The sequence below is a fragment of the Bacillus sp. FSL W7-1354 genome, from assembly GCF_038002405.1.
GTDB lineage: Bacteria > Bacillota > Bacilli > Bacillales > Bacillaceae > Bacillus > Bacillus paralicheniformis.
In genome coordinates, this window is sequence record NZ_JBBOCL010000001.1 from 2,971,827 (window position 1) to 3,029,497 (window position 57,671).

Sequence of the window (57,671 nt, forward strand, 5' to 3'; positions counted from 1 at the left end):
GCCGCCTGCGGTTTTAGATGGAACGCGGTTGTCCGCCACCAATACGAAAAAGCATTGCAGCTGGCTAAAAAACAAAGGAAGCAAAGAATGCGCGCCCTTGGAAACGGCCAGCCGGCGAAAAAACGCTTATTATACAAGCCGCCTGTCGAAACAGAGGCTGAACCGCCTGCAGAAAGCGTCATTGAGCAGCAGAAAGCAACCGCCGATTCAAGCGAACAGCAGCCGATCGCCAGCGAGCATCTGCCTTATGTTGATGAGAGCTTTAAAGAAGAGTTAGCTAGTTTATCGCACCTTCTATCGCCAAACCAGCCGCAGGCAGGCCATTCAGCCGATTCATCGAAAGACATGACGATCGATGATGTGATCCGCTTCCTGCAAAACTACACAGGAAACGAAGCACAGACTGCCGCTTTAAAAATGGAAAATGACCGCTTAAAACAGGAAAATGAAGAGCTGACGAAAAAAGTTGAAAAGCTTGAAGCTGAAGTCAAAAAGCTGGAAAATGACCAGTCGACCATCCAGGAAGACTACGAAACGCTCGTAAAAATTATGAACCGTGCAAGAAAACTAGTTTTATTCGAAGAAGACGAACACGCTGCGCCCGCCTTTAAAATGGACCGGAACGGCAATTTAGAAAAAATGGCTGAATAGCGCTTTCAGAGGGTGCGGCAAAGAGACAGAACTGAAAACGCATAAAAATTTGCCGATACGCTGATACCCCTTTCTTGAAAAAAGGGGGTATTTTTTACCTCTGCGGCTTGCTTTCATATGACAAAAATTTCATAATAGGGATAGCAATTTATAAGGCGGGGTATTCGATGAAGTTTGTTTTATATGCGGTTCAGTTAGGCACGGCAGCCCTTTTGTTTTTGTTTTCTGCATTGGCAAGCTGGTATCAAGGCAGCGAGCTTTTAAAGGTGCCGTGGGAGTGGAAATATACAGCCAAGTTTACAAAACTGCTCTATGGAGAGGACTCCATAAAATACGCACACGATATTTCCCAGCTTGATTTTTTCGTCTACGCGGCCAAACATACGCCGGCAACCGTAATTTTAATGGCTGTCAGTTTGGCGTATATCATCGCTTTGGCGGCTTATCTTCTCATCAAAACATATGTAAAACGAAAAAGCGCTTTGAGCGCAGCATAAAAAAACCGCTTCGGAAGCGGTGAAGTGTGACAAAATCCTGAAACGTTCAACCGTTTTAGGATTTTGCCGTCTATGAAGCATTTTCTCAATCCGCTAGAGGCAGCCGCGGTTTTTCGCCGCTTTAAGCATGCCTGGCAACGAATATAACGGGAGCGCAGAGGCTCTTCTTCTATCCAAAAACTTTTTCATTCCGCTCAATCATACGGACGAGGTTTTTTTCATAGGCTTCTTCTTCTGCGGGCGTGAGGGGGCCTTGATAAATCTCCCCGCCCAGCTCTTTCAGCTGTGTCAGAAGCAAGAGCATCAAGTCCTGCACCGAGATGTCTTCATTGAGAAGCTCAGAGAGCGAAGCCATCGTTTCCGGGCGAATATCGGGATAAACGGCTTTTGTTTTCCCGCGCATGTCTTTCAATGCGGTGTCGTAGAAACGTTTGATCAGCTCAGCGCGACCGCTTCCGCTTTGATCAGCGCATAAATAAATTTGAACAGCCACTCCGCCTCTCAGCCGCCTCTGGGAAATTCCCGCAAACTTCCTTCCCCCGATGCTCAAATCAAAGCTCCCCGGACAGTAAGAGCCTTTGATTTCATAGGCTTCGATTGCTGCGTCATAGGATGACAGCATTCGCTTAACGAGCTCAAACATCGCTTCATAGCCCCGGTCGATATCAATTCCGTTTTTCTTATCCTGAAAAATCAGCGAAACGTTTAAAACCCCGCTGTCCAAAACGACGGCCAGTCCGCCGGAATTGCGAACGATGACTTGATAGCCCGCTTCTTCAAGCAATGAAATCCCGTCTTGTAAATAAGGAAGCCTTGTATCCTGAATTCCGAGCACGATCGTGTCATGGTGCACCCAGGAACGCGCCGTCGCCGGAGACAAACCCTTTCCGACAGAAGCGCACAGCGTATCATCTATCGCAAATGATTGTTTTGCATCAAAATATGGGCCGAGGCTGGATTGGTCAATAATTCTCCATTTCGGCTGGATGAGTAGATCAATCGGTTGCTTTGCCATATATATTGTAAACCCTTTCGTTATGCATTTCAGCCAACATCCATTATACCATTTACGAAAACATGATGTGGGATTTTTTCTTATCTCCGGCGCATCTCCTTCATTCATGTGACGCTTAAAGACGGTTCTCCGAATTCGAGCGGCAGCCCGACGTAATTTTCGGCAAGACTTTGAGCGGCCGCTGTTGAGGTTGTGACATGGTCAAGCTCAGCCAATTGAATTTGGTAGTCAAATGGCGTGTAGCCGTGATGACGGTGCAGCAGGGATGTCATATACCAGGAAAAGCGCTCCGCTTTCCAGACGCGGCGGAGGCAAGCCTCAGAATAGCGGTCCAGCCGTTCGGTTTTGCCAGCTTCGTAATAGTCTTCGAGCGCCCACGCAAGCCGTTGGACATCCGCCATCGCAAGATTCAGGCCTTTCGCACCGGTCGGCGGTACAATATGCGCGGCATCCCCCGCTAAATACAGTCTGCCGTATTGCATCGGATCGCATATAAAGCTTCTCATCGAGACAATGTTCTTTTGAATCACAGGGCCTTCAGTCAGCTTCCATCCGTCATCGGCCGACAGCCTTAAATGAAGCTTCTCCCATATCCTTTCGTCCGGCCAGTTCCCGATTGAATCTGAAGGGCTGACTTGCAGGTAAAGCCGCTGGATTTCCGGAGTCCTCGTGCTGACGAGGGCAAACCCGTCCTCATGATGGGCATACACAAGTTCAGACGAGGACGGAGGGGCTTCAGCCAATATGCCGAGCCATCCGTATGGGTACACCTTTTCGTACTCTTTGCGGATCTCCCTCGGAATGCTTTGTCTGCTCGGCCCATGAAATCCGTCGCACCCCGCAATGAAATCGCAGGTCAGTTCTTCTGTATCGCCGTTTTCAGTCTGATAAGTGATGACGGGCGCTTCTGTATCAATATTTGACAGGCGGACGCCAGACACATTGAAAACGATGCGCCCTCCCGATTGCAGACGGACGTCGATTAAATCTTTGATCACTTCATGCTGGGGATAGATGGCAATGTACTTTCCTCCCGTCAGCTTGTGCATATCAATTCTGTGCCGCTTGCCGCCAAAGCGGATCTCAATCCCTTGATGAAACATGGCTGTTTTCATCATCCGTTCACCGGCGCCTGTTTCATTTAGCAAATCTACCGTCATCTGTTCAAGAACGCCTGCACGGATGGTTTCTTCAATCTCCTTTCGCGAGCGGGATTCGATCACGACCGCTTCGATTCCCCGGCGTTGGAGCAGGTTTGCGAGCATAAGCCCGGCAGGCCCCGCTCCGATAATTCCCACTTGTGTCCGCAAAATGGTTTCCTCCCTTTATCCATGTTTTGATGTGGCTTCTAACGTAAACTCGGCGCTTTCCGATTGAGAGACAAAATCAAATGAAGCATGCTTCTCTTGGACGAGCATGATGCCAAGCGCAGCAAAAACACTCGGGATCGCAAACACCATGAAAGCCTGCTTCGGCTCCATCCCGGCAGCAAGAATCAATGCAAACAGCGAAGGGGCAATGATCGCTCCGAGTCTGCCGACCCCGAGCGCCCAGCCGATTCCGGTCGCTCTGATTTCTTTCGGATAATATTCTGAAATATAAGGATTAGCGATATTTTGCGCTCCGACAGTGCATGCTCCGCCTAAAGCAATCAGCAAGTACAGAAGAACGGCGTTCATCGTCATTCCAAACGCTGCAAAACAAAAGGCCCCGATGACATACATCGCCGCAAGCACTTTTTTATGGCCGGCCTTATCTGCCAAATATCCGCCGAGTACCGCTCCTGCGGCTTGTCCGCTGCACAGCGCCAGATTAAATGACAAGCTTGACGACAGCCCGTAACCTGACTCCTGCATCATTTTCGGAAGCCATGTATTTAAGCCGTAGACCATGAGAAGGCAGCTGAAAACGGAAAGCCAGAATGCGAATGTGCTCGCTGCACGTTTTTGTTCGAACAGTTTTTTAACTGGAAAGCCCTTCTTTTCTTTCGCAATCACCGAAATTTGATAATTGTCGTCTTCCCTGTACCGTCCCGCCGGATGCACCTGATTGAGAATCTCAGCCAACGCTTTCGTATTCTTCTTCAAAACGTAAAATGACAGAGATTCGGGGAACCGGCTGAAAAAGAACGGGAGCACAAAGAGCGGCACGGCTCCGATCAGATACAGCACTCTCCAGCTTGTCCCGGGCACGGCGAACATGCCGACGAGAGACGCCAGCACACCGCCTGCGGAATAGCCGCAATACATGGCGGCTACGATCACCGCTCTGTTTTTTTTCGGCGAATATTCGGTCATCAGCGAAATCGCATTTGGCATCAACCCGCCCATTCCAAGAGCAGCAAGAAACCGCATGATCGTAAACAAAAGCGGAGAATCGATCAGCCCGGCCAATGCCGTAAACAGGCTGAACAGAAAAATACAGAAGCCTAACACCTTTTTGCGGCCGTATTGATCTGCGAGCGGTGAAAAAATAAGTGCGCCGAGCATCATACCGATCAATGTATAGCTGCCGATCGCTCCGGCTTGAATGGCGGTCAGGCTCCATTCCTCCATCAGCCACGGCAAGCTGACGCCGTACATCGCAATATCATAACCGTCAAAGGCGATGGCGAAAAAACACCATAGGAAAACAGTCAGATGCACTTTGTTGAATTTGCTGGCCGCCATGATTTCTGCTGGATGAACTGAACGATTTTTCATGTTTCCCTCCACGATTCTAATCGTATTATGAGAACAGCTTAACGTACGGTGTCTTTTTCATTGAAAGCGTGCGTGCGAGCTTTTTGCCCCGCAGGTTCGAATGCCATGACGACATTGGAGCTCCCGGAAGACTGGCCGTATCCGTAAAACGTGCTTTTACATCCGTCTTCAAGCACGCCCAAAAGCATTGCAATGTGACGGCCGCCAGCTTCAAGTCCGGCATTTTTAGCATATTGAGGCAGCATCTGCTGAGCAGATATAAGATCGTTGTCTGTTAAATAGGTTAAAAATTGAGCATCGAGGGCCTGTTCGGCCAAAGTCGGCATGCATTCGGGCCCTCTCACCAAATGGTGGCTGAGTGCCCCGCTGCTGATGAACACGATTTTCTTTCTGCTTTCCTTCAGTACTCTTCCGGCAATCCGGCCCCACAAATACGTTTCTTCCAGGTTCGCCGCCAATGTAACCGATAAATCGATGACCGGAATATCCCCTTTTGGAACGAGATAGCGCAGCGGAACAACTGTCCCGTAGTCCCAGCAGTAGGTGGGATCGTTGATAGGAATGACGGAAAGCCCCTCTTTTGCGCCGGCTTCGGCCAACTGCAGCGCCAATTCCGTGTCCCCGGGGTAAGAATACGGAACATCGGAAATTAAATTCGGGCACTCCAAAGCTGTTAAAACGCCTTGATGATCGGGAGCCGCATCGATCAGATGATCGAAGCTTGACGTCCAGTGACAGGAAATCAAGACAACGGCATCAGGCTGAATTCTTTCGATGATCCCGGAGAGCCGCTTCATCCCTTTGACCAGCTCTTTTTGAAAGTCAGGGGTTTTATCTTCAAAGCACATCCTCGGTGTATGCGGAACAAGCGCCGCCAATTCGATTGACATGTAGATTCCTCCCGTCGCCTTCTTTAAGGTCTTAATTTTGAAACCGGTGTTCCGCCTATGCCCCAGTGGCTTTTAGGAATTTCGGTGACAAGAACACGGACGTTTTCCCTCGGAGCATCAAGGGTGGCGCTCAACGTTTCCGTCACTTTTTGAATGACTTCCTCGACCTTTTCAGGCGGCCGGCCTTCTAATAATTGAATATGAACGATCGGCATATGATCACCTCAGGTTATGATTGGACTGAAAATGATACATCTCCCAGTCCTTCTACTTGTGCTGAAACGCGGTCGCCCGGCTGCAGCATGACAGCTCCCGTTACACCGCCCGTTAAAATGATGCTACCGGCCGCAAGCTTTTGTTTCTTCCTGGAGAGCATATTGGCGAGCATGGCCGCCGAATTTGCGGGATGTCCGACAACTGCTGCACCAGTGCCCTGCTCTTTGACCTTGCCGTTTATCACTAAAGAGACTTTTGCTTCATCAAGCTTGAAATGGTCCGGCATCTTCACTTTTTCACCTAACACCACCCTTGAAGATGACGCATTGTCCGCAATGACATCAGGCAGGGTAAATGAGAAGTTTTCATAACGGCTGTCAATCACTTCAAGAACGGGAATCAATTCAGCAACGGCTTCAAGGACCTTCTCCTTTGTAACACCCGGCCCTTCAATATCCTTTCCAAGCACAAAAGCAATCTCGGCTTCAACCTTCGGGTGAATCAGCTCGTTCATCCGGATGCTTCCGCCGTTTGGTACGATCATATCTTCAAAAATATAACCGTAGATCGGCTCCTCGACGTTCATCTGCTCCATTTTCGCCCGGCTTGTCAGGCCCATTTTCGGACCGATAATGCCGTTGCCATCCCATAATTTCAGTTGAATCAGTTCTTCTTGAATCGCATACGCCTCTTCGACGGTCAGCTCCGGGTAGTCCTTTGTGATTCTTTCAACCTCGCGCTTCTCTGTTTCAGCAAGATACAAGAGGCGCGCCGTATCCTTCAATGCTGTGGCATTCATCCGTTTTCCTCCTTTTACATCTTGATGCAAATATTGGTTAATTCGCTGAAGAATTCGAGGCTGTGAATGCCTCCTTCTCGTCCGAGCCCGCTCTGTTTCATGCCGCCAAACGGTGTCCGAAGATCGCGGAGAAACCAGCTGTTGACCCATACCATGCCCGATTCGATTTGCCCGGCTACGCGGTGCGCCCGGCGGAGGTCGTTCGTCCATACGGTCGCGCTTAATCCGTAATGTGTATCATTAGCCTGTGCAATAACTTCCTCCTCTTCGTCGAACGGAATCACCGTCACGACCGGCCCGAAGATTTCTTCTTTGATGAGCCTGGAATTGCGGGAAAGTCCGGTGATAATCGTCGGTTCAAGAAAGCAGCCGGATTCCTGTCCTTCAGGGCGTTTTCCTCCGGTTAAAATAACGCCGCCTTCCCGTTTGGCCAATTCGATGTAGTTCATCACACGCTCGGTGTGTTCAGAAGAAATTAAGGCGCCGATATTCGTATCCGGATCAAAAGGATCGCCGACTTTGAGCTCTTTCGTTTTCTCAACGAACTTGTTCAGAAATTCGTCATACGCTTCCCGCTCGACATAGATGCGGGAGCCGCTCATACATACTTCGCCCTGGTTGACGAAACTCGATTTCAATGAGATGCTGACGGCTTCCTCCATGTCGGCATCGGCAAAAATAATATTCGGGTTCTTTCCTCCCAATTCAAAGGAAAGTTTCTTTAATGTTTTCGAAGCAGCTTCCATAATGATTTTGCCGGTTGTCGTTTCTCCCGTGAAAGATATCGCATCAACATCGGGATGCTCAGAAAGCGCAGCGCCGGCGGAATCAGGCCCAAACCCGTGGACGATGTTGACGACTCCGTCAGGCATTCCTGCATCATGGCAGATTTCCCCGAGGAGCGTGGCTGTCAGCGGCGTCAGTTCAGCCGGTTTGATGACGGCTGTATTTCCCGCCGCCAGACAAGGCGCCAATTTCCACGTCAGCAAAAGCAGCGGCAAGTTCCACGGATTGATCAGCCCGACGACGCCGACCGGACGGCGGATCGCATAATTGATTGCAATATCGTCAGTTTGATAAGCTTCTGTTCCGGCTCCTCTCATAAAATCCGCAAAAAAATGAAAGTTGAAAGCAGCCCGCGGAATATCTAAATTACTTGAGAGCGAAAGCGGCTTCCCCGTATCCAATGTCTCGAGCCTTGCCAGTTCGTCTTTACGCTCAAGTATGATGTCGCCGACCTTTCTGATGATCCGAATCCTTTCGTCAGCGGTCATGTTTTTCCAGCGTCCGTTTAAAGCACGCCTTGCGGCCGCGACTGCAAGATCGACCTCTTTTTTGCCTCCTTCCGCAACGCTCCCGATGATTTCCTGTGTAGCCGGATTGATGTTGTCAAACGTACTGCCGTTCTCTGAAGGAAAGTACCTGCCGTTTATGTAGTGCTGACAGTCAAAAGGTTTTACGAGTTTTGCCGATGGGGTCTGAACATTCATATTCTACAAACATCCTCCTTTTCAAATCCTTTCCATTAAGTTAAATGATTTTAAACGACAAGAAAACAGCAATGTTCCTCTATGCGGAACAACTCAGACATTTTTTCCGAAAATTTGATATTTTCCGCTTTTTTATTTTTAAAATCATGTTATATTATGGAATAAAAGGCAACGAAAACAAGGGAGAGAGTTGAGGAACCTATGACTGTTGAGACAAAGGACCACCAGCTGCTCGGTTCAGTAAAAAATGCACTTCGTCTGCTTCAATCGTTTACATTAGAGACACCGGAAAAGAAACTAACCGAACTCGCCTCATCGCTCGGCCTCGGAAAAAGCACAGTATCGCGCCTTTTGACTACATTGGAAAGCGAAGGGTTTGTCATGAAGGACCCGGAATCCAGAAGATACAAGCTCGGCTTATCGGTTCTGAAGTTAAACACCATTGTCAACTCCACTCTTGAAATCAACCGCGAATCCCAGCCGGTCCTCAAACGGCTGACAGAAGAGACCGGCGAAACGTCGCATATTGCGATGCGACGCGAGCTCAGCGTCGTTTATCTCAATCGGACGGAATGCCCCCGCCCTGTCGAACTTCTCTCATATATCGGGCGGCAAAACCCGATGCATTGCACAAGCTCGGGCAAGGTGCTTCTCGCCTTTGACGAAGACGGCATATTGGATGAGTATGTGAAGGAAGGCTTGAAAAGCTGTACAAAACAAACGATTACAGACGAGGACAAATTGAGGGAGGCGCTGAAAACCGTTAAAGAAAACGGGTTTGACGTCAGTTGCGGGGAATTCATTGATGGTGTCACATCCATCTCAGCTCCCGTCAGAAACCACGCGGGACGAGTGTTGTACGCCGTCAGTGTCGTAGGTCCGGCAGAACGCATAAAGGCCCGGCAGGCGAAAATCGTATACCAAGTGAAAAAAGCGGCCCGGGATATTTCCGAAAGAATCGGGTACTGGAAACGAATATAAAAATTGGGGGAATCGGCTTTGTATGATCTTCACACGCACTTTATACCGCACGATGTGCTGCTTTGGCTGGACGACAATGAAAAGAAGGTCCACGCCGTCCGCGAAAAAAAGGATGGCCGCCAAGCGGATTTTTTGACGGTCAATCACAAATGGGGCTTTGAATTAAAAGAGCTGTTCTACCAGGAAGCTTTATATTTGGAAGCCCAGCAGGAAGCCGGCATCTCACACTCATTGGTATCGCCGGTTCCCCAGCTTTTCCTTTACGATCTCGCCGAAGAAATCACAGACGAATTGTCCTTTGTATACAACAAAGCGCTTGCCGGATGGGTTAAAAAACACGACGGCCGCCTTTCAGGCCTCGGCACCGTCCCGCTGAACAGCCCTTTAAAGGCGAGCGAGCGCCTGAATGAAGCGATGAACAACGGCCTTAAAGGAGCGATTATCGGCCCCGGCGCTTCGCAAATGCTTCTCTCAGACGAAGCATTTACACCGTTTTGGGAAACGGCTGACAGAAGAAAAGCGATTATCTTTATCCATCCGCTCCTTTCTGAAGATCCGCGGCTTCGCCGCAGGATGCTGCCAAATTTGATCGGCGTTCCGTGGGAAACGACAATTTGCGCCGCTGATCTTTTGTTAAGCGGGTTTACAGACCGTTTTCGCAATGTGAAAATTCTGCTGGCGCACGGCGGCGGCTTTTTGCCCTATCAGATCGGAAGACTGGACAAAGGATATGACAAATGGGCCGGCGTTTCTTCATCGCTTTCGGCGCCGCCGCGCGAATATTTGCGGAAGTTTTGGTTTGACAGCGTGCTGTGGGAGAAAGAAAGCGCGGCATATTTAAAGAAGCTCATCGGAGAAGACCGCCTTGTTCCGGGTTCCGATTTTCCTTTTGACCTTTGTCAGTGGCCGCCTCTCGATCCCGGTCGGAAAGGGGCGGAATCTCTGCTGAATGTAGCGATTGAAGCATAAAAAAAGGCGAACCTCTTCAGGTTCACCTTTTTCAAAAACAAATTACAGCGCTTGAACTGCCGTAATCAGCGCAAGATTATAAACGTCTTCAGCGTTGCATCCTCTGGAGAGGTCGTTTACAGGCATGTTCAGCCCTTGCAGAATCGGACCGACCGCTTCGAAGTTGCCGAGGCGCTGAGCGATTTTATAGCCGATGTTCCCCGCTTCAAGGCTTGGGAAAACAAATACGTTTGCATCACCTTTAATGACGGAGTCCGGCGCTTTTTTCTCGGCGACAGACGGAACGAATGCCGCATCAAATTGGAATTCGCCGTCCAGTGTAAGCTCAGGCGCTTTTTCTTTGGCGATCGCAACCGCATTGGCTACCTTTTCAGTTTCGTCCGATTTTGCAGAGCCTTTTGTTGAAAAGCTGAGCATGGCGACACGAGGGTCAATGTTGAACATTTTCGCTGTGTTCGCACTTTCGATTGCAATTTCCGCAAGGTCCTGACTGTCAGGCGCAATATTGATCGCACAGTCTGCAAATACATACTGCTCATCGCCGCGCGCCATGATAAACACGCCGGAAGTTTTCTTCACGCCTTCTTTTGTTTTAATAATTTGCAGCGCAGGGCGAACCGTATCCGCTGTTGAATGAGCCGCACCGCTGACAAGACCGTCGGCAAGCCCTTTATAAACAAGCATCGTTCCAAAATAGTTCTCATCTAAAAGGATTTGGCGGGCCTGTTCTTCCGTCGCTTTTCCTTTGCGGCGTTCAACGAAAGCCTGAACAAGGTCTTCCATTCCTTCGTATGTATGAGGATCGTATATGTCAACGCCATCCAGCGTCAAATTCAACCCGTTCGCTTTATCTTTGATTTCCTGCTCGTTTCCCACAAGGATCGGCTTTAATACGTTGTTTCCGGCCAAATCGTTGACAGCTTTGAGAATGCGCTCGTCCATACCTTCCGGAAATACGATTTTAACTCCTTTTCCTGCTACTTTTTCCTGCACTGTTGTAAATAGATCTGCCACTATATACCCTCCTTGAAAGTGTCACAAATACTTCATTTCTCTATTAAGCATACTCTTTTGTGATATAAATTCAATCCTTCTGTATTTTATTATAATGCTTTCACTTTTTAAACGCTTTTTTTAAATTAATTTAAGTGCGGCAGGGTTTAAACACTTCTATTAGTATATAACAGCCTTTCCCAGTTATACGACAGATCGTCACCTTTTGTTCAAATCTTCTAAACGGATAAAACGCGGCAAACTATGATATGATGAAGGCAAGTACATACAAATTGGGAGTGATTGCAAAATGAGCGAACAGCAAAAAACGAACGAAGCCGCCCAAACGCTTGACGGCTGGTATGCCCTTCACGATTTCCGGACAATGGACTGGTCCGCATGGAAAATGCTTTCAAGCGATGAGCGCCAGATCATTATCAGCGAATTTACAGGTCTTCTCGAAAAATGGGGAGCTGCTCAAAAAGAAGGAAACGGAAGCCACACGCTATACAGCATCGTCGGCCAAAAAGCGGACTTCATGCTGATGATTTTGCGTCCTACGATGGAGGAATTAAATCAAATTGAACTTGAGTTCAATAAATCCAAACTCGCTGAATACACGATACCTGCTTATTCATACGTATCCGTTGTCGAGCTGAGCAACTATATGGGAAGCGGCGAGGGAGACCCTTACGAAAATCCGCAAGTGCGTGCGCGCCTGTACCCTGAGCTCCCGAACGCCAAATATGTCTGCTTCTATCCGATGGATAAAAGAAGATCGGGCGATGACAACTGGTACATGCTGTCTATGGAAGAGAGAAGAAGCTTGATGCGCAGCCACGGGATGATCGGCCGCGGCTATGCGGGCAAAGTGAAACAGATTATTACCGGCTCAATCGGATTTGACGATTATGAGTGGGGTGTCACGCTCTTTTCAGATGATGTGCTCCAGTTCAAAAAGCTCGTCTATGAAATGCGCTTCGATGAAGTAAGCGCCCGGTACGGTGAATTCGGTTCATTCTTTGTCGGCAACCGCCTCGCAAATGAACAGCTGCCTGCATTTTTGCATGTGTAATGATAAAAAGCTCCAAAGACCTCGGTCTTTGGAGCTTTTTTGCCTATTACTTGCAGTTACACGGCTGTGTAGGCGGAGTCGCCCTTTTTTGCACCTCGATTGAAGATTCGGCATAGAAAGTCGATCCGAGCCCCAGCACTCTGTTCTCCGCCCGGAATGTATACTTTCCTGCGGCAGGCAGCGTTTTGTTTGCCAGCACAAGCTTAAACTCCGCAATACCCAACAGATCAATTGTAAGCGGCAGCCTTACCGTTTTTCCGTTATTCAAAATTTGCCCTGTAGTCAACGCTCTTCCGTTCACGGTATCTTTCGTTGTTGCGGAAAATCCCGACGGCAATGTAAATTCAACCGTTCCCAGCGCCAGGATTGAATTCGGACGATACGTCAGCTCAATATCCGAGAACGACCACTCCTGTTTGCTGGCACCTGTTATAGTCGCATACAAGGAAGCGTTCGCAGCCGGGCGGTAGACAGATTCAGTTTTGGTTGTTTGAGCGCTAGCCTGGAACGAAGGCAGAAAAATCGAAACCATCATCACGAGACTAACCGCCAAGATTGACAATTTAGAACGATACATTCTTTTCAACACAGCAATTCCCCCTAGTCATCATTTTTTTCATCATTCGTCATGACGAAAGCGTACAAGAAAGGCAACATCAAGCAACGCCTTCTTCCCAAAGCGCCGGCACTTTGGTGATTTCTATTAAAAACTACCATTTTTTCAACAGGTAGTAAATGTTTTCCATGTCATATTTTTAAAAGAAATGCAAAATAATAGAATTTAACCAGGCGTTGCTCCTCTTGATTTTCTTCGCTGTTCTTTAGTAAAGGACAAAAGACCCGTCCGCATTCCTTCTCTTCATTCTCCTGATTTTTGTTGACAAACGGTGTATCTGGCTGTACATTATTGACATTATTGAAACATGACCATCTGCGTTTAAATTTGAAATCACCTTGCTTTTTCTCCATTCATGTTTTGACTGAATGGATGAAGAAAGGAACGAAAAAATGCCTAAATTGGTTTCTTCAAATCTTGTAAAAGGTAAGATCATCAATATTAGTCCGCCGCAGACGCTGGCGCTCAGTTTCTTGATTATCATTGCCATCGGCGCCTGTTTATTGAAGCTGCCCGGCGCATCCACTACTTACATCTCATGGGTGGATGCTTTATTCACGGCCACCTCTGCAACTACGGTAACTGGGCTTGTTGTTGTCGATACAGGGGCAGATTTTACGGTTTTCGGACAAACAGTTATTATGTGCCTGATTCAAATCGGCGGACTCGGCTTAATGACGTTTGCCGTTCTCGTCATCATGATGATCGGCAAAAAAATCGGCCTGCAGCAGCGGATTCTCGTTCAAGAAGCATTTAACCAGACTTCTTTAGGCGGACTTGTCCGCCTGGTCAAGCATTTGTTTATTTTCACCATTGTCATAGAATTTGTGGCATTTTTGATCCTTTCGATCAGATGGGTTCCTGAATACGGTTTGCAAAAAGGCTTGTTTCATAGTTTGTTTAACACGATTTCAGCCTTTAACAATGCGGGGTTCTCCCTGTGGCCGGACAACTTGTCTCAATATGTGGGCGACCCGATTGTCAACATTGTCATCACAGGCCTTTTCATTACAGGGGGTATCGGCTTTACCGTTCTGCTGGATTTATGGACAAAGCGAAACTTCCGGACATTATCGCTGCATTCCAAGCTCATGATCGTTGGAACATTGATCATCAATACGACAGCCGCCTTGCTGATTTTTATTTTGGAATACTCGAATCCAGGTACGCTCGGCGGACTGCCTTTAGCCGACAAAATGTGGGGCGCTTACTTCCAGGGTGTGACACCGAGAACTGCCGGATTCAATACGCTTGATATCGCCCAGATGACAACGCCGTCCCTCCTGTTAACCATCGTTTTGATGTTTATCGGAGCCGGAAGCGCGTCAACAGGAAGTGGAATTAAACTGACAACGTTTATCGTGATGATCTTGGCGACGATCACCTTTTTAAGGGGAAAAAGCGAAACGGTTGTGTTCAAAAGGGCGATTAAAATGAAAACCATTTTAAGAGCTTTGGCCATCATTGTGATCAGTTTTTTATTCGTGCTTTTCGCATTATTTATATTGACGATCACAGAGAATGCTCCATTTTTGGAAATCGTCTTTGAAGTATTTTCCGCTTTTGGAACGGTCGGCCTGTCGATGGGACTGACACCTGATTTAACGACCGCAGGCAAAGCGGTTATCATGATGATGATGTTTATCGGCCGCGTCGGGCCTCTCACTATGGCGTTTACGCTGGCCAAGCCGAAGAAGGCGCCGATCCGCCATCCTGAAGATGAAGTGATCACAGGTTAATATGCAAAAAGACCGCTCTTTTCACGAGCGGTCTTTTTGTTTTTCTCTTTCCAACATGATGTGTCGTCATATTCCATCCCGCCCGTTCATACTGTAAAAGGGATGGGAAATATTGATCTATCATCTTGAGTCTTTTACAGCCGGATCGTCTTCATAGCAGCACTTTATCATTCCTCATGTATGGACGGTAGGCATGACTTTGACACAATGAAATGAGGAGGAACGAGATGAAATTTAAAAAAAATCAGATTCAGCCGCTTCAGGAGCTTGAAATGCCGGATTTCCGGCAGCAAATGGGGCCCAACCCTTATCCGCAGATGGGGCAGATGGGGCAAATGTACCAGCAGCATGGACAGCAGCCTTTCACCCAAACGGGGGGGCAGCAATCGTATCAGCAGCCCGGCCCACAGCTGTTCCAGCCGCAGCCGGCAGGAGTCCAGGTCCCTCCGATGCCTTCAGCACAGCAGACTTCACCGAGTATCCCCGGCATGCTGCCGCTTGAGCAATCCTACATTGAAAATATTTTGCGGCTCAATCGCGGAAAAGTGGCAACCGTATATATGACATTTGAAAACAATCCGGAATGGAATGCGAAAGTCTTTCGGGGAGAAATTGAAGCAGCCGGCCGCGACCACATTATTTTAAGCGACAGAAAAACAGGCACACGCTATTTGCTGCTGATGGTGTATCTTGACTATATTACGTTTGATGAGCCGATCACTTATGATTATCCGTATTCAATGGCCTCATATACCCCAAGATAAAGGTTCGGTTTCATTAAAACCGAACCCTTTTTTTATAGATATTAAGCAAAGTTTCTCACATCATTATTACGTTTGAATTTGTAAATAACGATGAGGAAAAAGACAGCAGCGAAAGCAAACAGGATCATGATATTCAAATACAGACCTTGAAGCTGCTGTCCCTCCTGCAATTTTGCCAGCGTATCCAGCACCCACCGCTGCGGAAGAAAGTCCGCGATACGCTGTGCGAAAGACGGCATGATTTCAATCGGCCAAAAACATCCGGACAGCATGATCGTCGGCATAAATATTAAATTTCGCAATACCCCGGATGACTTAGAGCTATTTGCAAAGACGACGGTGATCAGCGCCAGGCCGACCGCGCTTAGCGCAAAAATCAACAGCACCGCTGCCATCTCCCAAAATGAGATGCCAGTCTCCATCCGGAACACATATTTCACCATTATCAATGTTAAAAAGATTTGGCATGCGATGACAGACATACTGACGGCCACATTGGACATAACGTACTGTCTTGCCGTTATCGGTGTGGTCAAAAGCCTGAAATACGTTCTGTTCTCTTTTTCCTTCACTAACAGTTCGGTCAAGCTTCCCGCTGAAAAAAGCATCGCCATCAGAAGAAAACCGACCGTCCGCTCCGTCATGTTTCTATTTTTCGCCGTGTCTTCAACCGTATATGTTTTGACACCCGTTTCAGAACTCCGGTAATTTTTATACATTTCCTCAAAACGCTTTTCATTCCCCTGCGCCGATTTGCCGATTGCGGCGATATTATCAATGTAATGATAAACATACGATTTCACAAACCCGGTGATTTCAGCGCCTTTGACAGATGCAATGGCGATATGAGCCGGTTCTCCGCTCTGCACGCTTTGAGAAAAGCCTTGTTCAAACGTAATGACGCAATCAAGCTCCCCTGACGCAATTTGACTTTTCCCTTCTGCTTCACTGACCGCGCTGATGTTGACATTCTCGATCCCCTTCAAAAAATCCTTAGTATCTTCGGCGATTCGTCCGCCGTCATGATTGATAATTCCGACGCGCAAATCTGTCTTGTCCATGCTTCCCTCTGTTAAAAGCGATACGAATATGCCTAGCAAGGGCAGACATACGAACAGAAAGATATTGATTTTCTTTTTGAAGGTGACATTCAGTGTGTTTTTGACAAGCCATAGCATTTCTTTCATCTTACAGCCCCTCCCTTCTCTGCAATGAGACAACGGCAATCAGCAGAAATAACAGGGATAAACCGATGTTCAGCAAGATTACGGGCAGCCCCGCCGCTAGATCGTCCGCAAATATAATGTTCATAATAGCTTCGTTCGTCCATGTGAGCGGAGACAGGTCTTTGATCAAAGCTAAAACACCTTCCGCACCCTCGACAGGAAAATAAGCGCCTCCGAAAAATGCAACCAGCGGAATCAACACGTTAATGATCGCCACTGCCGCTTCCCCCGTTCTCGTCAAATAACTGACGCCAAGGCCGAGGCATACGGCAAACAATACGATGCTGAACAGCACGGCCGCCACAAGGGCGAGATGATCTCCCCAGTACGCTTTAAATACGTATTTGCTGAATATGACGACGGCAAAAATACATAATCCGTTTGTCACAAGATTGCCAATCAGCTTGCCGGCAAAAATCTCGCCTTTATGAACCGGCGCCGCGATCAGCCGGTCGGCTGTTTTTCCAAGCCGCTCTCCCCTTATTAAATAACTGGCGCTTAGTGCACTGTAAAGCGCGATCAGAGTGGTCATGGTAACCGCGTAATAATCCATGGAGTTGGGCTTTCTGTCTGAGCTGAGAGACGTCTCCTTGATATAATGGTCACCAGGTGTGTCCCCGAGCACGGCACCCGCTTGCTCAGGAGCGGCTTTGATGATCTCTTGTGCGGCATTGTACCGGTTTGCAAACGCGGTCAGCATTCCTTGAATAATGCTGTTTTTCATACTGTTTTTATCCATTTGGTAAAGCTTGATGCCGCTGTTTTCGATCTCAAGGTAAGCATCGTAGTTCCCTTGTTTGATTTCTTGTTTTCCATCCGTATCAGACAATATTTTTTTAAAATGAACGCCGGATGTTTTCGCTTCTTTTGCGAATGTTTTAAAACCTTCCGAAAACGCTCCGTCAGCCTTGTCTTTATACAGAACATGAACCTCGCCGACCGCTGCTGTTTGCTGATCGAAAGCGTTCGTCAGCGCGGTGCCTAAAATCATAATCAGTACAATCGGAAATGCCAGCATAAAAAGGAATGTCCGCTTGTCCCGAAAAGCCGATACAATTTCTTTTTTCGCAATGATGAGTGTATTCAAACCATGGCCCCCTTTCTAATCGCGCAACTGTCTTCCGGTCAAGGTCAGGAACACGGTTTCCAAATTAGGCGCTTTTTCTTCCAATGAACGAATCTCGGCCCCGTTTTTCATCAGCTTCTCAATAATCTGGTTTAAATTATTGACACCTGCATCCGAGTTGATTTTGATCGTATTGTCTTCAAGAGCAGCCGCCTCCACGCCGCTGATCGTTTTCAGTTCGCCGATATCGACATTTTCCGCCGATTTAAGAACGACCTGAATATCTTTCGTGTTGGTAATGATCGATTTCAGCTGCTCCTTCGTTCCTTCGGCGATAATTTTTCCATGATCCACGATGGCGATCCGCGTACAGATCTCTTCAACTTCTTCCATATAATGGCTGGTGTAAATAATCGTGCAGCCCATCGCATTTAACTTTTTGACGGATTCCAAAATATAATTTCTCGAATGCGGATCAATTCCCACCGTTGGTTCATCCATGATGATCAACTTTGGCCTGTGGGCGATCGCGCAGGCGATATTGAGCCTTCTTTTCATTCCGCCTGAAAAATTTTTCGGGAAGCTTTTATGCTTATCGCTTAAACCGACGAACTGCAATGCTTCTTCCACCCGATTGCGCAATTGGGCCCCGCGGAGACCATAGAGTCCGGCGAAAAACTTCACATTTTCATATGCCGTTAAATCCTCGTAAATGGCCAGATCCTGCGGGACAATGCCGATATTCATCTTGGCGAATTTGCGGTGTTTCGCAATGTTTTTTCCGAGAATCAAAATCTCGCCTTCATTGCTTCTCAGCAAACTCGAGATCATGTGAATGGTCGTGCTCTTTCCGGCCCCGTTTGCGCCGAGCAATCCAAATATTTCGCCCTCTTCGATCGAGAGTGATATATTGTCGACGGCAACGAAGTCGCCAAATTTTTTTGTTAGATGATGGATTTCCAATACATTCATGTTCTCACCTCATTTTGATTTCATTATAAAAAAAAGATGAATGGTGCGGCAGTGCAGCATTTCATCTTTTTCACATGAGAAAATTCATATTCAATTTATGAAATCATTCATGCTTGGGCAGCAAGGTGGTGACAGAGAAGCCGTTCGAACCGTCAACAATCACCTTTCCGTTAACAGAAGCGGCCCGTTCCTCCATCCCGATGATCCCCATCCCTTTCTTGATTTTCTGTCGCCCTTTTCCATTGTCTTTCACTTCGGCTTTAATGAGTGTATTCAGCACATGAATATAGATGGATACATGTATCGCTTCTGCATATTTCACCGAGTTTGTCAGTGCTTCGGTGATATTTTCAAACATAATCTTCCACTGAATTTGAGAAATAACATCCAAATCGCCTTTATGCAAAAATGAAATATTCATATGATACCGCGCCGAACATTCATCGATAAACAGCTTCAATCTATGGATACCCATCTGTTCTGAGGGCGGCTTGACGCTTTTTAACGTCAATCTGATATTTTCGATCCCGTCCTTGGAGATGTTAATCGCGTTTTGCAGGAGCTCGGAAGCTTTTTCCTTGTCTATGTCAAGGACGCGCTTCGCCGCTTCGAGCTGAATCAGCGCTCCTGTCATGGAATGGCCGATTTTATCGTGTATTTCCTGGGAAAGCCGGTTCCGCTCCTCAAGCTTATACGTATATTCGGATTGTCTGATGAACTCTTTGTTTTCCCGCAGCATGTTTGTTACCTTCTCCAGGTCTCTTCTCGTTTGATCGATATGATGTTCAAGCTTTTCAATCCGCGCTGCATCTTGGCTTGCCGCCCAGTACAGCAAAAATTGAAAAGCGGCTGTCAACGCGTAGACCGCTGAGATGCTTTCATTGATAAACAAAACCGGAACGATTGAAGCGGCAAGTACCATCCACTTCGGCAGCCCGAAATCAGCTGCTCCTTCATACAGGCTAAAAGGAAGAAATAAAATAAATAGGGGGTGCACCTCGGCATAAGAAAAAATTGAAATGATGACAGACATAATAATAAAAAGCTTTTTTATTTTTCCTTCAGATAAAATTGAAATCCCGAGGTTGATACAGGCGTAAACAAGAATGCTGAACACAAGCCACGGCAGATTGTCAATTTCCGAAGAAACGCATTGATAGATGATAAATCCCAGCAAAATCAGTTTGCCGGTCATAATCCGCAATTCCATGGTGATCCCCCAGATTAAAAGTTAACTTTTCCAGTTAAATAATAAATTGCGATTTGCGTCCGGTGTTCAAGCCCTGTTTTCCCCAAAATCGAGGAAATATAATTGGCAATCGTACCTTCAGAAATAAACAGTTCTTTCGATATTTCTTTATTGGACAGCCCTCTGGCAATCAGGGCCATAATTCCGAGCTCGCGTTCGGTAAACAGGCTTTCGTCTATTTTTGATTCCGCTTCTTTATGCTCCGCCAAATTGGATTTAATCTTGTCGAGGATGATATCCTGCATGACAGTATGGCCGTTGTACACGCTTTTAATTGCGTCTCTAATTCGCTCAGGATCGGCATTTTTCAGCAAATATCCTTTTGCTCCGTTCCGTATGGCAGCGACGATGTATTCGTCATCATCAAACGTTGTTAAAATAAAAGGCTTGGCGCCCGTTTCTGAAATGAGCCGCGCAGCTTCCACTCCATCCATGTTGGGCATGCGGACATCAAGCAGTGCAATATCCACAGCTTGGCCGCGGCAAAATTCGACCGCTTGCAAGCCATCCTCCACCGTCGCCAGCACTTCAAATTCATCATAAGTGCTCAGTATGATTTTCATACCCTCTCTTATGAATGAATTGTCATCCGCAATGATCACTTTAATTTTCATCTTTGAACGGAGACCGGTCCTCCGCCATGCACATCCCTTCTGTCAAAATGCAAAAGCCGGGTCTTTCGCCCTGTTCATAACATTAAATTACCATGAATCAGCCCCTGTTAAAATAAAAAAAAGCCAATCCTTTCAGGAGATTGGCTTTTTAGTAAGCTACAAGTATTTAACAGCTGATACAACAACCATGATCCATGCGGCAATAAACGCCACGCCGCCCAGCGGAGTAATCGCACCGAGGACGCTGATTTGCGTAAGGCTGAGGACATATAAACTTCCTGAAAATAAAACGATTCCGGCAAACATCAGCCAACCTGCCGCAGTTACGCTTCCCGCATCTGTAAGCTTTGACGCGATGAGCGCGACGGCAATTAAACCGAGCGCATGATACATATGATACTGGACGCCGGTCTGCCAGATTTGCAAATATTTCTCGGGAATTTTCCCCTCAAGACCATGAGCTCCGAACGCCCCTAAAGCAACCGCAAGCATCGCATTGACAGCACCTAAAATTAAAAATAATTTCACGATCAAATCGCCCGCCTTTCTTTTATCATCATAGCGCACACGCCTTTAATTTCAACGTTTACACATCTCATGACACGATATTGTCAAATTTCTTTTTCCGTAGCTGCATCTGTTCCGCAGCAATCGCTACAATTGTTCCAAGGACAAGCCCATTGCTTAAAATGGAAACAAAAACAGGATGCATTCCTTCCAAAGCACTTTCAGGTACAAACATGACCCCCACGCCGGCAAGGAGCGCAATCCCGGTAACAAAACGGATGCGGCCTGCCTCGTCCTTTTCATAAGAATCGAATTCGGCAAATGCCAGGCCGACCATCGTTGAAAACACGACGAAGTTCACCGCAAAGCCGACCGGAGACGGCAGGCTGGCAAAAGTATTCATGACCAGCGGGAAAAAGCTGATGACGATCACGATCAAACTCCCGAGCAAAAACGGTTTTTTCGAAGACATTCTCGTCGTTTGAATAAACCCGGCCGCCCCGGATATCGGCACCGTGCCTACAGCTCCGAGCAATCCGCTCAGCAAATGGCTGACGGAGGCGATAAATCCGGCAGGACGTGCCCGCCTCCTCTCCTCCAGCTTCTCAAACTGTCTGACCGCTCCTTCAACCACCCGTATGCTGGCGAGCATATTGACGATTAACAATACTGTAATAAATAGCGAAGTAACGACTAATCCGCTGTCAAACAGCGGCATTCCGAACGGAAAAATATCCGGAAGGCGGAACAGCTGGTTCGCATGCTCAGGCGCCTTCGCCACGCCGAATACGGCAAATAAGACCCAGCCGCCGAAAAGCGCAATTAAAATTGAATATTGCTTGAGAACCGGAATGTTTGACCGGCTCATCAGAAACGTAGCCAGCATGACCACAACCGCCAGCAAAAACACGGGTATATCGACCTCGTTTTTCCGGTAGCCGATCCCCATGACACCTTTAACGATCGGATCGCTAAGCTGGATGACCAGCAGCAGTAAATAAATGCCCGTCACAACAGGAGTAAACATCACAGCCAGCTTATCAATAACTTTAAATAAACTAAAAATAAAGAAGAAAACCGCGCTTAGCAGCATCGCTCCCTGCAGCCCCTGAAGCGTTTCAATATGAGTCGCAAATACGGTCCCTGTAAGACCGGAATAAATCGTGTACACGCCCCACCAGAGGCCGGCCGGACTCTCATTAATCGGCAGGCGGTGTCCCAATAAACATTGGATAAAAGCCGTTGTGCCGAGCACGAAAAAAGTGCTTTGAACCAGCCCAGCGGTCTCTGCCTGGTTCAGCCCGAATGACTGCCCGATTGCAATGGGCACCACGATTGCGGCCGCAATAATAAATGCCGTCCATTGTAAAGCCCCAAAAAGCAGTTTCAAGTTGATCAACCTCTCTTTTTTAAAACAGCCGACGGCGCCTAGAAATCAAAAATAGAATCTCCGTTGCCGTCATCTTCGTGCTTTTGTTTCTCTTGTTTTTTGTACTGTTCAGCACCGGCGCTCCCCATCATTTTTTCTAGCATCAGCTGGTCGCTCGATGGTTTATTGGCCGTTTGAACATAGGGTGAAGACTGGACGGACGGCCGCTGCTGCGGTTCAACAATGACGTCGCAAAGGGAGCGGATAACCGCGATGTGCATTTTCAATTCATTTTCCTGGCTGCATTCCTTTGCTTTTTTCAATTCGTCCTCCATCTTCTGCAGCAAACTTGATATATGTATGTTCATCAAATCGATCCTCCAAACCGTTTTCAGTTTCCATTTCATTTTACCAAATTAACTTCTCCCGTGCCGAATGCACTTTGCAAATATCCATTGCGAAAAATTGCCTCTCCTGCTGTGAAATATCACCTTTTGCACTTTTAAAAAAGATATCTGCAGGCAAACGCAGGTGGAAAACGCCGATTTTCTTACGGCTAAAAGTTGACAGCTGAAAAGGCTGTCACACATAATGAAAAAAAACTTCACTCGAATTTCTAAAAGCGAAAGGAATCAGGGAATGGCAGAACGTACACCCTCCATCGAAACGACCGTTACCGAGCAAAAGCGATATTTTTTAAGCGGGGCAACACTCGCTGTTGAAAATCGTCTGGAACAGCTTAACATTCTTAAGAATGCTGTAAAAAAATATGAACGGGACATACTTGAAGCCCTTCAGAAAGACCTTAATAAATCAGAGCACGAAGCCTATATGACGGAAATCGGCATTGTACTGGAAGAAATCCGCTTCATCAGCAGACGATTAAAAAAATGGGCCAAGCCGAAAAAGGCGAAAACGGCCGTCTCGCACATCGGCTCAAAAAGCATCGTCATTGCGGAGCCTTATGGCACGGTCCTGATCATTGCGCCATGGAACTATCCGTTTCAGCTTGCCGTTTCGCCTCTGATCGGCGCACTTGCTGCGGGGAATACGGCCGTCATCAAACCGTCAGAGCTTGCTCCCGCCGTATCCAGCGTCATATCCAAGATGATTAAGGAAATCTTTCCGCCCGAATATGTGTCCGTTATTGAGGGCGGGGTGGAGACGAATCAAGTGCTTTTGCGGCAAAAATTTGACTATATCTTTTTTACAGGCAGTGTTCCCGTGGGCAAAGTCGTCATGGAAGCCGCAGCAAAACAGCTCATTCCAGTCACACTTGAGCTTGGCGGAAAAAGCCCCTGCATCGTGCACAAGGATGCTGACCTTAAGCTTGCAGCTCAAAGGATTGTTTTCGGAAAGCTGACAAACGCAGGACAGACGTGCATTGCGCCTGATTATCTGCTCGTACACAAAGATGTGAAAAGCGGGCTGTTGCACGCTCTGAAGCAATCGATCCAAACATTTTACGGAAAAGCGCCGGAAAGCCATCCGGCGTACGGAAAAATCATAAGCGAACGTCATTTCGAACGGTTACTCCGCTTTTTACACAACGAGAATATCGTAACAGGCGGAACGTATCAAAAAGACGCACTTAAAATTGCTCCGGCCATTATCGATGAACCCGACTGGGAATCGCCGATCATGCAGGAAGAGATTTTCGGGCCGCTCCTTCCTGTCATCGGCTATGAAACAATCGAAGACGTTATCCAAATGGTTCAAAGCCGCCCTAAACCGCTCGCGCTCTATTTGTTTACGAATGAAAAACCGGTACAGAAGCACATCCTCAGCCGGATTTCATTTGGCGGGGGATGCATCAATGACACGCTGATGCACACAGCCACACCTTACCTCCCCTTCGGCGGCGTAGGCGAAAGCGGAATCGGAAGTTACCATGGGTATCACAGCTTTAAGACGTTTTCCCACGAGAAAAGCGTTTTAAAACAGACAAACCTGTTTGACATTTCATTCCGTTACCCTTCATCAAAAAACGGGCTGCGAATCATCAAAAAACTTCTCAGGTAGATAGGAGCCAGACAAACGAAGAACCGCTTATTTTAGCGGTTCTCGCGATTTTAAAGATTCGGAAGGGACCAATCAATCGGCTCATCACCGATTTGTTCCAAATACTGATTGGCTCTTGAAAACGGTCTGCTCCCGAAAAACCCGTTTCTAGCCGAGAATGGGCTCGGATGCGGCGACTGGATAATGAAATGCTTGGATGTATCGATTCGCTCTTTTTTCATTTGGGCATGCCGGCCCCAGAGAATAAAAACGACCGGCTTATCTCTTTTGTTTAAAACATCTATGATACTGTCTGTCAGCTGTTCCCACCCTTTTCCTTTATGCGAATTTGCCTGGCCCCGTCTCACAGTCAAAACGGTGTTCAGCAGCAGAACGCCTTGCTTGGCCCAACTGACGAGAGAACCGTGATTAGGGATGTCGGCGCCAATGTCATTCTGCAATTCTATAAAGATATTTTTCAAAGAAGGCGGCGGATTGACACCGGGTTGTACGGAAAAGCTTAAGCCATGGGCCTGCCCCGGACCATGATACGGATCCTGGCCGAGAATCACGACTTTAACATTTTCATAGGAAGTATAATGCAAAGCATTGTATATATCGTTCGGTTCAGGATATACGGTGTGCTCTGCATACTCCCTTTTCAGCATTTCCCTCAGTTCTTGATAGTAAGGCTTATTAAACTCGTCCTTCAGCTGCTGCCACCAGCTGTCATTCAAAATCTGTTTCAATGTTCAGGCCTCCTTAACTCAATTGTCTTGCAGCGGAAAGCCTGGATGCGACCGGTTTTCCGTCCCAGACGATTTCGCTTTCCGCTTCCCTTTTTTTCATAGCAGGTTCTTCGAGAAGTACGAAAAAGTTCTTTGTCGGAAGCTTGCCAAGCTGATGCTTTTCACTCAAGACATCCAAATAATACTGTCTCATTCCGCCAAGATCTCCGGATTGGTTGTCACCCTGATCTGAAAACGCATAGATGACGCTTGCAAAAGGAACCCTTTTCACGCGAAAGCGCTCAGCTGCTCTCAGGAAAAAGTCCCAATCCCAATAATTGTGGACAGCAGGATCAAAATAGCCGATCTCGTCATGAAGAGACCGTTTGTACATACTCCCTGAAGGAACATATGTAGAAAACTTCCTCATTTCATCCAAGTTAAAGGAATACGCAAAAAGATAACGGCTTGTCGGAATTCTTTTATCCTCTTTTTCTTCGAAAGACACAATCTCAGCATCCGAATAAACAAAATCGGCGGTCTCCAGCGCATTCAACATTCTTTCCATATGGCACGGAGTGAAAAAATCATCATCATCACACAGCATAATAACATCTCCGGAAGCTTCTTTCACCCCTATATTTCTCGCTTTTACATGCTTCACGTTTTCTTTCAGATGGATAACTCTGATCGGAAGGTCTGAATAAAGGCGCTCAACAAAGTCGACGCTCTCCCCGGCATCATTAACAATAATGACTTCAAACGGTGCAACAGACTGTTTTGTAATGGATTCAAGCAATTCGCACAAAGCGGTGACCCGGTTGTGCGTGACAACTACGATAGATATGTTCATATTTGTGATATACGCTCCTTCTTATTTCATTCTAAACATATTAAATCATAATGCGAATAATTTCACATGGATCAAAAGATGGTTTGGTTTTTTATGCCAATCCATTCACGAAATTTGGCAGAGGACCGCTGCACTATAAAGCGGCAGCCATTTCATTGTGATCTTGCGAAAAGCTGTCTATAATAAGTAATAAACCAACTTTGGATGGAATCTCTTATCGTGGAGGATTGACTGAACATGACAATGCACAAAGCACTGACAATCGCCGGCTCTGACTCAAGCGGAGGCGCCGGCATTCAGGCGGACTTAAAAACGTTCCAAGAAAAGAACGTCTATGGAATGACGGCCCTTACGGTTGTTGTCGCCATGGATCCTGAGAACAACTGGAATCACCAGGTATTCCCAGTTGATACAGAAGTCATCCGCGCCCAGCTGTCGACGATTGTGGACGGCATCGGGGTAGATGCGATGAAAACGGGCATGCTTCCGACCGTTGATATCATTGAATTGGCGGCAGACACAATCAAGAAGCACAGCATGAAAAATGTCGTCATTGATCCCGTTATGGTATGTAAAGGAGCAAATGAAGTGCTGTATCCCGAACACGCAAAGGCTTTAAGAGAGCTTTTGGCTCCGCTTGCCACGGTCATTACGCCAAACCTTTTTGAAGCCGGCCAGCTCAGCGGACTTGGAGAAATTAAAACGGTTGAGCAAATGAAGGAAGCGGCAAAAGTCATTCACGGCCTCGGCGCTGAACACGTCCTCATTACAGGAGGAGGCAAACTGAATCACGAAAAAGCGGTAGATGTATTATTTGACGGCCGGGATGCAGAAGTCATCGAAGGAGAAAGAATTGAAACTCCATACACGCACGGGGCGGGCTGCACCTATTCCGCAGCGATTACGGCTGAACTCGCCAAAGGTTCAAATGTAAAAGAAGCCATTTATTCTGCAAAAACATTTATTACGGAAGCCATCCGCGAATCATTCCGTTTGAATCAATACGTCGGGCCGACGAAGCACTCCGCTTTACGGCTCAGCGGCAAATAAAAGCCAGCCCCATTAAAAGGGGCTGGCTTTTATTTAGCTTTCGCGTTTGATCGTTCTTGCAGATGATCTTAAGAAAGTCTCAATCGATTCCACAAAAAGAGCATATTCTTTCATTTGTTCATAAGTGTCTTGAAGTTTCTTTTGTATTTCTTCATCATCCGGAATTGTTTTATCTTCAATACCGCCGATCAGCTTCTTCATCTGAAGGAGCAAACCATTGTATTCCTCTCTCGTATCCTCAATATGATCCGCTATTTTTTTCAAACGCACAGCTGTCAACTTCTGCTGGTTTTGATCCAAAAAAACAACCCCTTTTTCACTGCACTCTCTCTAAAAAAAGCATATCATAAAGGGATTGTACAGAAAATAGCAAACCGCACCCTTTATGCCACCGTCCAGGATGTTACATTCACTATGATTTCTTTTCTGGCACCGATCCAAACATCATTATTTCCCGGGTAAGGAAAATATCTTGCCGTAAAGACTTCCTCTCCCCCATTGACGAAGATTTCAATCGCAGACGCGTCTAAAAAGATGTTTAAATCGCGGAGCTCATGCAAACGACAATGTCTGGCTTCCGTTCTTTCATCAACATAGCTGTTTCTTTCCAAAGTTATGATGCCGTCAGCTTTATTGTAAATGAGTCGCGCGGCACCCCTGAAGGAAATTTCAAAGCTGTCTTCAATAAGTTGCGGGCTGATGAAAAGCTCGGTTTTGTCCGGTTGAACAATGTCCAGTTTTTCGGTGCCTTGATTAAGTGATATTGCTGCGCGTTTTTCGTTTTGGCGGAGCGTTCTAAGCTCCGCGACCGGTTTTTGAACGATTTTATCGTTTTGCAAATGCAATTCCCTCGGCAATGTCATACAGTGCACCCATTGATGCTGAATCGTCGGCTGGCTCTGTTCATCCTGGTCTGGAACACCCATCCAGGCAACCAGTATCCTCCGGCCTGATTCGTCTTTTGTCGTCTGCGGCGCATAAAAATCAAAGCCGCGGTCAAGCTCTTCAAAGTCTCCGTGTGTAAAACCCGGTTTCTGCTCGTTCAATTCACCGACAAAATAACCTGACTGATAGACGTTTTGGTAGCGCATCTCTTTTGCTTCAAGGCCTTGCGGACAGACAATTAAGACGTCTTTGCCGTTTAGTTCGAACATGTCAGGGCATTCCCACATATAGCCGAATTCCCCGAGCTGATCTGTATTTGAACCTGTGATGTCGCCAAGGAACTGCCAGTCTTTCAAATTATCCGATTGAAACAGAACGGCTCTGCCCTCAAGTTTTTCAGTCTGGGCGCCGAGCACCATGTACCAGCTGCCACTCTTTTTCCATACTTTCGGATCGCGGAAATGAGCCGTGTATCCTTTCGGAAGCCTTGCAACAACCCCCTGTTTTTCAAACGAGATGCCGTCTTTCGAGACGGCGAGACATTGATAGGTCTCCCTATTTCCCTCGTCATCTCTGACATTCCCCGTATAAAACAGGTGGAGCACATTATTTTCAGCGATCGCGCTTCCTGAATAACAGCCGTTTTTATCAAACCAGTCGCTCGGCGTGAGGGCGATCTCTTCATGCCGCCAGTTCACGAGATCTGTTGAAGAGTAGTGCCCCCACAGCTTTGCACCGTGCCCCGTTTTAAAAGGCATCCACTGATAAAAAAGATGGTAAACTCCCTTCCACTGAATGAACCCGTTCGGATCATTCAGCAGTCCGACAGGAGGCATGATGTGATAATGCAGCCGATAGGGATCAAGGTTTACAATATCCCGGTATTCTTCAACCCGGTTTATTGCCTTTTGACGAAGCTCCTGATCTTGATTCATCGTTTTCCCCTCCTTCCGTCACTTTTTCTCGTCTTCATTAATTCCTAAGATAAAGGCTGTGATAAACGCGACAGACACAGAGATCGCCATTCCGATTAAATAATGGATCAGGTTGCCCATTCCAAGCGGGGCAACAATCGCAATCATCGGTATTCCCGTCAAACCGTAGGCGTTTGCCGCAACATTCATAAAGACAACGTATGCAGCACCGAGCGCTCCACCGGCCATTGCCGCGATAAACGGCTTGCGGTAACGGAGGTTAACACCGAAAATAACAGGTTCGGTAATGCCGAGAAAAGAAGAGAAAGCAGCAGGTAAAGCGATTTCTTTTGTTTTTGCGCGCTTTGCCAAAAAGAATACGGCAAGTCCGGCCCCGCCTTGGGCGACATTGGACATAGACCAGATCGGAAGCAGGTAGTTCCTGCCGATATCAGCGATAAGGCCGGCCTCAATCGCGTGGAAACTGTGGTGAACACCAGTTAAAACGATCAGCGAGTATGTTCCTCCGAAAATCAGTCCGGCAACAGGTCCGGCAAGATCATACACATAAGTTAAAACGTTCGTGATCCCTGTACCAAGCATTCTTCCTAAAGGACCGATTGCGATAAAGGCAATAAATCCCGTTGAAATAATCGTGACAAACGGTGTCACTAAAAGATCGATCGCGTTTGGAACAATTTTTCTTACGCCTTTTTCGATTTTACTCATCACATACACGGCAAGCAAAATTGGAACAACGGTTCCTTGATAGCCCAGCATCTCAATTTTGAGCCCGTAAAAGTTCATCACATCCGGAGATGCAGTTGCCAGTCCCCAAGGATTGAACAAGCTCGGGTGAATTAAAATACCTCCAAGTACAGCCCCCAGGTAAGGATTGCTGCCAAATTCTTTCGCAGCACTGACACCGATCAAGATCGGAAGGATAATAAATGCCGCGCTTGAGAACATATCAAGCATTTTATACAGCGCTGCATCAGGATCGACCCACTGAAATGCCTTCATCATCCCCAACAGCCCCATTAATAAACCGCTTGCAACAATGGCCGGGATGATGGGCACGAAAATATTTGACAGCGTTTTCGCGAATCGCGCTAAAGGATTCATTTTTCCCTTTGCGGCATCGCTGTGCTGAACCGTTTCCTTTTGGTCAAGATTCAGCTCTTTGGCAAACTGTTCATACACTTTATTAACAAGTCCTGTTCCGAAAATAATCTGGTATTGGCCAGAGCTCGAAAAGGCTCCTTTTACACCTTCCAGCTCTTCGACCTTTTCCTGGTCGATTTTCGCTTCGTCCTTGATCACCAAACGAAGCCTTGTCGCACAATGAGCTGCACTGATGACATTATCTTCTCCGCCAAGAAGCTGTATAAGACGTACGGCGATTTCTTTGTGATTCATGATGACTCCTCCTTTTTTTAAAAAAAAAGCAGAAAAGACCTAAAATTCACCAACGAATGGCGGATAGATTCTCCCCATTCATCTAGCAAATTTTAGGTCTTGCCTGCTTTACCAGTCACAATCCCCGGTATTTATTTTTTAATACGCTTTCATTTTATTATGTGATAACGCTTTCGTCAACTACTTTTTTATTTTCTGTGAAAATCGACCTAAAAAAAGCCTGATCGCGCGTTATCAGGCGGTATTACCTATAGGAATCATTTAAACGCTGGACATGCAGCGTAATATATCCGACTTCCGATTCCGGAAGATGAAGATCATATTCAGTTTTCACGTAATCCGCCAGCCCTGCCGCACACTGGTAGCTTCCAGGATACTTTTTCCGGATGAAATAAAGCATGTCATCGTCCATGACATGAAACGCTTCATTTGATTCCAGCCTGTTGATGGCATACCTGAGATGCGTGACAAGACGCTGATATGAGATGCTGTTTTCGTCAATCTTCTGATTGAAACAGCATTCGATTTTTTCTATCAATTCTTTGATGATGTTCGTGTATTTAAGCGTCTTCTGCATGTTTTCCGCATCCATTTTTGCGGTATGAATATGCAGCGCAATATAACCCGCTTCATCATCAGGCAATTCGACTTTCAATTTTTCTTTGACCAAATCGATTGCCCAGAGTCCGATCTCATATTCTTTTTTATAAAGCGCTTTGATTTCATTTAATAATTTATTTTGAATGACGAATCCTTTGCGGACTCGCTCGATCGCAAATGACAAATGATCCACAAGGGCGATGTGGATATGATCACTCAACGGTGCGGACAGCCGCCCTTCCGCATAGCTGATGATCTCTTCGGCAGCTTCAATATGTTCTTCCGGAAGTGTTTCGAGAATTTGTTTAAACTTTTCATTTTCTTCATGAATGGTAAAAATTTTTTCTACCTTGTTTCTTGGAATGGTATCGTTTTTGCCTTTTTGAAAAGCGATACCAGGCCCCATGACAATTTTTTCTTGACCATCCTCCTTTATGATTGCTGCATTGTTGTTCAATACTTTATAGATTTTCAAAGCCGTCACCCACTTCCCGTTATGAGTGGGATTTTACCTTGTTTAAGTTCCCGTGTAAAGAGTTGGTCCGGCTCTTACCCTCTTCACCGCTTTTTGGCAAACAGCCCGGTTGGGTTCTGTCGTAAAACTGCCGGGCATCGCTCTCTTACAGCCCGACATCCGCTCTGTTGATTCTTCTCTTTTTTCCGAAAAGCCGCCTGCCTGATAAGCATCGGCAGCCTGATATGTACCGCCGGCGAACGCCATCACCTTCATCTGAGTCTCTCTGACAGGCACCACCGCATTCAGCAGCACGGCCGTCCATAATTTTAAAAATGATATCAAACCTTTCATACCGATCCCCTCCAGTTTCGTTGTGATAAAACTAGCAACTCTATTAAACTTTCTTGCTCTATCTTATCCCAGCAAAATGAAAATGTTTGTCACAATGTGTGTGCAAAATGATTCTAGTTTTTAGAAGTTTTGTTGAAAACTGATGGAAACGCATGATTCAACGGAAACAAACCATGAATGTAACTTACTCACAGCTTATCCTAAGGATAAACACATATTACCCACAGGGTATATCCACATATCCACATATTTATTCAACATTTAGTATAAGAACGTATATTCCCTACAATATCTATACACAAGTTTATTCACTTATACACAGTAAATTGTGCATAAATCTAAAGACATCCACTCCAATACATTGAATCTTTGAAAATTATTTCTATATATAGAAGGATTTTTTTGAAACTGAGAGAATATTTTAAAAGTTCGAAACTCTAAGGATTACAAAGAAACCATTTATCCGTAAGGGGGAAAACAGATTGAGAAAAAGTATCATGCGCTATTTCGTTATGGCTTTTATTCTATTATTTTCGTTATCCACATTCCTCACCGGAGTGCAGGCAACATCCGTTCCCGATCAAAAGTCGCCTGAACTTGAGAAAGCTGAAATCTACGGTGATATTGATGTGACGTCTGATAAACAGACAACAGTTATTGTGGAGCTGAAAGAAAAGTCGCTTGCCGAAGCAAAAGCGGATGGGGAAAAGCAAACGAAAGCTTCTTTAAAAACCGCTCGCAGCAAAGCGAAAAACAGTGCGCTGAAAACACTCAAAAAAGCGAAAATAAACCGCGAATACGACCGTGTATTTTCGGGTTTTTCAATGAAACTGCCGGCCAGTGAAATTCCGAAGCTGCTCGCCGTCAAGGAAGTAAAAGCGGTTTATCCGAACGCAGCTTACAAACCTGACAGCATAAAAGGAAAAGACGTGACACTTGCAGCGGATGCCATTTATCCACAGATGGATAAAAGTGCACCGTACATCGGAGCAGATCAGGCATGGAAATCAGGCTATACCGGTAAAGGCATTAAGGTAGCTGTCATTGACACGGGTGTGGATTACACACATCCTGACTTAAAGAAAAATTTCGGCCCATATAAGGGGTATGACTTTGTGGATAATGACTATGATTCACAAGAAACACCGGCAGGCGACCCGCGCGGAGAAGCGACTGATCACGGCACCCATGTTGCGGGGACCATCGCCGCGAACGGTCAGATTAAAGGGGTGGCGCCTGAAGCAACGCTTCTTGCTTACCGTGTGCTCGGCCCCGGCGGCTCAGGAACAACCGAGAACGTGATTGCAGGCATTGAAAAAGCCGTCGCGGACGGAGCAAAAGTGATGAACCTCTCATTGGGCAATTCACTGAACAGCCCTGATTATGCAACAAGCATCGCACTGGACTGGGCGATGGCCGAAGGAGTTGTCGCCGTTACGTCAAACGGAAACAGCGGACCGGAAAACTGGACGGTCGGCTCGCCGGGAACTTCAAGGGATGCGATTTCCGTCGGCGCCTCGCAGCTTCCATATAATGAATATTCTGTGAGGCTTCCTTCGTATTCGTCAGCAAAAGTGATGGGATACCAGGAGGAAAAAGATCTTGAAGCTTTGAACGGTCAAGACGTGGAACTTGTTGAAGCTGGGATCGGACAAGCTGACGATTTCAAAGGCAAAGATGTGAAAGGAAAAGTAGCGGTTATCCAGAGAGGCGTCATTCCATTTGTGGATAAGGCCGAAAACGCCAAAAACGCCGGCGCTGTCGGAGCCGTGATTTACAATAATGTAACAGGGGAAATCGAGGCCAACGTTATGGGGATGGCCGTACCGACTGTCAAATTGTCGAAAGAAGAGGGCGAAAAGCTTGTTCAGCAGATCAAAGAAGGGGAACGCTCTGCTGTCTTTTCTTTCAAATTGGACAAAAAGCTCGGGGAAACGATTGCCTCCTTCTCGTCACGCGGACCTGTCATGGATACATGGATGATTAAACCTGACGTTTCAGCGCCAGGCGTCAATATCGTCAGCACCATTCCGACCCACGATCCGAAAAACCCTCACGGTTACGGTTCAAAGCAGGGTACAAGCATGGCTTCCCCGCATGTCGCGGGAACGGCAGCCCTATTAAAGCAGGCCAAACCGGATTGGACGCCAGAGCAAATCAAAGGCGTGCTGATGAATACGGCGGAAAAATTGACGGATGAAAACGGAAAGCCTCTCCCTCACAATACGCAAGGAGCGGGCAGCATCCGCATCATCGAGGCCCTTCATGCTTCATCAATTGTAACGCCGGGCAGCCACTCATACGGAACGTTCCTGAAAGACAAAGGAAAACAAACGAAAAAACAAGCGTTCACAATTGAAAACCTTTCTTCATTCAGAAAAGCCTATCAGCTCGAATACTCCTTTAAAGGAGCGGGCATCACGGTATCAGGAACGGAACGAGTCGTGGTACCGGCCCATCAAACAGGTAAAGCAACGGCAAAAGTAACCGTCAATTCCGCCAAAACGAAAGCAGGCACATATGAAGGCACGGTTTACGTCCGTGAAGGAGGCAGAAAAGTCGCCGAAATTCCGCTCCTGTTGATCGTCAAAGAGCCTGACTACCCGCGCGTCACATCCGTAACGGTTGAACCGGGGGCAAAGCAGGGTGCTTACACGATCGAAGCCTACCTGCCGGGCGGGGCTGAAGAGCTCGCATTTCTCGTCTATGATGAAAATCTGAACCTTCTCGGGCAGGCCGGCGTTTATAAAAACCAAGGCAAAGGCTATCAATCTTATCAATGGAACGGCAAAATCAATGACGCCGCAACCCTTAAGTCCGGAAAATACTATATGCTAGCCTATGCGTCCGCCAAAGGAAAATCAAGCTACATTCTGACGGAAGACCCTTTTATCGTCGAATAATGACAAGCCTTGTTGAGAACCACTCAACAAGGCTTTTATATGTTAAAATACGGATAATGCGTTCAGGAGAAGCTCTCCCTTCTCTTCAAAACGTGAAAAAAGCAATCGGAGGACATCGTATATATGCTTTCTTTTATCGTATTATTCGGCTTATCCTTCCTTATTGTCTGCTTTATATTTTTCACGATTTTGTACTTCGCCGTCAACCTGCAGAAGCGCGAGCCCAAGCCTTTTCAAAAAGCAACGGAGCAAACCGTCGATACCGTCATCCTCGTTCCGCTCAGCTGGCTGTTTACCGCTTTATACATATGCATTCTGTTTATTCTTTTCCCGATCCGCCATTTTCTCGATTTTTTTCAGCAAAAACGTTAAATTGACTGATGAAACGCTTCGGCCAGCAGCCGGTAAGATTCCAGCCTGTCTTGAAAATCGTGGGTGATCGTCACCGCCATGATTTCATCCGTTCCGTAAGCGCCGGCCAGTTCAAGCAGCTGTTCCTTCACCTGCCGCGGCGTCCCGATGACCATCCGTTTTCGATTGTCTTCCACTCTCTTTCTTTCATAAGGAGAATATTGATATGACAGCGCCGTTTCCAATGATGGAAAGCCTTCGGTCACTATCCCCTGTTCATTGGCTAATAAAGAGAAATCCAAGCTTTTTGCAAGGTTCTCTGCTTTCTCTTCTGTCTCAGCGCAAATCACAAATACAGCAATGATCACGTTTGGCTGTTCACCCAATACAGAAGGTTCGAACCTCTCTTTGTAAAGTCTGGCCGCCTCTTCTCCGCCTTCGCCGTTAATAAATTGGGCAAATGTATACGATGCCCCTGTTTGGGCGGCAAGCCTCGCGCTTTCCCCTGAGGAGCCGAGCAGCCAGACAGCGGGCGCTGCGGCCACGTTCGGCGATGCGATCAAGTTGGGAAAGCGGTGGTGTTCATCGGCTTGATCGTGTAAATATGTGACGAGATCCTGAATTTGTTCGGGATATTGGTCAGTCATCCGTCTTCCTCCATTTTGAAGAGCCATGGAAGCGATCGGCATCCCTCCCGGAGCACGTCCGACACCGAGATCAATCCTTCCGGGCGCAAGTCCTTCCAAGACGCGGAAGTTTTCTGCCACCTTGTAGGCGCTGTAATGGGGAAGCATGACGCCGCCGGATCCTATACGGATCTTCTCTGTTTTAGCCGCAAGATAACCGATCAGAACCTCCGGACTTGATCCTGCCAAGTTTCTTGAAAAATGGTGCTCGGAAACCCAAAATCTCTTGTATCCGAGGCGCTCCGCCGCTTGCGCGAGCTCCACCGTATGCTGTAAAGCCTGTTCAGGTGTGCTTCCTTCAGAAACGGGAGTCTGATCAAGTATGCTTAATGACAACATCTTTTTCACCCCAAGTCTTCGTTTACTTTTCCTGCGCAAAAAGAAATAATAATATCATGGATAAACCTAAAGGAGCTCCTAATACTGATGAATGAGACGAAGCAAAAAACGCACCCGCCAGTCGTAGAAGAACGCTTTGCAAAAGGCTGTTTATTCGGAATCCTTTTCAGTCTTCCCTTTTGGCTGATGTTTTATCTTTTTCTTCAATACATGCTGACAAGATAAGTCCCCTCCGAGTCGGAGGGGACGTTCCTTACCTTTTGTTCAAACCTTTTCCTTTAACGAATTCATTCATATACGCACGCGGTGGCTTTTTGAGGCTTCCGGTGATCTGGTCTGTCCATTTGTCAGACCGTTTGCCGTCTGTCCGCTTTTGATAATAGTTTGAAATCGTTTCGTCATATGCGGACATATGTTTTTTAAACTCGGCTTCGTCCGCTTGATAGGCATTTTCATGATAAATGTGATCAAGCGGCAGACGCGGCTTTTTATCCGACAGGTTGGCCGGATGGCCGACGACAAGCCCGAACAGCGGCAGAACGTATTCAGGTGTTTCCAGAAGCCCGGAGACTTCGTTCAAGTTATTGCGAATCCCGCCGATATAGCAGATGCCGAGGCCCATTGATTCGGCCGCTATTGACATATTTTGAGCGGCAAGAGCTGCATCGATGACGCTGACCATAAAGGTCTCCGTCCCTTCAAGAGAAGCTGTGATATCTACACCCTTTTCCCGGGCCATTTTGTCATGCCGGTAAAGGTCTGCGCAAAATACAAACAGATGGCCGTTTTTTTCAACATATGGCTGATTTCCGGCCAATTCCGCAAGCTTGCGCTTCTTGTCCGGGTCGGTGACACCGATGATTGAATAAGCTTGAATATAGCTGGACGTCGATGCGCTTTGAGCGCTCTCCACAAGCAGGCGAATCTCTTCTTCGGTCAGGAGCTGATCTGTAAAAGACCTGATCGAACGGTGATTTAAAATTGTTTCAATCGTTTTATTCATCCTTTTACCTCCTCAACCTTTATCATATCCAATATCTGCTTTTCCCTAAAGCAAAACGGTTTGGCGGACTGCAGATGGATTCAATTTCATATGGTAAAATGATAGAATCGTCTTACAATTTTTGAAGCGGAAAGGGAGATGACGGTGAAGTCTGTAATTGAAGAATTAGATGCATTATATCCGGAAATGATCGAACTCAGGAGACATTTTCACCAATATCCGGAGCTTTCCCACCGCGAGGTCAATACACCGCGCACCATTGCAAATTACTTGGAAAACCTCGGGATTGACGTGAGAACAAATGTCGGCGGCCAAGGGGTCATCGGTCATATTAAAGGCGGCCGCCCCGGCAAGACGGTCGCCTTGAGAGCCGATTTCGACGCTCTGCCATTACAGGATCAAAAAAATGTTCCGTACCGGTCAACTGTCCCCGGCGTCATGCACGCTTGCGGACACGATGCTCACACGTCGGCTCTCCTCACAGCCGCAAAAGCCCTGGCAAAGCATCAAAAAGACTTGAAAGGAAATGTCGTGCTGATCCATCAATTCGGTGAAGAGGTCACACCAGGCGGCGCCAAACCGATGATTGAAGCCGGCTGTCTCGAAGGCGTGGATGCCATTTTCGGCACCCACATCTGGGCTCCGATGCCCGTCGGTCAAGTCGGTGTTACATCAGGCCCGATGATGGCAGCCGCTGATAAATTTAAAGTCACGATATCCGGGCGGGGCGGACACGGAGGCGCGCCTCACTTAACGACAGATGCTTTAATAACAGGAGCCTCAGTCGTCAACCATCTCCAGCAAATCGTCAGCCGCAGAATCGATCCGACGGAAGCAGCCGTCTTGTCGATCGGAACGTTTCATTCAGGCCAGGCGTTTAACGTCATCGCCGAAGAAGCGGTCATTGAAGGAACGGTCCGCACCTTTTCAAAGCATGTCCAAGAGACGATCATCGCCGAGATGGAACGCGTCATCAAGGGCGTCTGCGACAGCAACGGCGCTTCATTTTCACTCGATTATGAAAAAGGCTACCCGCCTGTCGTCAACCATGAAAAAGAAACGGACATCGTCCGCCAATGTGCCAAACGAATCGTCGGCCTTGAAGCTGTCATCAAGCTCGAACCGAATATGATCGGCGAAGATTTCTCTTATTATCTAGAACATGTCCCTGGATCATTCTTTTTTACCGGCGCGGGCAATCCGAAGACTGGAGCCGTTTACCCGCACCATCACCCGCTGTTTGATATCGATGAAAAAGGCATGCTGAACGCGGCGAAAATTCTTGTGTCGGCAGCTCTCGCATTTTTAAACCAAGATTAAAGACAGCCTGATTCGGCTGTCTTTTTTACTTAAACATATACCCTTTATATTTTGTCAGCTGGCAGCTGGCATTATAAACGATCGCATAGCCGATCAAAGCAGACAACACAGAGCTCCCTCCGTAGCTGATGAACAGAAGGGGAACGCCCGTAACCGGCATCAGTCCGACGTTCATTCCGATATTTTGGAATGTATGGATGACGATCAGCGCCGTATACCCAACACAGAAAAATGACGCAAACTTATTATAAGGATGTATCTTATCGATCAGCACGACAAGCCGGTAAATGAAAAGGAAAAACAGGATGACGACAAAAGTACAGCCAATAAAACCGAAACTTTCCCCGATGACGGCAAAGATGAAATCGGTTTGGCCTTCAGGAACGTAGACTTTCAAATTGTTCATACCCGTTCCGAAGATTTCTCCAGAGCCGATCGCCGTAACGGCCTTTTCGGTCTGATACGTATCGTTCGCGTCCTGCTGGCTCGAATCGACCCATGTCATCACCCGGTTGATCTGATATTGCTGGATGTGCAGCGTATCCTTCGAAAACTCCGGAAAATTGATCACCAAAAACAGAACGAGCAGTACGAGGGTGATTCCTGACCCCGCCACAATCGAAATCAGCTTCCAGTTCACACCTGATAAAAACACCATAACGGCGACAAAGAACATGCAGATACCGGCCGTACCGGCGTCCTGCATTAAAATCAAACCGACCGGAACCGCAGATACCCCTGCGATTTTCAGCAAAAGGTGAACATCCTCCTGCATCGAGCGCGAGCCTTTCGGACTTGCTTTGGAAATCACCGAAGCCAGCATCATAATTAGGCCGATTTTCATAAATTCCGACGGCTGCAGCGTGACCGAACCAAATTGAAACCAGCTTTTCGCTCCTTTGATAATCGGTGCGATCGACGTTGGACTGAACTTTAACACGATCAATGACAAGATGCCGAATAGATATATGTATATGCTGAATTTTTCAAGCTGCTCCAGATCAAAATAGAGAAAGCCGACGATCACCGAAATGCCGAGCAGATAAAAGAACAATTGCTTTGCCGGATAGCCCTTCAGTGAAAAAGACGGCTCTGCAGCGTAAACAGCGATCACACTGATTAAAAAGAACATAGCTAATATAAAAATCAAATCTCCCTGATAATAGGGACTTGTCGTATTTTTCTTCTGACCCATTGTACCCCGCCTTATTTCTTCATCAAAAGCACTAACTTTCATTATAACATGAACAACCGTTCACATTGCGAAAAAGGGTGAATAAAATAACAGCCTGCATGCATCAGGCTGTTATTTGAACATATAGCTTTGATACTTTGTTAACTGGCAGCTTGAATTGTAGACAACCGCGAAGCCGATCAAGGTTGCTACGACTGAGCTTCCTCCATAGCTGACCAAAAGCAGCGGGACGCCGGTCACGGGCATAATGCCGATATTCATTCCGATATTTTGAAAGGTATGAATGACAATTAAAGCGGTAAAGCCCGCACAGAAAAATGAGGCAAACCTGCTGAACGGATGTATTCGGTCGATGAGCACGACAAGCCGGTAAATTAGGAAGAAAAACATAATGACAACAAAAGTGCATCCGACAAACCCGAAGCTCTCGCCGATGACGGCAAAAATAAAGTCTGTTTGCGCCTCAGGTACATAGACTTGAAGATCGCTTACACCATTTCCAAATACTTTCCCCGAACCGATCGCCAGCTGCGCCCTTTCGACCTGCATTTTATCGTCGGCATTCTGTTCGCTCGGATTGACCCAGGTCATGACGCGGTTGATTTGGTATTGTTCAACCCCGAGTGCACCCGCGACATCGGGAAATTTGATAATGACAAACAAAATCAAAACAATGACTGTAAGACCCGTTCCGAAGATGAGAGAAATCAATTTCCAGTTCACGCCCGACAGGAATACCATCACAAGAATGACAAACGCGACGATTCCGGCTGTACCCGTATCCTGTTCTAAAATCAAGCCGAACGGAACAATGATAATACCGGCGATTTTCAGCAGAAAGATGCAGTCTTCTTTCAACGTACGCTTGCCGACAGGCCCGTTTTTCGACATGAAGGAAGCCAAATACATGATCAGCCCGATTTTCATGAATTCCGACGGCTGCAGCGTAAACCCGGGAAGCATAAACCAGCTTTTGGCACCGTTGATAACCGGCGCAAACCTGTATGATCCGATATATGCCGGACTGAACTTTAACACGATCAGCATCAAAATCCCGAGCAGATAAAAATAAAAGCTGAGCTTTTCAAGCTGCTCCAAATCAAAATAAAGAAACACGATGATGATAAAGGCCCCCAGCAAATAGTAAAGGGACTGTTTCATCGCAAAGGGTTCATTATATTGATTAAACTGCTGAGCGGCGTACACAGCCACAACGCTTATGATAAAAAAGACAATATAGACAAAAATCAAATCCCCCTGATAAAAGGGATTTGTAATATTCTTTTTCTGACTCATTCGAAATCCCGCCCTTATAATATGACACGATGAAATAATCCAGGAAGACGGCATCCGCTTCCTCACAAATGATATGACGTACAAAAGAATAAAATGTTTCGATTTTATTGCGAACAAATTCCTATTCTATTTTAAAGGATTTTTCCAACTATTGTCGAATGTGATAAATTCATTGATTTTTGATTGATTTGTATTAAAATGAGTAATGTTGCATAAAATTAAACTTTTGCCTCCGGCAGAAGCGATACAGAATCACCAATTCATAAGGAGTTTTTCATTTGGATAAAGCACTTCAAAAGCGTAAACGGCTTGATCTCATAAAATTTTTGGTCCCTTCGCTTATCGGAATTATTCTGTTTATGATTCCCGTTAAAATCGAAGGAAATTTAACGATTCCAATTGCTGTCTTTTCAAATGCATTGCAGAAGCTGCTTCAGCAGCAATTGCCGTTAATCATGACGGTCATCGTAACCGCAACATTTATCTTAACCTTTATCACCAAAACCTTTCATCCGGCTTTCATTAAAAAAAGCGAGTTTTTCTATAACTTGCTGAATGTATCTTTATTTTGGTATATCGTCCGCCTGTTCGGCATGATTTTCGCAGTGATGGCATACTTTAAGATCGGCCCTGAAGCGGTATATGCCAAGAGTACAGGCGGAACATTATTATTCAGCTTGCTGCCCGTTCTCTTCTCCGTCTTTTTATTTGCAGGCCTGTTTCTGCCGTTTCTGTTGAACTTCGGCTTGCTTGAGCTGTGCGGCGCTTTGATGAAAAAGCTGATGAGACCTGTCTTTAAGCTGCCGGGACGGTCATCGATCGATTGTATGGCCTCATGGCTCGGCGACGGCACGATCGGCGTGCTCCTGACAAGCAAACAGTATGAAGAAGGGTTCTACACGAAGCGTGAGGCCGCCGTCATCGGCACGACTTTCTCAGTCGTCTCCATCACGTTTTGCCTCGTGATTATTTCACAGGTTAACCTTGCCCATATGTTCGTTCCGTTTTATTTGACGATATTGCTGGCGGGTGCCGCAGCCGCGGTGATCAGCCCGCGGATTCCGCCTTTATCAAGAAAGGCTGATACTTATATTACAGACCAAGCGGATCAGGATCAAGAGGAGATTCCCGAAGGATACACTCCATTCCAATGGGGACTCAGCCGGGCTGTCGCAAAAGCAAAACAAAATACAAGCGTCAAAGATTTCTTGCAGGACGGAGCCAAAAACGTGCTCGATATGTGGATGGGCGTCGCTCCCGTCGTCATGGCGCTCGGCACAGCCGCACTGATTGTCGCTGAATATACACCTGTTTTCAAATGGCTCGGGCTGCCGTTCATTCCCCTTCTCGAACTGCTCCAGGTTCCTGAAGCCGCCGAGGCCTCACAAACGCTTGTCGTCGGGTTCGCCGACATGTTCCTTCCGTCTGTGCTCGGAAGCGGGATTGAAAGTGAAATGACCAGGTTCATCATCGCCTGTTTATCGGTTACACAATTAATCTACATGTCGGAAGTCGGCGGTCTTTTGCTCGGTTCCAAAATTCCGGTGACATTCCTTGACCTCGTCTTGATTTTTCTCGTTCGGACGCTGATTACGCTGCCTGTCATCGTACTGTGCGCCCACTTTATTTTTTAGACAAATAAGAGGCTCTCGGCGCCAAATGCCGAGAGCCTTTTTTGTTTAGAAAAAGTCGTTGATCCAAGGGGGCTGCGGCCTTATCGTGCGGTCCAGCCTGTCACTTTCTCTTCGTTTCCGGAATCCTGCCGGTTTCGTATAGGGAACGCGCGGTCTTGACTAACTTTTGCAGGATCAATTTCCTCCACGCATTTTCTCTCCTTCATCCTTTATGTCCTATTGAATCGCCGCGAAAATTGAGCCGATAGTTGGAGCGGAAAATGCTTTCCAGTATGTATCATTTTTCGAAGAACGTGGTATAATAAATGTAACAGAATGTTCACAAATTATTCTCCAATTAGACACAATTGTTGTTTCATTCCGCTTTTTTGGCAGCGCTATCATTATTGAAAGGGGCTGAAAACGCATGGATATGTTTTTCGCTTACTTGCTGATCGCAAGCGCCACTCCTTTATTTTTATGGCTGGACAACAAAAAGGTCGCAATTTCTTCTATTCCGCCAATCATTTTAATGTGGGTCTTCTTCTTTTTCTATATGACCAGCAGCCTTTCTCCTACAGGACACTCTCTCATGATCGTACTCTTTATTCTCAACGTTGTCATCGCCCATGTCGCCGCTTTCATCATTTACGGACTTCCATTGATTCGAAAGCACATGAGCCGATAAAAAAGTGCCGGTTGTTCCGCCGGCGCTTTTTTTGCTGTAAGAGACACCATTATAGATCAAAGTTAAATGCTGAATGGGAGTAATCTTTGATGAATGTTTGATACCGGCCGCTGAAATCAAGCAGGTTGTATATTTTTGATTTTTCCGCAAACCGCTTTTGGTTGTCTCTGGCCGGATAATAAACGGACATGCCGCTTCCTCTCGGGTGCTCAGGAGACTTGATGTTCATGATGACAGCCTTTTTGACGGATTTTACGACCTCTTTCGCTTCTTTCTCAGCTCCGATCTGCTGGCCGATCAAGCTTGACAGATCGGCCAAATCAACCATATCCGATTCATCTGCATAATCTTCGGCAGCGAGACGTGCGTAGTGAAGCAGGCGCTTTCCATCCAGCTCTTTCAATGCCCGGTTCATGCTTAAGCTCAACCTGTCGAGGGCATCGACAGCGCCTTTGACGCGGTTTAATTGAATTAAAGACTGCTGCAGGTCTTCTGTTTCACCGTTTTCTTTTGACTGCTTTATGTAGCCTGCCGCGATTTCCCTGCCAAGCTCTTTCGGATCGATTGAAGGGTCGTCTTGAACAGACTGCAGCGCATATTTGTAATCCCAGCCGTTTTGATTCGTATAGTCGACTGAAGCCAGCATGTACTTTCCATAATCCCTCAAGGCATATGCCGTTTCAATCCCGGCCATTTTACAGTTGTCAAAACCGATTAAATCAAACTTTTGCTTCGTATGTTCATAGGCCTTTTTGATTCCCGACTGGAGCTCGCTTATTTTCATTTTTTTATTGCCGAAGTTTTCGTCTCCCCCGTAGCCGTCAACGGAGCCAAGCCCATGCCCCCAGAAGATCAATACATATTTTTTAGCCGGGTATGTTTTGACTCCCCATGTGATAAAATCTGTGACGGAGCCGGGACTGTCCATATTTGTCTTCCCGATATTTTCGAGGGGCGTCAGCTTCTGATGTTCGACTTTCCACCTCTGATTCACCTTGTGACTGATCGACGGGTTCGCCCATTTTTTTGCTCCTCCTGTCTGAAGAACGACATTGACGTTTGAAGATGAACCCGCATCCATCATTTCCTGAATGTCATCGCTTGCCATATGAAAATCGCTTTCCATGTCAGAACCAATCATATATACAAGAATAGTGTAGTCGTCTTTTTCTTTTAATAGAGCGGCTGATGCCGGCTGAAAAAAGGCGACTGAAATAACGGAAAACACAATCCATTTGATCAAGTTCATCTTCTTATGCTCCTTATTTAAGATTCCGGGAAATAAATAAGAGAGTAGTAGCCGTCCTCGTCCGGCTGTTCATGTTCTAATGAATATCCAACGGATCGGAAGCACGCTAAGCACCTCTCGTTATCCTCTTCAATTCCGGCAAACCATTTGTTGATCCGGCTCATTTCCGGCAATGCCATCGTCCTTTTGATGAGCGCTTTTCCATATCCCCCTCCGCGCAAAAACGGATCGACTACAAGGGCAATGTTCCCGGTCAAGTCCTCCTCAACTTCAACCATGACAACGCCGACAGGCTTGCCGTCCTCTAAAGCCGCCCATACCCGGTAGTTTTCATTCCCGTCTGCAAAATTGAACCACTCGTCAAGCGGCATCATCCCTTCCAGCCGCCTTTTCACTTCTGCATCCTCAAACCAAGTCTGCAGCCATTCAATATCTTCTTTTCGAAACAGACGTAGTTCTTCTATATTGCTCATTGTTTTCTCCTTTACTGCGCGTATTTTTCAGCCTGCAGGCGATACAGCTCTGCATACTGGGCCTGATTTTTCATCAATTCTTGATGGGTGCCGGCCTCCGCTACCCTTCCTTTTTCTAAAAATACGATGTGATCGGCAAAACGGGCCGTGCTTAACCGGTGCGAGACAATAATGACTGTTTTGCCTTGCGTCAGCTTTTGCAGCTTATCAAATATCTCTTCCTCAATAAACACATCCAGCGCAGAGGAGGGTTCATCGAATATCAAAATGTCGGCAGACTCATCACGCATAAATGCGCGGGATATGGCGATCCGCTGCCATTCTCCCCCCGACAAATTCCTGCCGCCGAACAGTCTGCCAAGCTCTGTTTCATAACCGTCTTCAAGCTTATGTAAAAACTGATCCACTCCGCCGAAGGCCGAAGCACTTTTTATTTTAGCCAAGTCGGTGCAAGAAGAAATGTCGCCCAAGCCGATATTGTATTTCAATGTCATTTCGTACCGCAAAAAATCCTGAAACACAGCCGCGGCATTTGACCGGTAATGTTCAATATCATACTTATAAAGCGGTAAACCATTATAAGAGATCGTGCCTTGATTAGGATCAAAATAACGCAGGAGCAATTTAACGAGTGTGCTTTTGCCTGATCCGTTTTCTCCCACGAGAACGGTCGTCTTATTCAATGGAATATCGAGCTTATGAATATCAAGAACCGTTTTGGTTCCATCATAAGAAAATTCCACTTGATCACATGTAAATCCTTTTTCCTTTTGAACAGCTGGCGCGGTTTCCCCATTTTCCATGCCATTTTTGCTGTTTAAAAAAGAATGAACATTTCCGAGGTGCCTCGTTTCTCTTGCACCGATCGCAAACGCAGCGAACATTTCATTGATTCCTTCGTTGAACTGAACCGCGGCTCCGATAAACAGCATCACATCCCCGATGGACAACCGACCATAAAAAGCCTGGTGAACGATGTAAATCAGAACGGCACCTGCGGCCAAAGATTGTAATACCGACCAGAACAGCTGATACAGCGCCAGTTTTTTTTGATCGTTGGACAGCGTATGGAGGAGCTCCATCGAGGTGTTTTTATAAAAAGACTTAAAAAAAGGAACAAGATTGTATATCTTGACCTCTCCGGCTGTTTCAGACATGAGAGGGACACCTGCATAATATTCCGCGCGCCGTCTCAGTTCCTGAACCTCTTTCCGTCCTTCAAAGGTCGCGTTGTTTAATTTCGCCTCCCAGTACAGTTTAGGAACGGCCAATATGAGAAACAGCAGCGGCACCCACGGTGCAGACATGCCGATCAGTAAACTGCTGGCTGCAATCATCACCATTCCGCCGAAGGTTTGAGACACGATGGAAACCCACATCGTGACAAAATATTCATTATAGCGGATGATTTGTGTATTGGTATGAAAAGATGCGTCTTCAAAAGCCGCGATATCAGGAATGGAAATTGCCTTTTTCATGAGCATTTCATCAAGATAAGCTTCGAGCTTGGCGGTAAGGAGCCTTTTCTGCATTTCAGCCACAGGCTGAAGGGCATCTACGATCAGCGTAAAAGCAATGTATGCAAAGGCCGCCCAAACAAGCGCATTCCAAGAAGACAGCTCAAACGGCGCCCGTGCAATCTCATCGATCACCTCTGCACTCAGCCAGACTAGGAGCGGTCCGAGCATTGCATTCAGCAGTGTAATAAAAAATAGAACAGCCGACTTAAAAGGGTCGCAGCGCCAAAACAACGATAAACCATAAAAGATGATGGAAGCGGTTTGAGGCAGCTTTTTGAAAAAGGAACAAAACTTCAGCAATATACCTCATCCTTCCCCTGAAACGATTTGGCCTGCATGCGGAACATTCTGCTGTATTCCCCGTTCTTGTCCATAAGTTCCTGATGGCTTCCCTCTTCCGCAATTCTTCCGTTTTTCAAAACCAGTATGCGGTCAGCCATTTTTACCGTACTGAACCGATGGGAAATCATGATCACCGTTTTTCCCTCTGTGAAGCTGTGAAATTGCCGAAAAATATCATACTCAGCCCGAATATCCAAAGATGCGGCCGGCTCGTCCAAGATGACAAGTCCGGCATCTTTCATAAACGATCTGGCTAAAGCAATCCGCTGCCATTGGCCTCCCGAAAAATCGGTGCCCCCCCATTCAGGGCCGATCATTGTTTCCAGCCCTTCAGGCAACTCTTCGATGATTGGTTCCAGCTTAGCGGACCGGGCGGCGGCGCGAAGTTTTTCTTCATCACCTAAAGCTTCCGTTCGCCCTACCGCGATATTGTACCGGAGTGACAATTCGTACTTACCAAATTCCTGAAACACGACCGCCATCTTGTTTCTCAGCTCTTGAAGATCGATCTTGCGGATGTCTTTGCCGTTCACTTTAATCTCACCCTCATCATATTCATAAAAACGGCAGAGCAGTTTGATGAGCGTTGTTTTCCCCGATCCATTCGCCCCTACAATGGCAATTCTTTCTCCCGGTGATACTGAAAAGCTGATTCGATTTAGAACATCGCCTGTGTGCATGTCATTCGGTTCAGGCTGCTCGTCGTGTTCCCGCATTTCTTCATCTTCAAGCTCATCGAGCATATCCAAATCTTCCTCATTCACATCAGCTTCATTTTCCCGGGAGCCGGCAGCCGCTTCTCTGAAAGGATAGCGGAAGGTGACATTTTTGAATTCGACTGCCAGCGGTCCTGCGTCCCCGAGAGATTCGCCATTGGAAGGAAGCCTGATATCCTTTTCGGCGTTCATAAAAAGAAAAAAGTCTCTTCCCATTCTCCATATATCCAACGTATCTGCACCTTCCTTGGCGATATCCCGGAGAGCCGTTGATAATTGGAACACGGCCCCCAAGTACAACGATATATCCCCCACAGAAAAACTGTTTGAATGGGATTGGGACAGGATCCAAAAGTACCCCAAACCCGTTCCCGCCCCCGATAAGAAACCCGTTAAAACCGACCAGCGCGCGCTTCTGACTTGAATATTCCGCAGCACAGAATATAAGCCTTTAAAAGCAGATTGATATAAATCAAGAAAGAAAGATCCCAAGCCAAACAGGCGTACTTCTTTGGCGGATCGTCTCCCGAGCAGAATGTGGCGAGCATATGCGGCCCTCCTTCTGACAGGGGCGTAATCCTTGTGATATTCCCACTCCATTTCATTGTAATGATTATGGACAAAAGCGAATGGAGCGGTAGAGAAAATGAGGATGACAGCAAGAACGGGCGACAGGTAGGCAATAATCAAAACAACGCCCGCCAAAGACATAACGGCTGTCACCAAGTTCGAACTGATATTAATGAATTGGGAAGGAAGCCATGTCGAGCGATCCCGCAGTGTTTCCAGCCGGTCCCTGTACTTTGGATCCTCAAAAAAACGCATCCCCGGAATGCGGTCAAAAGCGTCGATTAACAAACTGTTGACTGTGATCATCGACCTCTCAGAAAGCATGGCCTTCACCCATTTTTCCAATGATTTAACGACACTGATCATGACCAGGCTTCCCGCATAAATGACAGCCCATATTTCCGCATAGATGACCGCTTCCTGCTCGACAATGCCGTCGATCATTTGCTTTGAAGCGTACAATTGGATTAAAGGTGCTCCGGCTTCGATCAGCATGAAGATAACCATGCAAATCATCAGCCGCGGACCGGATTTCCAGACCATTTTCCCAAGCAGGCCCGCCGTTTGCAGCGGCTCTTGAATATGCTTCATCTTCAACACATGCTTCACCTTCATTTTCTATACCTATTGTGGTCATTGATACGAGTATATTTTGGCTTTCTCCGGCGTATTGACGGTTTCGATATCAGCCATGACCCTTGGTTTTCCCGGACGGCTCCGGTCGAGAAGGTGCTCCTTCCCTTTGGATGCTTCCCTGAGCCATATTTCCAAGTCAATGACAGATCTCATGTACTGATAGCCCATGCCCAGATCATTATTTGGATCTTCAGAGCGAATAGCCATAGCCAGCAAGTGTTTCCACCATATATCGCGCTTAATGATGCCGAGCTCTTCAACAAAGACGTGCTCTCCCGGTTCAAATAGCTGAAGAACGTGTCTGCGGTCATTCATAAAGCTTTTCCTGGCCATATGGGCATATGTTGTTTTCGTTGATCTGTTATAAACATAGGCAGGCAGGATATCGGTGAAAGATTTGCGAAGAAGCATTTTAGAGCCTGCATAATGTTCTTCAAGCCCTTTTAAAACATCAAAATGCTGTTCAGGCGGTACGGAAAATGAAAATTCGATCAGCCTCCGATCCAAAAACGGATGGTACGTAGGCAATGTCACACCAACAGCATCCATGTACCTCGCTCTCGGCCACAAAAAGTCATAATGGAACCTCTTACCCCACACCGAGAGCTCCCGGCTTTTTCGATAGCGAAGATGATCCTCCTTATTGATCTGGTGTTCTCTCTTTCGGTGTTCTTCAGTAAAATATTCAGGCAGCTCATATTCCGTATCTGACCACAGCAGGTCGTAATAGAGCTTTTCTCCGATATAAGGCATGAAAGGGGCGATTCCGTATTGAAATCCCAGCTTCAGCATCTCTTTCATGCTGCCGCCTGACCATTCGCGAAGCAATTTGTAGATTTCAGAAAACCGTCTCTGCCGAAGCAGAGAATCGATCACTGACACTTCTCCGCTAAAAATGAAATCCCCGCCCTCACCCGTCAGGACAGACGAAGCACCATACTCCTCAGCGATCACTGTAAAAGTCTCATTAACCAGTGAATTGGCTCTCGGATCAGGACCGTCTACAAACCAAAGCGGATCACGCCCGATTTCCGCGTTTGGAATTTTGGCTGTGGCGTCTCCGAGAATGATCAGGCCGGGAATATCCATATCGCGCATCATATTTTTTACAAGGTCCTTGTCATGGCTTAATATCATGTCAGGTTCGGCAAATGATATATTGACGGCCAGCAGCTGTTCCTTCCGTCCGCCTGCAATTGCGGCGGCGGTTACGGCAGCTGAATCCAGTCCGCCGCTTAATTCGACAATATGCTTTTCATCTTTTAAACGATCTGCTGTCACTTCCTGAGAAAGCTCCCGGAACCGCGGAACTGCGTCTCCAGCAAGATCTTTCCCGTTTAACAGCTGCGAAAGTCCCCAATAGCTGTGCGCATGAACCGCATGATCCCGGCCAAGAAAAGCGTAGGACGCCGCAGGCACTTTGCGTATTCCTTTAAAAAACGTCCGATCTTCAAAGCCGTTTTCTCCTACAGCAAAGCCTGAAGTAGGAAACATTCTGCACACATTTTGATCGATCGCAAAAGGAATGTCATGAACAAGCAAAAGGATGCGCAAGTCATTCGCTGCAAACCATTCTCCTTTCGGACTGACCCAGTAGTAAACAGGACGGGTTGCGTATATATCAGTCGCCAAAACAAGGCTATGTAGACTGTCATCCCACCACATCATCGTAAATTCGCCATGCGAGTGAGACAGCATGGCAGCTTGATCCTGCTTCAAAGACACGTACAGCTTGTCATATTGTTCAATCTTTCGGGTGCCATCCGATTTTGCGTTAAGACCGCCGCTGATCCAGCCGTCTAAGATGACGGGATGCAAAAGATTTATTTGAGTTGTAGGTCTAAAAGCTTCATCGTATCGGATATGCGCTTCAGCCATGTTTGCGATCCCGCGGCTGTAGCTGTGAATCCGTTCCACCCGTCCCCATTTCTTGACGGCGGAAACCCACTCATGCCATGCAACGGTGTTGTCTCCCTGCATTCCAAACCATACTTTCATACTAGAGATAACACCCACCTTTCAGCGTAAGCGCTCATCTTATACGTCTGTAAAACTTTTAAATCCTTATTTTTATGATTCGGATCGATCGATTTGCCGTTTTCCATTTGAACCCACGCATGAGAAAACAGCTTGTCATCAATTTTCTTGACCCCGATCATGAGATCAGCATCAAACCCATTGCTGAATAATATAGATTGAATCGTTAATGCAATAGAAACGCACGAAGTAACCAAATGGTCGTCTTCATCAAGCGAATATAAATATTCGCCGTTCTGGTGCAGTTCGTCTATATCAAGCAGCCCTGCACCTCTTTGCTGTGCGCTCGCATACAGCGGAAACAGATGGATCGCAATTTTTTCATAAGCTTCTTCAAAATCATGATTTAACAGCATCATACGTACAAAAGCATGAACGGTTGTAAAATATTCGTGATTTTTGACAAGCGCTCTTTTTTTCATCAGCTTTTATCCTCTATTTCAATCAGCTTATGATGTGTCAGTTCCTGTATCGCCTCATTTAATATCGCTGACAGTTCTTCCTCTGTCTGATCGAACGCCGATTGCCACTTGATCAGAATATCTTTTTTATCCTTTCGCTCATTTTCAATTTCGATCCACAGCTCTTTTAAAGCCCCTTCCAATCCGAAATACTGCCCATTGTCCAGGTTTAGGACGATGCATTCATTTTCCAACACGGTTGTCGCTGTCTCTTGATTTCGAATAATTTTCAAAGATTAGACCTCCCCGGTATGCATGATTTCAGAAAAATAAAGGAGAAGAGAGCCGGCAAGCTCTCTTTCAGCACTTTATGCATGATGTTCTTTCCACGCCCTTGGCGAATGCCGTTATCATTTCAGCTTTGGAGCGTTTTAAAAAGAGCCTGCAATGCGACGATACCCCTGAATTTACCAACTGACCACATGAATCAGATTATCACAGGACAATATCAAAAAAACCGCAAAAAACTACCGAAAACCGACATGAATAGCCAATGGCATCAATGGGCCATTATTACGGGATTTATTCGGAGGAAAAAGAAAAAGAGAGCCTATCGACTCTCTTTTGCAGGGAAAAGCAAATATATACTTTGTCTAAACTTTCTGCTTGATCAAATTAAGCATCGTTCCTTTTTTTACTGCGCAGTACCGTGACGTTACTTTGAGCTTTTTATAGATTTTGCTCAAGTGATACTCTACGTTGCGCGTCGACATTTGTAGGTCTGCTGCGATCTCTTTATTTGTTTTACCGCTGGCCACCTTCTGCAAAATATCCAGTTCTGTGTCTGTTAAATGCTCGTCCACCGCGAGATCGGAATCAAGCCTCAGTTTTTGCAGCAAACCGTCGGGAAATAACACAGCCCCTTTTAAACACAATAAAATACTCGAAGCAATCATGCTGTCTGTATACGATTTATCGATAAACCCTTTAACTCCGGCCTCAATCAGCTTATTAAAATATGAGTGAATTTCATCTCCCGAAAACATAATGATAATTTTGGATTGAGGTGCGGTTTCCAGCGTTTTAAGAGACAGCTCCAACCCGTTCATTCCCGGCATTTTTAAATCATAAAGAAAAACGTCTATATGTACCTCTTGATTTTTTAAGAGGTCGAGAGCTTCATTTCCTTCGTGGCAAACGATGACATCCATATTATATTTTTTTAATATTTCCTTCATTCCGGATGTCAGAACCCTGTAGTCGTCTACTAACAACACGCGTATCATCAGTAACACTCTCCTTAAATCAGTTTCCTCCGAACAAATACCGCAATAAAAACCCTATGAATAGAATTGAAGGATGATGTCGGGTTTTAGTGCCTTTTTGTGGTTTTTACCACTTTATTCTATGATAGCATGAATATGTAATCAACTGGAAGTAATAAGGAGGTGACACAGATGCGCAAATTGGAAACTGCCCAAGTTAAAAACTATGGTACATTCCTGACTGTTACTCTTTCTAAAAAGAGCAAGCCGGGCGACGGCAAATTCGGCCGCGGCGTAAAACGCGGTTAAGAGTGTATGAGAAAGAGAGAGCCTGTGGCTCTCTCTTTTTCCGTTCAGCAACCAAAAAAGAGTGCGGATCGTTGAAATCCGCACTCTTTTGCCAATCAATTAATGTCCGCTGTGCTCAGAATGTTTTGCACCTGGAGTACCGCCCTCAGGGTTGTCTCCGTGATAGTTGTGAGCAGCAAAGATCCAGACGGAACCGGCAATAATCGCAACCGCAATAAATGCGGCAAACAGCGTATTCCCGACTTGGATTTTGCCGCTGTCACTTTCAGTCATATGCATAAACATTAAGAGCTGAAGTCCAGCTTGGATGATCGCAAAACCGAAAATAATCCACAGCTTTGCAGCCATGCTTAAATCCGTATAAATCACCCACAAGGCCAGTAAGGTCAGCACAATGGACAACACGAACCCGACAATATGCTTCCAAGGAAAGTGGCTGTGTTCAGCCGATTGTTTTGCTGCCATTATACATTCACCAACCCTATCAAATAGACGCCGGTAAAGATGAAAATCCATACCACGTCTAAGAAGTGCCAATACAAACTTGAGATAAACAGCTTAGCAGACGTTTGCGGGGTTAGGCCGCGCTTTTTCGTCTGAAGCAAAATGCCGATAATCCAGAAGATACCGATCGATACGTGCAGTCCGTGTGTTCCCAATAGAACAAAGAAAGATGACCAGTAAGCACTTGTCGATAAAGTGGCACCTTCGTGTACATAATGATTGAACTCATAAAGCTCATAGCTGACAAACCCAGCACCGAGCAACAGGGTAATGATCATCCAGATCATCACGCCTTTCAAACTGCCGCGGCGCATCTCATGCACTGCGATGCCGCATGTGAAACTGCTCGTTAACAGCAGGAACGTCATGATTAAAACGAGCTTTGCGTCGAACAGTTCTGCCGGCAGTACGCCCCCCGCTGTTCTGTTATGAAGAACAGCATAGGTCGCAAATAACGTAGAGAATAAAGCAATCTCCGCTCCAAGAAAAATCCAAAAGCCAAGGATATTCAACCTTCCGATTTCAGAACGGTATTCCATAGGAGCGTTAGAATTGCTGTGTTCTGCATGTTCCATCAATCCCGCCTCCTTTACTTGGCATTCTTTCGTTCAGTCTCTTTTATTTCCTCAACACTTACATAGTAGCCGTCGTCATATTCAAATGAACGAAGAATCATACAGAGGAATACACCGATCAGACCGACGATTCCCATCCAGAACCATTCAAAGACAAGCCCGAATCCAGCAAATCCGAAGCATAATGACATGAGAAACGGACGGCCTGAATTGCTCGGCATATGAATCTTTTTAAACTTGCTTTCAGGATGAATCTCGACATTGTCTTCCTTCATTTGCGCAAATGCGTCAGGTGATGTAACCTCAGGCAGAACCGCAAAGTTATAGTGCGGCGGGATCGCAGAAGATGTAGCCCACTCAAGTGTACGACCCATTCCCCAAGCATCTCCTGATTCTTCGCGTTTTGAATGACGGAAGCTGTAGAAAATGTTGTAGCAGAGAACGATGAATCCTGCGGCCATCAGCAATGCGCCGAATGTCGCAATCATGTTCAATGCAGTCCAGCCGTCTTCTGCTCCGTATGTGTAAATACGGCGAGGCATTCCTTGCAATCCAAGGAAATACATCGGGAAGAAGCAGATGTTAAAGCCCGTCATGAACAGCCAGAAGAACCATTTTCCGATGCGTTCGTTCAGTTTGTGACCGAACATTTTCGGATACCAGAAGATCAATCCGGCGAAACATGCAAACACAGTACCCGCGATCAGCACATAGTGGAAGTGCGATACGAGGAAGTATGTGTTGTGGTATTGATAATCCGCAGCTGCCATCGCAAGCATAACGCCCGTAACACCGCCGATGACGAAGTTCGGAATAAATGCAAGCGACCACAGCATCGGCGTTGTGATTTTGATTCTGCCTCGATGCAGCGTCAACAGCCAGTTAAAGATTTTAACTCCGGTCGGCACCGATATCGCCATCGTCGTAATCGAGAAGAACGAGTTGACCGCCGCACTGTTGCCCATTGTGAAAAAGTGGTGCAGCCAAACGACGAAGCTGAGAACCGAAATTGCAACAATTGAATAAACCATTGCTTTGTAGCCGAACAGCTGCTTTCTTGCGAATGTCGCAATGATTTCTGAAAAAATACCGAAAGCAGGCAAAATAACGATGTAAACCTCAGGATGTCCCCAAATCCAGAACAAGTTCGCCCACAGCATCGGCATACCGCCGTTCGCCAAGGTGAAAAAGGCTGTTCCGAACAAGCGGTCAAATGTCATCAGCGCCAAAGCCACTGTCAAGACAGGGAAGGCGAAAATGATAATCACACAAGTGATCAGCGTTGTCCAAGTGAACATCGGCATCCGCCATAGGGTCATGCCTTTTGTACGCATTTTCAGGATGGTCACCATAAAGTTAATCCCGGTGAGAAGCGTACCGATACCCGCTATCTGAAGTCCGAGCAAGTAATAGTTCTGCCCAGGCCCAGGACTCAGCTCATTGCCTGCAAGCGGCATGTAAGCCGTCCATCCTGCATTCGGCGATCCGCCGATGACGAATGAAATATTAAACAGCATCGCTCCGACCATGAAGGTCCAGAAGCTCAAGTTGTTCAAATACGGGAATGCAACATCGCGCGCACCGATTTGGAGCGGTACGACGACGTTCATTAATCCAATAAGAAACGGCATCGCCATGAAAATGATCATGATCGTACCGTGTGTCGTAAACACTTCATTATAGTGGTTTGAATCTAAAAAGCTATTATTAGGAAGCGTGAGCTGGGCACGCATCATTAACCCGTCGACACCGCCGCGGAAGAACATAATGACTGCGGCAATGAGGTACATGATTCCTAAACGTTTATGATCGACGGTGGTAATCCATTCTCTCCAAAGCCATTTCCATTTTTTGAAGTATGTCAGCACAAATACGATTGCAATGGATGTAAGCAAAATGGAAATCTGTGCTCCAAGAATTAATGGGTCACCTGTAATTATGAATTCGTCCCATTTCAAATTCATGCAAGCTTCCTCCTTTCCTAGTGAGAATCTTGGTCTTCAGATTGTTTTTGATCTTTGTTTGTCTTCACGTTTTCAAACGGATCTGATTTTGAGTGCGGAGACAATGGTTTATAGCCCAATCTTTCGCGCGCTTTAATGGCGTATTCCGCATCATTTCCGTGGTTAACATACTTCAGGTGTGTCGATGAGAACGTCATTTCGTCCGCATGCTGAGGAAGCATCAGTTCATCGTACTGGTTTTTCGTCAGCTTAGGAGCTTCTTTCTGCGTTTTCTTCACCCAGTCGTTAAACTTGCTTTCAGATACCGCTTTGACATTAAACTGTTGTTCTGCAAAACCTTCACCTGTGAAGTTTGCATTTCGGCCTTTATAAGTACCCTCATGGTCTGCCTGTAAATATTGCTCCATTTCCATTCCGGACATGGCATATTTTTGCCCGCCAAGCTGCGGAATCCACAGTGACGCCATAGAATCGGCAGATGAGATTTTAAACAAGATCGGTCTGTCTGTCGGGATATTCAAATAGTTGACCGTTTCGATATCCTGTTCCGGGTAGCTGAATACCCATTTCCAATCGACAGATGTCGCATATACGACCAAAGGTTCCTTGTCCTTTGATGCTTTTGGAGCCTCTTCTAGAGAATAAATTGTTTGAACTGTCGGCACTGACAGCGCAATAACAATTAAAATCGGAACCACTGTCCAGACGATTTCTAAAAATGTATTGCCTTCTACTTCCGGGCTGTAAGGAGACTTTCTGTCTTTACGCTCACGGTATTTCACAATCATCACAGTAAAAAGGACAAATACGACCGCTACGATAAACAGCATAAATCCAATCGATAATAGAATAAGATCTCTTTGCTGCGAAGCAACCGGTCCTTTAGGATCCAATACCGCGATTTGACTGCAGCCGCCCAATAAAAAAATGGAGGAAAGTAGAGTCAGCATAATCAGTGGTTTAAATGCTCTGAACAAGAGGATCACCATCCTTCCTTAAATGATGTCTAAAATTTGGTCAGAATATCTAAGATAAAAGGATTCTGAAAAACTTTTTTCTTCTACCTTGCTATGCTATCAAAATCTTCACCAATTAGCCTTATTTTTTTCGATTGTTCACCTTTTTTTCACCCAAATGTCACAAAATCGTCAAAATTTGTTCATGATATTATGAATAATGAAGGAAATAGACTGGTAATTTTTTAGTTCTTTTTACACACATAGCAAGAGCTGACAAATCCCTCCGAAACAAAAAATCTGTCAAATTTAGGTTTACCACAATAAAAAACTTTGGTCAATCATTAATTTAACATTGTTAAATTTTTTCATGGTGAATCATTATCTTCCTCCATTCCTTTTCCCTGTTGACAGCACGCTTTAAACATCAAAAAAGAGCTTCCTTCTGTAACTGAAAGCTCTTTTTCATCCTATTTAATAGGCGTCATCGCATTCTAGCTTTGATAGCCGTTCGGATGTGCCTTAAACCACTTCCACGCGCTGTCAATGATCGTTTCCAGCTCGGCGTATTTCGGCTGCCATCCCAGTTCTTTCACTGCTTTTTCAGAAGAGGCGATCAGCTGTGCCGGGTCTCCAGCACGCCGCTCTGCAACCTCCGCCGGTATCGGGCAGCCTGTCACTTTCCGGGCTGTTTCAACGACTTCTTTGACCGAAAAGCCCGTGCCGTTTCCGAGATTGTATACAGTGCTTTCTCCGCCCTTTCGAAGCCTTTCGACAGCGAGAATATGCGCGTCGACCAGATCCATTACATGGATGTAGTCTCTGATGCACGTACCATCTGCAGTCGGATAGTCGTCGCCGAAAATCATAATCTTGTCGCGTTTGCCAAGCGCGACTTGAAGAATGATCGGGATCAGGTGCGTCTCAGGCTGATGATCTTCGCCGACCAATCCGTCTACATGCGCACCGGCAACATTAAAGTAGCGAAGGACGACATGACGGATTCCATATGCTTTTTCAGACCACTTCAGCATTTTTTCAATCGCGAGCTTCGTTTCCCCGTACGGGTTTGTCGGATCCGTCGGATCTGTTTCCATAATCG

At 46.4% G+C, this 57,671-nt stretch carries 57 protein-coding genes (2 of these 57 cut by a window edge); 16 read left to right on the forward strand and 41 right to left on the reverse strand.

Annotated elements, in window-relative coordinates:
* Positions 1 to 651 carry the 3' portion of an RsfA family transcriptional regulator gene (locus MKZ04_RS15165; RefSeq protein ID WP_341046255.1) on the forward strand. 138 nt of this gene lie to the left of the window's left edge, so only the last 651 of its 789 coding nucleotides appear in the window; its start codon lies off the left edge, out of view; the stop codon is at positions 649 to 651.
* A 167-nt stretch (positions 652 to 818) separates the two neighbouring features.
* Positions 819 to 1,148: a YjdJ family protein gene (locus MKZ04_RS15170; RefSeq protein WP_023857042.1), complete on the forward strand. Its 330-nt coding sequence runs from the start codon at positions 819 to 821 to the stop codon at positions 1,146 to 1,148.
* Between the two features lie 169 nt (positions 1,149 to 1,317).
* Here the strand turns inward: MKZ04_RS15170 and MKZ04_RS15175 are convergent, their stop codons facing one another.
* The 7 genes from MKZ04_RS15175 to MKZ04_RS15205 all read right to left on the reverse strand — a co-directional run bounded on the left by MKZ04_RS15175 (position 1,318) and on the right by MKZ04_RS15205 (position 8,260).
* Positions 1,318 to 2,163, reverse strand: a complete 846-nt coding sequence (locus MKZ04_RS15175) for a lipoate--protein ligase family protein (RefSeq protein WP_026580256.1) — start codon at positions 2,161 to 2,163, stop codon at positions 1,318 to 1,320.
* Between the two features lie 104 nt (positions 2,164 to 2,267).
* A complete protein-coding gene (pobA, locus tag MKZ04_RS15180) occupies positions 2,268 to 3,473 on the reverse strand; it encodes a 4-hydroxybenzoate 3-monooxygenase (protein WP_025810621.1) in 1,206 nt (401 codons plus the stop codon).
* A gap of 15 nt (positions 3,474 to 3,488) precedes the next feature.
* Entirely contained in the window at positions 3,489 to 4,865 is a 1,377-nt protein-coding gene (locus MKZ04_RS15185) for an MFS transporter (protein ID WP_341046257.1), read from the reverse strand.
* A gap of 38 nt (positions 4,866 to 4,903) precedes the next feature.
* On the reverse strand, positions 4,904 to 5,755 hold the full coding sequence (locus tag MKZ04_RS15190) for a DODA-type extradiol aromatic ring-opening family dioxygenase (RefSeq protein WP_149169756.1): 852 nt from the start codon (positions 5,753 to 5,755) through the stop codon (positions 4,904 to 4,906).
* 23 nt (positions 5,756 to 5,778) lie between these two features.
* A complete protein-coding gene (locus tag MKZ04_RS15195) occupies positions 5,779 to 5,970 on the reverse strand; it encodes a 4-oxalocrotonate tautomerase (protein WP_020453317.1) in 192 nt (63 codons plus the stop codon).
* A gap of 14 nt (positions 5,971 to 5,984) precedes the next feature.
* A complete protein-coding gene (locus tag MKZ04_RS15200; protein ID WP_149169755.1) occupies positions 5,985 to 6,770 on the reverse strand; it encodes a 2-keto-4-pentenoate hydratase in 786 nt (261 codons plus the stop codon).
* Positions 6,771 to 6,784: 14 nt separating this feature from the next.
* Complete coding sequence (locus MKZ04_RS15205; protein WP_149169754.1) at positions 6,785 to 8,260, reverse strand: aldehyde dehydrogenase; 1,476 nt, start codon at positions 8,258 to 8,260, stop codon at positions 6,785 to 6,787.
* Positions 8,261 to 8,461: 201 nt separating this feature from the next.
* Here MKZ04_RS15205 and MKZ04_RS15210 point away from each other — a divergent pair, with 201 nt between their 5' ends.
* A complete protein-coding gene (locus MKZ04_RS15210) occupies positions 8,462 to 9,241 on the forward strand; it encodes an IclR family transcriptional regulator (RefSeq protein WP_026580260.1) in 780 nt (259 codons plus the stop codon).
* An 18-nt stretch (positions 9,242 to 9,259) separates the two neighbouring features.
* A complete protein-coding gene (locus MKZ04_RS15215; protein WP_328066979.1) occupies positions 9,260 to 10,210 on the forward strand; it encodes an amidohydrolase family protein in 951 nt (316 codons plus the stop codon).
* 42 nt (positions 10,211 to 10,252) lie between these two features.
* On the opposite strand, the gene pta is transcribed toward MKZ04_RS15215, so the two are convergent.
* Positions 10,253 to 11,224 (reverse strand): phosphate acetyltransferase, encoded by a 972-nt coding sequence (pta, locus tag MKZ04_RS15220; RefSeq protein WP_020453322.1) that lies wholly within the window; start codon positions 11,222 to 11,224, stop codon positions 10,253 to 10,255.
* 289 nt (positions 11,225 to 11,513) lie between these two features.
* Here pta and hemQ point away from each other — a divergent pair, with 289 nt between their 5' ends.
* Positions 11,514 to 12,278 (forward strand): hydrogen peroxide-dependent heme synthase, encoded by a 765-nt coding sequence (hemQ, locus tag MKZ04_RS15225; RefSeq protein WP_020453323.1) that lies wholly within the window; start codon positions 11,514 to 11,516, stop codon positions 12,276 to 12,278.
* A gap of 46 nt (positions 12,279 to 12,324) precedes the next feature.
* Here hemQ and bslA read toward each other — a convergent pair whose 3' ends face one another.
* Positions 12,325 to 12,864 (reverse strand): biofilm surface layer hydrophobin BslA, encoded by a 540-nt coding sequence (gene bslA / locus MKZ04_RS15230; RefSeq protein ID WP_023857033.1) that lies wholly within the window; start codon positions 12,862 to 12,864, stop codon positions 12,325 to 12,327.
* A 422-nt stretch (positions 12,865 to 13,286) separates the two neighbouring features.
* Between bslA and MKZ04_RS15235 the strand changes: the two genes are divergently transcribed.
* Together MKZ04_RS15235 and gerQ are read left to right on the forward strand one after the other, a co-directional pair.
* The gene (locus MKZ04_RS15235; RefSeq protein WP_020453326.1) at positions 13,287 to 14,633 is read left to right on the forward strand and encodes a TrkH family potassium uptake protein; all 1,347 of its coding nucleotides are present in this window, start codon (positions 13,287 to 13,289) and stop codon (positions 14,631 to 14,633) included.
* Between the two features lie 227 nt (positions 14,634 to 14,860).
* Positions 14,861 to 15,397: a spore coat protein GerQ gene (gene gerQ, locus MKZ04_RS15240; protein WP_020453327.1), complete on the forward strand. Its 537-nt coding sequence runs from the start codon at positions 14,861 to 14,863 to the stop codon at positions 15,395 to 15,397.
* A gap of 41 nt (positions 15,398 to 15,438) precedes the next feature.
* Here the strand turns inward: gerQ and MKZ04_RS15245 are convergent, their stop codons facing one another.
* The 8 genes from MKZ04_RS15245 to MKZ04_RS15280 form a co-directional block, all read right to left on the reverse strand.
* A complete protein-coding gene (locus MKZ04_RS15245) occupies positions 15,439 to 16,584 on the reverse strand; it encodes an ABC transporter permease (RefSeq protein WP_020453328.1) in 1,146 nt (381 codons plus the stop codon).
* Between the two features lies 1 nt (position 16,585).
* The gene (locus MKZ04_RS15250; protein ID WP_023857032.1) at positions 16,586 to 17,710 is read right to left on the reverse strand and encodes an ABC transporter permease; all 1,125 of its coding nucleotides are present in this window, start codon (positions 17,708 to 17,710) and stop codon (positions 16,586 to 16,588) included.
* Positions 17,711 to 17,725: 15 nt separating this feature from the next.
* Positions 17,726 to 18,661 carry an ABC transporter ATP-binding protein gene (locus MKZ04_RS15255; protein ID WP_025810615.1) on the reverse strand — a complete coding sequence of 312 codons (936 nt, stop codon included), beginning with the start codon at positions 18,659 to 18,661 and terminating at the stop codon, positions 17,726 to 17,728.
* A gap of 103 nt (positions 18,662 to 18,764) precedes the next feature.
* Positions 18,765 to 19,871, reverse strand: a complete 1,107-nt coding sequence (locus MKZ04_RS15260; RefSeq protein WP_341046262.1) for a sensor histidine kinase — start codon at positions 19,869 to 19,871, stop codon at positions 18,765 to 18,767.
* Positions 19,872 to 19,885: 14 nt separating this feature from the next.
* The gene (locus MKZ04_RS15265; protein WP_023857029.1) at positions 19,886 to 20,524 is read right to left on the reverse strand and encodes a response regulator; all 639 of its coding nucleotides are present in this window, start codon (positions 20,522 to 20,524) and stop codon (positions 19,886 to 19,888) included.
* A gap of 156 nt (positions 20,525 to 20,680) precedes the next feature.
* Entirely contained in the window at positions 20,681 to 21,052 is a 372-nt protein-coding gene (locus MKZ04_RS15270) for a DUF423 domain-containing protein (RefSeq protein ID WP_025810614.1), read from the reverse strand.
* A gap of 67 nt (positions 21,053 to 21,119) precedes the next feature.
* Positions 21,120 to 22,421, reverse strand: a complete 1,302-nt coding sequence (locus tag MKZ04_RS15275; RefSeq protein WP_023857027.1) for a purine/pyrimidine permease — start codon at positions 22,419 to 22,421, stop codon at positions 21,120 to 21,122.
* 38 nt (positions 22,422 to 22,459) lie between these two features.
* A complete protein-coding gene (locus MKZ04_RS15280) occupies positions 22,460 to 22,768 on the reverse strand; it encodes a YwdI family protein (protein ID WP_023857026.1) in 309 nt (102 codons plus the stop codon).
* Between the two features lie 271 nt (positions 22,769 to 23,039).
* On the opposite strand from MKZ04_RS15280, the gene MKZ04_RS15285 reads away from it, so the two are divergent.
* Positions 23,040 to 24,422, forward strand: coding sequence for an aldehyde dehydrogenase (locus MKZ04_RS15285; protein WP_101561352.1), 1,383 nt, complete (start codon positions 23,040 to 23,042; stop codon positions 24,420 to 24,422).
* A 50-nt stretch (positions 24,423 to 24,472) separates the two neighbouring features.
* Here the strand turns inward: MKZ04_RS15285 and MKZ04_RS15290 are convergent, their stop codons facing one another.
* Together MKZ04_RS15290 and MKZ04_RS15295 are read right to left on the reverse strand one after the other, a co-directional pair.
* A complete protein-coding gene (locus MKZ04_RS15290; RefSeq protein WP_020453337.1) occupies positions 24,473 to 25,150 on the reverse strand; it encodes a uracil-DNA glycosylase in 678 nt (225 codons plus the stop codon).
* A gap of 13 nt (positions 25,151 to 25,163) precedes the next feature.
* On the reverse strand, positions 25,164 to 25,982 hold the full coding sequence (locus tag MKZ04_RS15295; protein WP_020453338.1) for a glycosyltransferase family 2 protein: 819 nt from the start codon (positions 25,980 to 25,982) through the stop codon (positions 25,164 to 25,166).
* A gap of 237 nt (positions 25,983 to 26,219) precedes the next feature.
* On the opposite strand from MKZ04_RS15295, the gene MKZ04_RS15300 reads away from it, so the two are divergent.
* Complete coding sequence (locus tag MKZ04_RS15300; protein ID WP_020453339.1) at positions 26,220 to 27,032, forward strand: bifunctional hydroxymethylpyrimidine kinase/phosphomethylpyrimidine kinase; 813 nt, start codon at positions 26,220 to 26,222, stop codon at positions 27,030 to 27,032.
* Between the two features lie 33 nt (positions 27,033 to 27,065).
* Here the strand turns inward: MKZ04_RS15300 and MKZ04_RS15305 are convergent, their stop codons facing one another.
* The 5 genes from MKZ04_RS15305 to MKZ04_RS15325 all read right to left on the reverse strand — a co-directional run bounded on the left by MKZ04_RS15305 (position 27,066) and on the right by MKZ04_RS15325 (position 31,658).
* On the reverse strand, positions 27,066 to 27,332 hold the full coding sequence (locus tag MKZ04_RS15305; protein ID WP_023857023.1) for a hypothetical protein: 267 nt from the start codon (positions 27,330 to 27,332) through the stop codon (positions 27,066 to 27,068).
* A gap of 83 nt (positions 27,333 to 27,415) precedes the next feature.
* Positions 27,416 to 28,852: a sucrose-6-phosphate hydrolase gene (locus MKZ04_RS15310; RefSeq protein WP_145929965.1), complete on the reverse strand. Its 1,437-nt coding sequence runs from the start codon at positions 28,850 to 28,852 to the stop codon at positions 27,416 to 27,418.
* An 18-nt stretch (positions 28,853 to 28,870) separates the two neighbouring features.
* Positions 28,871 to 30,250 carry a sucrose-specific PTS transporter subunit IIBC gene (locus tag MKZ04_RS15315; protein WP_023857021.1) on the reverse strand — a complete coding sequence of 460 codons (1,380 nt, stop codon included), beginning with the start codon at positions 30,248 to 30,250 and terminating at the stop codon, positions 28,871 to 28,873.
* A 244-nt stretch (positions 30,251 to 30,494) separates the two neighbouring features.
* Entirely contained in the window at positions 30,495 to 31,325 is an 831-nt protein-coding gene (locus MKZ04_RS15320) for a PRD domain-containing protein (protein ID WP_095291409.1), read from the reverse strand.
* A 42-nt stretch (positions 31,326 to 31,367) separates the two neighbouring features.
* Positions 31,368 to 31,658, reverse strand: coding sequence for a hypothetical protein (locus tag MKZ04_RS15325; RefSeq protein ID WP_023857019.1), 291 nt, complete (start codon positions 31,656 to 31,658; stop codon positions 31,368 to 31,370).
* A 482-nt stretch (positions 31,659 to 32,140) separates the two neighbouring features.
* Here MKZ04_RS15325 and MKZ04_RS15330 point away from each other — a divergent pair, with 482 nt between their 5' ends.
* Positions 32,141 to 34,561: a S8 family peptidase gene (locus tag MKZ04_RS15330; RefSeq protein WP_341046268.1), complete on the forward strand. Its 2,421-nt coding sequence runs from the start codon at positions 32,141 to 32,143 to the stop codon at positions 34,559 to 34,561.
* Positions 34,562 to 34,684: 123 nt separating this feature from the next.
* Positions 34,685 to 34,933, forward strand: coding sequence for a hypothetical protein (locus tag MKZ04_RS15335; protein WP_023857017.1), 249 nt, complete (start codon positions 34,685 to 34,687; stop codon positions 34,931 to 34,933).
* On the opposite strand, the gene MKZ04_RS15340 is transcribed toward MKZ04_RS15335, so the two are convergent.
* A complete protein-coding gene (locus MKZ04_RS15340) occupies positions 34,930 to 35,937 on the reverse strand; it encodes an LLM class flavin-dependent oxidoreductase (protein WP_025810610.1) in 1,008 nt (335 codons plus the stop codon). The two genes, MKZ04_RS15335 and MKZ04_RS15340, sit on opposite strands and share 4 nt — an antisense overlap.
* A gap of 87 nt (positions 35,938 to 36,024) precedes the next feature.
* Here MKZ04_RS15340 and MKZ04_RS15345 point away from each other — a divergent pair, with 87 nt between their 5' ends.
* Positions 36,025 to 36,162, forward strand: coding sequence for a hypothetical protein (locus MKZ04_RS15345; RefSeq protein WP_023857015.1), 138 nt, complete (start codon positions 36,025 to 36,027; stop codon positions 36,160 to 36,162).
* 28 nt (positions 36,163 to 36,190) lie between these two features.
* Here the strand turns inward: MKZ04_RS15345 and nfsA are convergent, their stop codons facing one another.
* The gene (gene nfsA / locus MKZ04_RS15350) at positions 36,191 to 36,940 is read right to left on the reverse strand and encodes an oxygen-insensitive NADPH nitroreductase (protein WP_025810609.1); all 750 of its coding nucleotides are present in this window, start codon (positions 36,938 to 36,940) and stop codon (positions 36,191 to 36,193) included.
* 144 nt (positions 36,941 to 37,084) lie between these two features.
* On the opposite strand from nfsA, the gene MKZ04_RS15355 reads away from it, so the two are divergent.
* On the forward strand, positions 37,085 to 38,260 hold the full coding sequence (locus MKZ04_RS15355; protein ID WP_341046271.1) for an amidohydrolase: 1,176 nt from the start codon (positions 37,085 to 37,087) through the stop codon (positions 38,258 to 38,260).
* A gap of 25 nt (positions 38,261 to 38,285) precedes the next feature.
* Here the strand turns inward: MKZ04_RS15355 and MKZ04_RS15360 are convergent, their stop codons facing one another.
* Positions 38,286 to 39,455 (reverse strand): FtsW/RodA/SpoVE family cell cycle protein, encoded by a 1,170-nt coding sequence (locus MKZ04_RS15360; protein WP_023857012.1) that lies wholly within the window; start codon positions 39,453 to 39,455, stop codon positions 38,286 to 38,288.
* A gap of 111 nt (positions 39,456 to 39,566) precedes the next feature.
* On the reverse strand, positions 39,567 to 40,751 hold the full coding sequence (locus tag MKZ04_RS15365; RefSeq protein WP_023857011.1) for an FtsW/RodA/SpoVE family cell cycle protein: 1,185 nt from the start codon (positions 40,749 to 40,751) through the stop codon (positions 39,567 to 39,569).
* Positions 40,752 to 41,029: 278 nt separating this feature from the next.
* Here MKZ04_RS15365 and MKZ04_RS15370 point away from each other — a divergent pair, with 278 nt between their 5' ends.
* The gene (locus MKZ04_RS15370; protein WP_095291392.1) at positions 41,030 to 42,385 is read left to right on the forward strand and encodes a YjiH family protein; all 1,356 of its coding nucleotides are present in this window, start codon (positions 41,030 to 41,032) and stop codon (positions 42,383 to 42,385) included.
* 406 nt (positions 42,386 to 42,791) lie between these two features.
* Positions 42,792 to 43,052, forward strand: coding sequence for a spore morphogenesis/germination protein YwcE (ywcE, locus tag MKZ04_RS15375; RefSeq protein WP_020453353.1), 261 nt, complete (start codon positions 42,792 to 42,794; stop codon positions 43,050 to 43,052).
* Positions 43,053 to 43,101: 49 nt separating this feature from the next.
* Here ywcE and MKZ04_RS15380 read toward each other — a convergent pair whose 3' ends face one another.
* The 8 genes from MKZ04_RS15380 to MKZ04_RS15415 all read right to left on the reverse strand — a co-directional run bounded on the left by MKZ04_RS15380 (position 43,102) and on the right by MKZ04_RS15415 (position 52,282).
* A complete protein-coding gene (locus MKZ04_RS15380; RefSeq protein WP_212791752.1) occupies positions 43,102 to 44,301 on the reverse strand; it encodes a clostripain-related cysteine peptidase in 1,200 nt (399 codons plus the stop codon).
* A 17-nt stretch (positions 44,302 to 44,318) separates the two neighbouring features.
* Positions 44,319 to 44,774, reverse strand: a complete 456-nt coding sequence (locus MKZ04_RS15385; RefSeq protein WP_146874623.1) for a GNAT family N-acetyltransferase — start codon at positions 44,772 to 44,774, stop codon at positions 44,319 to 44,321.
* 11 nt (positions 44,775 to 44,785) lie between these two features.
* Complete coding sequence (locus MKZ04_RS15390) at positions 44,786 to 46,594, reverse strand: ABC transporter ATP-binding protein (protein WP_025810606.1); 1,809 nt, start codon at positions 46,592 to 46,594, stop codon at positions 44,786 to 44,788.
* Positions 46,588 to 48,513 carry an ABC transporter ATP-binding protein gene (locus MKZ04_RS15395; RefSeq protein WP_237585372.1) on the reverse strand — a complete coding sequence of 642 codons (1,926 nt, stop codon included), beginning with the start codon at positions 48,511 to 48,513 and terminating at the stop codon, positions 46,588 to 46,590. The genes MKZ04_RS15390 and MKZ04_RS15395 overlap by 7 nt, the downstream gene beginning before the upstream one ends.
* Before the next feature lie 42 nt (positions 48,514 to 48,555).
* Positions 48,556 to 50,556, reverse strand: a complete 2,001-nt coding sequence (locus MKZ04_RS15400; RefSeq protein WP_341046276.1) for an asparagine synthetase B family protein — start codon at positions 50,554 to 50,556, stop codon at positions 48,556 to 48,558.
* On the reverse strand, positions 50,553 to 51,017 hold the full coding sequence (locus tag MKZ04_RS15405) for a lasso peptide biosynthesis B2 protein (protein WP_023857003.1): 465 nt from the start codon (positions 51,015 to 51,017) through the stop codon (positions 50,553 to 50,555). The genes MKZ04_RS15400 and MKZ04_RS15405 overlap by 4 nt, the downstream gene beginning before the upstream one ends.
* A complete protein-coding gene (locus MKZ04_RS15410; protein WP_026580277.1) occupies positions 51,017 to 51,289 on the reverse strand; it encodes a hypothetical protein in 273 nt (90 codons plus the stop codon). Before MKZ04_RS15410 ends, MKZ04_RS15405 begins: the two co-directional genes overlap by 1 nt.
* A 360-nt stretch (positions 51,290 to 51,649) precedes the next feature.
* Positions 51,650 to 52,282 carry a response regulator transcription factor gene (locus MKZ04_RS15415; protein WP_026580278.1) on the reverse strand — a complete coding sequence of 211 codons (633 nt, stop codon included), beginning with the start codon at positions 52,280 to 52,282 and terminating at the stop codon, positions 51,650 to 51,652.
* A gap of 171 nt (positions 52,283 to 52,453) precedes the next feature.
* On the opposite strand from MKZ04_RS15415, the gene MKZ04_RS21830 reads away from it, so the two are divergent.
* On the forward strand, positions 52,454 to 52,570 hold the full coding sequence (locus MKZ04_RS21830) for a lariocidin family lasso peptide (protein WP_423734433.1): 117 nt from the start codon (positions 52,454 to 52,456) through the stop codon (positions 52,568 to 52,570).
* Between the two features lie 99 nt (positions 52,571 to 52,669).
* Here the strand turns inward: MKZ04_RS21830 and qoxD are convergent, their stop codons facing one another.
* From qoxD to galE, 5 genes are all read right to left on the reverse strand, one after another.
* A complete protein-coding gene (gene qoxD / locus MKZ04_RS15420; RefSeq protein WP_023857000.1) occupies positions 52,670 to 53,035 on the reverse strand; it encodes a cytochrome aa3 quinol oxidase subunit IV in 366 nt (121 codons plus the stop codon).
* Positions 53,035 to 53,649 carry a cytochrome aa3 quinol oxidase subunit III gene (gene qoxC / locus MKZ04_RS15425; RefSeq protein WP_023856999.1) on the reverse strand — a complete coding sequence of 205 codons (615 nt, stop codon included), beginning with the start codon at positions 53,647 to 53,649 and terminating at the stop codon, positions 53,035 to 53,037. The genes qoxD and qoxC overlap by 1 nt, the downstream gene beginning before the upstream one ends.
* Positions 53,650 to 53,663: 14 nt before the next feature.
* Entirely contained in the window at positions 53,664 to 55,613 is a 1,950-nt protein-coding gene (gene qoxB / locus MKZ04_RS15430) for a cytochrome aa3 quinol oxidase subunit I (protein ID WP_025810604.1), read from the reverse strand.
* Positions 55,614 to 55,630: 17 nt separating this feature from the next.
* Positions 55,631 to 56,599, reverse strand: coding sequence for a cytochrome aa3 quinol oxidase subunit II (gene qoxA, locus MKZ04_RS15435; protein WP_095291511.1), 969 nt, complete (start codon positions 56,597 to 56,599; stop codon positions 55,631 to 55,633).
* 464 nt (positions 56,600 to 57,063) lie between these two features.
* On the reverse strand, positions 57,064 to 57,671 hold the 3' portion of the coding sequence (gene galE / locus MKZ04_RS15440; protein WP_023856996.1) for a UDP-glucose 4-epimerase GalE. 382 nt of this gene lie beyond the right edge of the window; only the last 608 of its 990 coding nucleotides appear in the window; its start codon lies beyond the right edge, outside the window — the gene reads right to left on this strand; its stop codon occupies positions 57,064 to 57,066.

Bases quoted from the DNA above. Each gene is read 5' to 3' on its own strand.
- MKZ04_RS15170 (WP_023857042.1), top strand. From the start codon at position 819: ATGAAGTTTGTTTTATATGCGGTTCAGTTAGGCACGGCAGCCCTTTTG.
- MKZ04_RS15175 (WP_026580256.1), bottom strand. From the start codon at position 2,163: ATGGCAAAGCAACCGATTGATCTACTCATCCAGCCGAAATGGAGAATT.
- MKZ04_RS15185 (WP_341046257.1), bottom strand. From the start codon at position 4,865: ATGAAAAATCGTTCAGTTCATCCAGCAGAAATCATGGCGGCCAGCAAA.
- MKZ04_RS15190 (WP_149169756.1), bottom strand. From the start codon at position 5,755: ATGTCAATCGAATTGGCGGCGCTTGTTCCGCATACACCGAGGATGTGC.
- MKZ04_RS15195 (WP_020453317.1), bottom strand. From the start codon at position 5,970: ATGCCGATCGTTCATATTCAATTATTAGAAGGCCGGCCGCCTGAAAAG.
- MKZ04_RS15200 (WP_149169755.1), bottom strand. From the start codon at position 6,770: ATGAATGCCACAGCATTGAAGGATACGGCGCGCCTCTTGTATCTTGCT.
- MKZ04_RS15205 (WP_149169754.1), bottom strand. From the start codon at position 8,260: ATGAATGTTCAGACCCCATCGGCAAAACTCGTAAAACCTTTTGACTGT.
- MKZ04_RS15210 (WP_026580260.1), top strand. From the start codon at position 8,462: ATGACTGTTGAGACAAAGGACCACCAGCTGCTCGGTTCAGTAAAAAAT.
- hemQ (WP_020453323.1), top strand. From the start codon at position 11,514: ATGAGCGAACAGCAAAAAACGAACGAAGCCGCCCAAACGCTTGACGGC.
- MKZ04_RS15235 (WP_020453326.1), top strand. From the start codon at position 13,287: ATGCCTAAATTGGTTTCTTCAAATCTTGTAAAAGGTAAGATCATCAAT.
- gerQ (WP_020453327.1), top strand. From the start codon at position 14,861: ATGAAATTTAAAAAAAATCAGATTCAGCCGCTTCAGGAGCTTGAAATG.
- MKZ04_RS15245 (WP_020453328.1), bottom strand. From the start codon at position 16,584: ATGAAAGAAATGCTATGGCTTGTCAAAAACACACTGAATGTCACCTTC.
- MKZ04_RS15255 (WP_025810615.1), bottom strand. From the start codon at position 18,661: ATGAATGTATTGGAAATCCATCATCTAACAAAAAAATTTGGCGACTTC.
- MKZ04_RS15260 (WP_341046262.1), bottom strand. From the start codon at position 19,871: ATGGAATTGCGGATTATGACCGGCAAACTGATTTTGCTGGGATTTATC.
- MKZ04_RS15265 (WP_023857029.1), bottom strand. From the start codon at position 20,524: ATGAAAATTAAAGTGATCATTGCGGATGACAATTCATTCATAAGAGAG.
- MKZ04_RS15280 (WP_023857026.1), bottom strand. From the start codon at position 22,768: ATGAACATACATATATCAAGTTTGCTGCAGAAGATGGAGGACGAATTG.
- MKZ04_RS15285 (WP_101561352.1), top strand. From the start codon at position 23,040: ATGGCAGAACGTACACCCTCCATCGAAACGACCGTTACCGAGCAAAAG.
- MKZ04_RS15295 (WP_020453338.1), bottom strand. From the start codon at position 25,982: ATGAACATATCTATCGTAGTTGTCACGCACAACCGGGTCACCGCTTTG.
- MKZ04_RS15300 (WP_020453339.1), top strand. From the start codon at position 26,220: ATGACAATGCACAAAGCACTGACAATCGCCGGCTCTGACTCAAGCGGA.
- MKZ04_RS15310 (WP_145929965.1), bottom strand. From the start codon at position 28,852: ATGAATCAAGATCAGGAGCTTCGTCAAAAGGCAATAAACCGGGTTGAA.
- MKZ04_RS15315 (WP_023857021.1), bottom strand. From the start codon at position 30,250: ATGAATCACAAAGAAATCGCCGTACGTCTTATACAGCTTCTTGGCGGA.
- MKZ04_RS15325 (WP_023857019.1), bottom strand. From the start codon at position 31,658: ATGAAAGGTTTGATATCATTTTTAAAATTATGGACGGCCGTGCTGCTG.
- MKZ04_RS15335 (WP_023857017.1), top strand. From the start codon at position 34,685: ATGCTTTCTTTTATCGTATTATTCGGCTTATCCTTCCTTATTGTCTGC.
- MKZ04_RS15340 (WP_025810610.1), bottom strand. From the start codon at position 35,937: ATGTTGTCATTAAGCATACTTGATCAGACTCCCGTTTCTGAAGGAAGC.
- MKZ04_RS15345 (WP_023857015.1), top strand. From the start codon at position 36,025: ATGAATGAGACGAAGCAAAAAACGCACCCGCCAGTCGTAGAAGAACGC.
- nfsA (WP_025810609.1), bottom strand. From the start codon at position 36,940: ATGAATAAAACGATTGAAACAATTTTAAATCACCGTTCGATCAGGTCT.
- MKZ04_RS15360 (WP_023857012.1), bottom strand. From the start codon at position 39,455: ATGGGTCAGAAGAAAAATACGACAAGTCCCTATTATCAGGGAGATTTG.
- MKZ04_RS15365 (WP_023857011.1), bottom strand. From the start codon at position 40,751: ATGAGTCAGAAAAAGAATATTACAAATCCCTTTTATCAGGGGGATTTG.
- ywcE (WP_020453353.1), top strand. From the start codon at position 42,792: ATGGATATGTTTTTCGCTTACTTGCTGATCGCAAGCGCCACTCCTTTA.
- MKZ04_RS15380 (WP_212791752.1), bottom strand. From the start codon at position 44,301: ATGAACTTGATCAAATGGATTGTGTTTTCCGTTATTTCAGTCGCCTTT.
- MKZ04_RS15385 (WP_146874623.1), bottom strand. From the start codon at position 44,774: ATGAGCAATATAGAAGAACTACGTCTGTTTCGAAAAGAAGATATTGAA.
- MKZ04_RS15395 (WP_237585372.1), bottom strand. From the start codon at position 48,513: ATGAAGCATATTCAAGAGCCGCTGCAAACGGCGGGCCTGCTTGGGAAA.
- MKZ04_RS15400 (WP_341046276.1), bottom strand. From the start codon at position 50,556: ATGAAAGTATGGTTTGGAATGCAGGGAGACAACACCGTTGCATGGCAT.
- MKZ04_RS15405 (WP_023857003.1), bottom strand. From the start codon at position 51,017: ATGAAAAAAAGAGCGCTTGTCAAAAATCACGAATATTTTACAACCGTT.
- MKZ04_RS15415 (WP_026580278.1), bottom strand. From the start codon at position 52,282: ATGATACGCGTGTTGTTAGTAGACGACTACAGGGTTCTGACATCCGGA.
- MKZ04_RS21830 (WP_423734433.1), top strand. From the start codon at position 52,454: ATGCGCAAATTGGAAACTGCCCAAGTTAAAAACTATGGTACATTCCTG.
- qoxD (WP_023857000.1), bottom strand. From the start codon at position 53,035: ATGGCAGCAAAACAATCGGCTGAACACAGCCACTTTCCTTGGAAGCAT.
- qoxC (WP_023856999.1), bottom strand. From the start codon at position 53,649: ATGGAACATGCAGAACACAGCAATTCTAACGCTCCTATGGAATACCGT.
- qoxB (WP_025810604.1), bottom strand. From the start codon at position 55,613: ATGAATTTGAAATGGGACGAATTCATAATTACAGGTGACCCATTAATT.